Genomic DNA, 56837 nt, shown 5'->3' on the forward strand with positions numbered 1-56837 from the left:
TGGAGGAATTGATCGTTCTCCATGTGGTACAGGAACATCAGCAAAGTTAGCGGTATTATATGCGAACCAAAAAATTGAGATTGATGAAGAGTTTGTTCACGAGAGTATCGTTGGTTCTTTATTTAAAGGGTGCGTTATAAATACGACAAATGTTGAAAATATTGAAGCTGTCGTAACGAAAATTACAGGTTCAGCTTGGCTTATGGGGATGCATAGATTTTTTTACAATGAAAAGGATCCACTGAAAGAAGGTTTTTTGCTAATTCCGCCGATGGAACATGAAACGGAGGATGTAAAATGAACATTCAAAAAATGTATACAGCAGTAGACGTACACGTAAATGGCGAGGCATTCCGTGTAATAAAAGATGTACCATGCAAGTACTACTACAATTTAGAGCAATTAAACGAACAATTTTCAAGTGAATTAGCAGAAGAAATGCAGCTTTTATTAAATGAACCGCGTGGTTTTATCGGTTTAAATGGATGTATCGTCGTTCCTTCTATTCATCCTGAAATCGATGCAGCTGTATTATTTTTTAATCACGAAGGGTCAATACCTCTTCATTACGGAGGTATTGTCGCAGTCATAACGATGTTACTAGAAAGCGGATATTTAAAAAAGAGAGAGACGAATCAATACAAAATCGAAACGTTATCTGGCATATTTTTAGTCCATGCGTATGTAGAGAATGATGAAGTTGTATCTGTTTCGCTTGAAAGTAAACTATGTTATATGATTGAGAAAAATTTACAAGTTGGTAATATAAGTTACTCTCTCATACAGGCAGATAAAGTATACGCAGTTGTAGAAAAAGATGCGTATTCACCAGAAATTCATATTGAAAACATTTCTGAATTGAAAAAATGGGGAGAAAGTACACTACAAGCTATACAAAAACAGTCGTTAATAAAAAGGCTTATTTTAGTAGATTCTTCGCAAAAAGAAAAGAACCATATAAAGTCGATTACATTTCATGAAGATAACTTTATCGTACGTTCGCCGGGGTTTGTCTCTACTATTGTGTCTTTTGTTCATACATTATTTAAAAATGATTATATAGCGGATAAACCTTTTATAAATGAAAGTATATGTAATAGCTTTATAACTGTTGAAAAAGTGAAGAAGGAAGAAATGGGTTACATTTTCCGTTTTGAAAGTAGAGGATTTATTACAGGGATGCAGACGTTTCTATTAGATCCTACAGATCCGTTTCCGACAGGATTTTTATTAAAATAAAATAGTAAAGGGAGAGATAAATATGAAAAGTATTAAAGGGGCATTTCCAGTATTAATCACACCGATGGATGATTTTCAAGAGATTAATTGGAACGGTGTAAAACAAAACGTAAACTACTTTATTGAGAAAAAAGTGGCTGGCATTATTATTAATGGAAGCACAGGAGAGTTTGTTAGTTTATCAAAAGAAGAACGATTTAAAATGGTAGAAACAGTATTAAAAGAAGTTGATGGTCGTATACCAGTTATTGTTGGAACTGCTGCGGAGACGACGAAAGAGACGATTGAATATACGAAACATGCAGAAGCGCATGGAGCGGATTGTGCATTAATTATAAATTCGTATTATTGTAAACCGAAAGAAGAGGAAATATATTTTCATTTTAAAGAAATCTCAAACGCTGTAAATATTCCAATTATGTTATACAATAACCCGTTTACATCTGGTGTTGATATGAGTACAGAACTCATGCTACGTATTGGAAAAGACTGTGAAAATGTTACACATATTAAAGAATCTAGCGGAGATATTCGAAAAGCGAGAGATTTAGTAAGACAAGGCGAAGGTGCTTTTCAAGTGTTCTGTGGATCTGAAGATTTAGTTATGGAATCTTATTTAGTTGGTGCGACGGGCTGGGTTTCAGTAGCAGGTAATATCGTACCGGGACTTGTTACAAAAATGTATGAGCATTTCCAAAATGGTGAATTAGAAAAAGCTTGGGAAATAAACGACGCTATTTTACCTCTTTGTGAGTTTCTTGAAGGGTCAGGAAAATATGTACAAATCGTGAAACGATCAATGGAATTATACGGGCAAGCTGGAGGACCTTCACGTTATCCGAGACTCGGATTAACTGAAGAAGAAGAGCAAAAACTTCAAACGATTATTTCAAAAATTGCAGCTCATGCAGCTGTTTAAATAAGGGGGAGAGCATATATGTTAACGAAAAACATTGAACTAAAACCAAAAGTGAAAGCGTTTTTAAATGAAGAAATTAAAATGTTTATTAATGGTGAATTTGTTCCTTCAATTAGCGGGAAGACGTTTGAAACATACAATCCAGCAACAGAAGATGTTTTAGCGGTCGTATACGAAGCACAAGAAGAGGATATCGATGTCGCAGTAAAAGCGGCACGATCTGCATTTGAATCAGGACCTTGGGCAGAAATGACTACTGCTGAAAGAGCACATCTTATTTATAAATTAGCAGACTTAATAGAAGAGCATGGAGAAGAATTAGCACAGTTAGAAGCTTTAGATAATGGGAAGCCATATCAAGTAGCACTGGATGATGATATTGCAGCGACTGTAGAAAATTATCGCTATTATGCGGGATGGGCTACGAAAATTATCGGGCAAACCATTCCGATTTCAAAAGATTACTTAAATTACACACGCCATGAACCTGTTGGCGTTGTAGGTCAAATTATTCCTTGGAATTTTCCGCTCGTTATGTCTTCTTGGAAAATGGGAGCTGCACTAGCAACAGGTTGTACGATCGTATTAAAACCAGCAGAACAAACTCCTTTATCGTTATTATATACAGCGAAACTTTTTAAAGAAGCAGGTTTTCCAGATGGTGTTGTAAACTTTGTGCCAGGTTTCGGCCCTGAAGCGGGAGCTGCAATTGTAAACCATCATGATATTGATAAAGTAGCCTTCACAGGTTCAACAGTTACAGGAAAATATATTATGCGTCAATCTGCAGAAACAATTAAACATGTAACGTTAGAACTTGGTGGTAAATCACCAAATATCATTTTAGAAGATGCTGATTTAGAAGAAGCGATTAACGGTGCATTCCAAGGTATTATGTATAATCACGGCCAAAATTGTAGTGCTGGATCTCGCGTGTTCGTTCACCGAAAACATTACGAAACAGTCGTAAATGAACTAGTAAAAATGGCGAATAACGTGAAACTTGGAGCAGGTATGGAGAAGGAAACGGAAATGGGTCCTCTCGTATCTAAAAAGCAACAAGAGCGTGTACTACATTACATTGAACAAGGAAAAGCTGAAGGCGCGACTGTTGCTGCTGGTGGTGAACGTGCATTTGAAAAAGGTTATTTTGTACAGCCAACAGTATTCATAGATGTTACTGACGATATGACGATAGTTAAGGAAGAAATCTTCGGTCCAGTTGTCGTTGTACTTCCATTTGATTCAACGGAAGAAGTAATCGAAAGAGCAAATCGCTCTTCTTACGGACTCGCTGCAGGCGTATGGACACAAAATATTAAAACAGGACATCAAGTTGCCAATAAATTAAAGGCAGGAACGGTATGGATTAATGATTATAACTTAGAAAATGCAGCGGCACCATTTGGTGGATTTAAACAATCTGGTATCGGCCGTGAGTTAGGTTCATATGCGCTTGATAATTACACAGAAGTGAAAAGTGTTTGGGTAAATATAAAGTAATAGAGAGATGAAATAATGAGATAGACGGACAACTGGAAGTTTTAATAATAGTTGTCCGTTTTCTTATATATAAAATAGTGTTCTAAAGAATGATAAGGGGGATTTGGATGGAGCAATTAGTAGAGTGGTTAGTAGGGCAAGTATGGAGTATAGGGCTAGTTATTTTCGCATTAGGGGCAGGGGTGTATTTTACTATTGCAACTCGTTTTCTACAAATTCGTTATTTTAAAGAGATGATTAAACTATTATTTGAAGGGAAGAGCTCGGAGACGGGAATTTCATCCTTTCAAGCATTTTGTTTAGCCTTATCAGGTAGGGTCGGAATAGGTAATATTGCAGGGGTCGCAACAGCTATCGCTTTCGGCGGGCCTGGAGCTGTATTTTGGATGTGGGTAATGGCTCTTTTAGGAGCAGCTAGTGCATTTGTTGAATCAACATTATCTCAAGTATATAAAAGTAAAGTTGGAAATGAATATCGCGGTGGTACACCATATTTCATTGAAAAAGGATTGAAAATGAAATGGTTTGCAATCATTGTAGCAGTCGTTGTAACACTTTCATATGGTGTTTTATTACCAGGTATTCAATCTAGTAGTATCGCAGTTGGATTCGAAAACTCTAATGGTATTAGCAAATATATAACTGGTATATTGTTAGTCATATTATTAGCGGCAATCATTTTTGGTGGCGTAAAGAGAATTGCAGGCGTTTCACAAATGCTCGTTCCATTTATGGCAATTGGATATGTAATTGTTACATGTATCGTATTAATTGCGAATGTAACGGAAATTCCAAGTATGTTCGCTTTAATTTTCTCTAGTGCTTTCGGTATAAATGAAATGTTTGGTGGAATCGTCGGTGCAGCAATTGCATGGGGCGTAAAGCGCGCTGTATTTTCAAATGTAGCTGGCGTTGGAGAAGCGACGTATAGCTCTGCTGCGGCTGAAGTATCTCACCCAGCAAAACAAGGGTTAGTTCAAGCCTTTTCTGTATACATTGATACAATTATCGTATGTACAGCGACAGCTCTTATGATTTTAATAACAGGTATGTATAATGTTATACCGGAAGGGAAAAGCGCTATTGTAAAAAATATAGGGAATGTTGATGCTGGTCCAATCTATACACAACAAGCAGTTGAAACTGTTATGACTGGGTTTGGTCCATTATTCATTTCAATCGCAATCTTCTTCTTCGCATTTACAACTTTACTCGCATACTACTATATCGCTGAAACGACACTTACTTATTTAGATCGTGAGCTTAAATATAGCTGGTTAAAACCAGTTTTGAAAATTGGATTTTTAATTATGGTTTACATCGGTAGCATAGAATCAGCGTCGCTTTTATGGAATCTTGGGGATTTAGGAATTGGTAGTATGGCATGGTTAAACTTAATTGCGATTCTACTATTAAGTAAAATCGCATTAAAAGTGTTAAAAGATTATGAAGCGCAGAAAAAAGAAGGGAAAGATCCAGTATTTGATCCTAAAAATGTAGGAATTGAAGGTTTAACATTTTGGGAAGAAAGAAGTAAAGAGGTTCAAAGAAAAAATGTTAAAGAACAAGAGGTAGTGGATGATAGTCTGAAACTGTAGTTTAAATAAACTGAACATTCACTCTATTGAACGAGGTATATTGCCTTCTTTTCATCACATACTACAGTAGGTACAGATAATTTGAATGGGGGTAATAATAAGATGGAACACGAACAACATCATAGTTCAGTAAATGACGTTCTACATCATTATAAAGAAGGAATCGGTAGTTTTACAAACCAAATTCCTGAAATTGCTGAAACATATAATGCATTCACGCAAGCTTGTTTTCAAGAGGGTTCTTTAACAAAAAGAGAAAAACAACTTATTGCATTAGGAATTAGTCTAGCAACGCAAGATGAATATTGTACCGTTTATCATACAAAAGGGTGTCTTGATCAAGGGTGTTCAGATAAAGAAATTCTGGAAGCGTGTGGTGTATCAGCAGCATTTGCTGGTGGAGCTGCAATGAGTCAAGCGGTAACTTTAGTGCAAGAGTGTTTAACAGAACTGAAAAATCATAAGCATTGAATAGAAAAAAACGTTTTAAACTTTATGTTTAAAACGTTTTTTATGTGAAATTACATTTGTATTCACTTTAATATTTTATATCTTCATAAATCGAATTCTCTACATCAGGAAGAACTGTGTATATGCTTTTACCGATTAAAGCTTCTAATTCTTTCTTAATTGCATAAAACCCTTTCCAATGTAATGATGTATGAGACGTTGTACCGTGACGTAAACCAACAGAAATCAATCTTCTTTCCAGCGTAGTAAAACCATCCGCGTCAGCAAGAGCATCACAAAGAGTAATTACTTTATTGTATAAATCGTAGTTACAATGTTCATTCAATATTTCAACTAACTGGATTCTCATATGATCAGGAACGAGACTCCACTCCGCTGCGATATCTATATGTTCATTTTTGCATGGGAATGAGTGTGTAACACAAATAACAGCGTTTCCTGTATACCCTAAATCATTCATATACATATAACCATCGTAGGAATGAATGACCGATTTGGTAAAACCTTTGTATCTTCCGATATCATGCAAAAGGGCAGCATTATATGCTATATCAGCATCTAGGTTATACCCATTTTTAATAAGTTCTATAATTATGTTTTCAGTTGCCTGAGCAACATTTATTGAATGTTCAAACCAAGGACCGGGGTTTTGTTCATATGCCCATTCGAGTAATTCTTTTGCATATGTTCTATCTACTATATATTTCATATCGTTATCCTTTCCCTAAAAAATCATGTTTTAAAAAATTTCATCTTAGTATATCATTATTCCTCCTTTAAAAATTGGTACAATGAAACAAAAGGGGGATTAGTAATGCAAAATTTAGTAATTGAAGAGATTAAGAAAATAAATGATGATATGGAAGAGCTTTCTGAACTTTTGAAAACGGTTGTAAATGATGGGGCGTCAATTGGTTTTTTACCTCCACTGGATCAAAAAGAATCAGCGAAGTATTGGGAAACTGTTTTAGCACCAGAAGTGATCTTATATGTTGCTAAAATAAATAATGAAGTGGCAGGGAGTATTCAATTACATTTCGTTACAAAGCCTAATGGGATTCATAGAGCTGAAATTTGTAAGTTAATGACTCATCCAAACTTTAGACGTAATGGCATTGGACGTTCACTTATGTGCAAAGCAGAGGAACGAGCGAAGCAAGAAAACAGGACTCTTTTAGTGCTAGATACTAGAGAAGGAGATCCTTCGAATAAATTATATAAATCATTAGATTATCAAGAAGCTGGCAAAATACCAGAATACGCAATTTCTCCAAATGGTAATTTAGATGCAACAGTTATTTATTATAAATTTTTATAAGTGATGATTAAAATGCTGTCATGCTTAAAATAATAAAGTTTGATTTTTAACACCGTCTATATTTCTCTAGCGGTGTTATTTGAATTTAATTAATGTGCTAATTGAATTTGAGAAAGTTTTTAGAGGGTTCTTTTCGTAATGTTCCTCGACTTATAATGGATGTAGAGAAGATGACTAGGCAACTATAGTTATTTTCGCTTTATTATGGGAAAGGGGATGACGAGATGAAAACGAAAGGTTTACAGAAGGTGAAGAAAGTTATATTAAGTGGTGGGATATTACTTACAGGATTGTTAACTTTCGGTTTTTCAGAAAAAGCTTCAGCTCATGGATACGTAGAATCACCAGCGAGCCGTTCTTATTTATGTAAGCAAGGGGTAAATGTAAACTGCGGTCCAATTCAATATGAGCCGCAAAGTGTAGAAGGAATAGGTGGATTCCCGCAATTAGGACCTTCGGATGGTCAAATCGCAGGAGCTGGCCATTTCCCTGCTTTAGATGTACAGACTGTAGATAGGTGGAAGAAAGTTACGTTAAACGGTGGGACGAATACATTCAAGTGGAAACTAACGGCTCCTCATAGTACGAAAGAGTGGAAATATTATATTACGAAGAAAGATTGGAATCCGAATAAGCCTTTAACGAGGTCTGATTTAGATTTAGTGCCTTTCTATGTAAAAAATGATGGAGGAGCTAGACCTGGAACTTCCGTAACACATGAAGCAAATGTGCCAACTGATAGAAATGGATATCACCTTATTTTAGCTGTGTGGGAAATCGCAGATACTGGAAATGCATTTTATCAAGTTATAGATGTTAACCTTGTAAATAACGGTTTAGCATCAAATAACGTGCTAAATCATGTAGTGCAAGTTCCTACTTTATTTTAAATAAAGTATACATTTCGATCATCTAATTCATTTTAGATGATCTTTTTTACGAAAAACGATGAAAAATATAGAAGAAAGTGCAATTATTTATAAAAAATTATGCTTTAAATATTGTCATATTTGCTTCTTTAAGATATCCTTTTCATGAAGAGGTGGAAAACATGGAAAAAGTACTAGTTTTCGGGCATAAAAACCCAGATACAGATGCAATTTGTTCTGCAATTGCTTATGCAGAATTGAAAAAAGAATTAGGAATGAATGCTGAGCCTGTACGTTTAGGCGAAATCAGCGGTGAAACTCAATTTGCGTTAGACTATTTTAAAGTAGAAGGACCGCGTTTTGTTGAAACAGTTGCAAGCGAAGTGGACAACGTTATTTTAGTTGACCATAACGAGCGTCAACAAAGTGCTAACGATATCGAATCAGTTCGTGTGTTAGAAGTTATTGACCATCACCGTATTGCTAACTTTGAAACAAGCGATCCTATTTACTACCGTTGTGAGCCAGTTGGTTGTACAGCTACAATTTTAAACAAGATGTACAAAGAAAACGGCATTACAATTCGTAAAGAAGTTGCAGGTTTAATGTTATCTGCAATCATTTCAGATTCTTTACTATTCAAATCTCCAACTTGCACAGAGCAAGACGTAGCAGCAGCTCGTGAATTAGCGGAAATCGCTGGTGTAGATGCTGACAAATACGGCTTAGAAATGTTAAAAGCTGGTGCTGACTTAAGCGGAAAAACAATGGAGCAATTAATCTCTCTTGACGCTAAAGAATTCCAAATGGGTAATGCGAAAGTTGAAATCGCACAAGTAAACGCTGTTGATACAAATGACGTTCTTGTACACCAAGCTGAACTTGAAAAAGTTATCTCTGCAGTAGTAGAAGAAAAAGGTTTAGACCTATTCTTATTCGTTGTAACTGATATCTTAACTAACGATTCTGTCGGTCTTGCGATCGGTAAAGCAGCAAACGTTGTTGAGAAAGCATACAACGTATCCCTAGAAAACAATACTGCTACATTAAAAGGTGTAGTATCTCGTAAAAAACAAATCGTACCAGTATTAACAGAAGCATTCCAAGCGTAATATTATTGAGTATGATTTAACAAAAAGACAAGTAGTCAGATTGGCTACTTGTCTTTTTCTTTCTCTAAAAAACAGAAAATTAGATTTTTAAAAGGAGAGTTGTGTATGTTTAATGATTTGGAGAGTAAATTACAGTCACTTTTAGAGCGAAATATTACTTCTGTTTTAGAATTAGAAAATTGGCTTTTCGATGAATTGCGTGTAAACGCTGAAATAGAAGAGAAGATAACAAGTAGTTTAATCGCCACGTATAGAGATACAGGTAACAGAAATATGCATGATTTACATATGTATAATCAAAATACAATTCAACCACTTTTAAAAAGATACAATGCAAAGTTTGACCAAAAATTTATAGAGTGTCCGTTTTCTAACTTATTAGACGAGCGAAAATATGCATTTATGAAAAAAGCAAGATTTGTAAAGAGTAAAATGTTTAATGAAAAAAACATTGCTCTTTCTATTAAAGAGCAAGAGTGCATTACGAAGTATAGAGAAATAATGTCTAACATAACAATTAATTGGGAAGGCGAGCAAAAGACGTATGCACACGTTAAAGCAAAGCTAGATAACCCAAATAGAGCTATTCGCGAAAAAGCTTGGTACGCTTTATGTGAAGCAAGGAGTGCAGTGAAACCAGAAGTGGATCGTATTATGAATGAACTTATACAATTGCGGAATGAGATAGCTTTAAATGCAGGGTTTAATAATTATAGTGAATATGCTTGTAAACAAAAAAACAGAGATTATAATATTGAAGATTGCTATAAGCTTCATGAATCTATAGAAAAGTATGTTGTACCAATCTGGAAACAATTAGGGAGTATTTCTAAAAAGAATCTCGGTGTAAAAACGTATCGCCCTTGGGATCTTTCTCCATGTAATTTACCAAAAGTCCCATTCCAAAATGTGATTGATTTATTAAATGGCGTGGAAGAAATATTTCGAAAGACAGATTTATATTTTTATGAGAAATTTATTCATATAAGGAAAGCTGGATGCATTGACGTAGAAGAACGTGAAAATAAAGCACCAGGAGCTATTTGTTTTACCTTGCCTCATAGTAAAGAGGTTTTTGTGTATTCTAATTTTAGTCCTTCATTTTATGCAATTAATGCACTTATACATGAAGTGGGGCATGCATTTCATTTTTATAAACAATTTAAAAACGATAGTAGTATGCAGGAAAGATATCTGCGCGAAGAGGTGGCTGAACTTTATTCCCTCAGTCTTGAGTTATTAGTAATGGATAAGCTGAATGTTTTTTATAAGCAAGAGGATGAATATAAAGAAGTGCAACGCGTACAAATATATCGTGCTTTGTCTTTATTAATGTCGTCAATTGCAGGAGATGTATTCCAGCACTGGATCTATGCGAATCCAAACCATACATCAGAAGAACGTGATAAGAAATACGCCGAACTATGCAAAAGATATCAATATTCAACAGTCGACCTTGCAGGATTAGAGGATGAAATCGGTGCAAGTTGGATAGAGTCCTTTCACTATGTTCAGTTTCCTTTTTACAAAATTGAATATGCAATTGCACAAATAGGAGCAATGCAATTGTTTCAAATTTACTGGGAAGACCCAGAAAAAGCGATTGCTTTCTTTAAAGAAGGTGCGAGTGCAGATTGGAATTTATCTATACAAGAAATATATGAAAAAACAGGTGTCACGTTTGATTTTTCGGAAGAAAGGATAGAAAGTACTGCAAGTGTTATTTTGGATGTGATCAATGAATTAAAATAAGGATAGCATTCGCTATCCTTATAACTGTTTATTCGTAGATTTTTTCTTGTTTATATAAAATGTAATAATAGCTGTAATGAGAAAAATAGGTATAGCATACGCTTGCCCAACAAACAATTTCCAGCCAATATGATTATAGCCTTGGGATGATGGAGCGATCATAGCGATTATGCAAATTATAATATAGAGTACTAGTGCAGGGAGTATATTTTTCATTTGTTCACCTCCTTTTCAGAAAATCACCACATGTATATTTATATAACACATTATAGCTTGAGATAACAAATATGTTTTTCTAATATTTATGTAAATAAAAGGGTTGTTTTTAAGTGGAATAGAATAGGTGTATGTAGAATGATATAGGGGTGTTACATATAATGAACAATATATTAAATCGAATAAAGAAAGATGTAAGTATAGAATTATTGAATACGCTATGGCCTGGTTTTAAGAGGGCTGCATTTGCACTATACGATGATGAGCATGTGTATGTATTTCATCATCCTCTATTTTTGAAAGATAATGATGAGTATAGTGTTTTAAAGTGGGATGAACAATTTAAAGGTGATACTTGTATTCTATTCAAAGATTATCCAACTGCTATCGTGAATATGAATAGATATAAAGATTATGCAAGTTTACTTGCGATTGTGGTGCATGAACTTTTTCATTGTTATCAATATTTGAATAAAGAAAGTAGATTTCCAAATGAATCTATAGGATTTCAATATCCTATAATAGAAGAAAACACAGAATTACGAAATAAAGAACGAATTTGTTTATATGATGCTGTTCATTGTAAATCTCAAGAAGAGAAAATTAATTATATTAAGCAATTTATTAAACTAAGAGAGCAAAGAGCTAGTGTTATGGGAGAAGATTTTATAACATATGAGCATATGATTGAAAGTATAGAGGGGCCTGCTTGGTATGTTGAAATGAATGCTTACAATGCAGTATGTAAAAATGATGAAAGCGACACATTACGAAAATATAGCGGACTCATTTTAGATGCATATGAAGCTAATTGTAACATTAGAAAGAGCTGCTATAGCTCAGGAATGCTTTTATGTTTATTATTAGATGAAGTCCTACCTGAATGGAAAAAAAGCTTCTTTAATAGTGATAAATCGTTATATGCTTTTTTAAAACAAAATATAAAGGTGGATTTGAGTTTAAATAATGAAATTACAATAAGTAAAGAAACGAAGCAAATCCTTCATTTTGTTCAAGACGAAAGAGATAAGGATTTCAACCACTTTTATGAGGAGAAGGGGTATCATTTGTATATTATAGGCAATATAAAATTAAATTCGTTTAATCCAATGAATGTAAAGTTAAACGGAAATAAAGCATTACATAAAACATTTTTAAGTGTAGGTATACATAATAAAACATATATGATAAATCAGCCTGTTTTAGCATCTTTTGAAGAAGATTTTAAAAATATGACAAAAGTTCATATCAAAATAAACAAAAAACCGAAAGAAACAAATAATGGATGGAATGTATTGGGGGTTGGAGATATAGAAGCTGAGTATGAAGAAGTAGAGGGTTCTATATTTTTATATTTAAAAAGTTAGAAATGAGGTAAGAAAAAACGATGAAAAGGTTATGCATAATTCCATGCGGAAAGAAGAAAATTTGGGATAAGTATCCTGATTACGGACCGATGGAGGCAAAAGATGTATATATTAGCCCGTTCGGAAAAGCATGTCAATCGTATGCAACTATGTTTTTCGAGAATTGGGTTATATTATCAGCGAAGCATGGATTTTTAAGGCCAAATGATATTGTACTAGAAAACTATGATCTTGCGTTTGATTCAAAGAGCGATAAGGTAATAAGTATAGAGCAATTACAAAAACAGATGGTAGATAAAAGTTTACTACAGTTTGACGAAATCGTCTTACTTGCAGGGAAAAAGCATAAAAAAGTAGTAACAAAGCTATATCCAGAAGAAATGATTACATATCCGTTAGAAGGATGTAAAGGAATTGGATATATGTTGCAGAGGTTGAAAGAGGCAGTGAAGGAAGAGGAGGAAATATAAGTATAGTTTCGGTCACTATGAGCTTAAACTGTTTTTAGGGAATTAAAACGTAAAATAGAGTTTTTAAGCATCGCCAAAAAGGTGATGCTTTTTGTTCGTGTCACCACTTTTTATAACGAAAACGAATTGCCTTCACTTTTAGAAAATGTAGGATGTATGGGTACAGTTAAGATTGTAAGTGGGAATAGCAATAAGACAAGTTTTGAATATGATATTAAGAAAGGAGATGTTGATAAATAATGGCCAGATATAGTTTGCACGGAGGACACAATAGTATTGTTCAAGGTGCTAATTTCGGGAATCGGAAAGAACATGTTCTAGATAGGCAAGTTAAAGATGCTGTGGCGACTAAGTTAAGGTCCCTAGGACACACGGTTTATGACGATACGGACGAGGTAGGGACAACTCAATCACAAAATTTAAATAATATCATTCGGAATAGCAATTCCCATGCTGTGGATTTAGTTATTTCTTTTCATCTTAATGCAAGTGATGGAAATGGACAGGGTGTTGAGGTTTTGTATTATGATCAGAAAGATTTGGCGGCTAAAATCTCAGCTCAACTAGCAAAAGATATTGGATGGCGTGATCGAGGTGCGAAACAACGTACAGATTTAGCAGTATTAAATGGAACGAAAGCACCGGCTATTCTTATTGAATTAGGATTTATTGATAATGAATCCGACATGGCAAAATGGAATGTTGATAAAATCGCTAATTCTATTGTATTTGCTCTTACAGGACAAACTGGAGGAGGTGCAACGGACTTGCTCAAAGTAAAAACTGGTGGTGTAGCATTTAGCAATTTACAAGCTTTGGCTCAGGCGATGGTTGATGCGGGTATTGATGGACAAATTGTCGTTCAGAAAGATGGCATTGGTTATGCTATAACGAATGGCTATCCGTCCGGAAATATCGATAAATTTACAGCTTGGTTAGATGCACGTAAATGGTACTATGAGTACTTGAGATAAAACGAAAAATTGTCTTATTTTTAGTTAACAAGTATATTAAGTAACTAATAATTATGTAACTATAAAAATATGAACAATGTATATGTAAATTAGTACACAAAACCACCTGTCAGAAAGGTGGTTTTGTGTATCACGCTTTAATGGCAGTAAAATTCATACCTCAAAATTCGGATGAAGCTAAGAAATTAGCTGGGAATTGCACTGCTTGTGGCCTCCTACTGATTATAGTTTAGAGCTTTGTAAGTCTTTACTTATTAAACCTGTAATAATATTTTATTTTCTCAATACATAAGCCGAATTTTAAAGTATTACGCAATAATACACTACCTTTCATACTATTTATTAGTTGATAATAGCAAAAAAACAAGCTTTGAATATAATAATGAAAAAGGAGATGTGAAATAATGGGTTATATTGTAGATATTTCGAAATGGAATGGCGACATTAACTGGGATATCGCAGCACCACAATTAGATTTTGTAATTGCACGTGTGCAAGATGGTTCAAATTATGTAGATCCTTTATATAAAAATTATGTGCAAGCAATGAAAGCAAGAAATATTCCGTTTGGTAATTATGCGTTCTGTCGTTTCGTTTCAGTAGAGGATGCACGGATAGAGGCGAGAGACTTTTGGAACCGTGGTGATAAAAATGCAACAGTTTGGGTAGCTGACGTAGAAGTAAAAACAATGAACGATATGAGAGCGGGTGCACAAGCTTTTATTGATGAATTACGCAGATTAGGAGCTAAGAAGGTTGGTTTATATATTGCTCATCATATGTATGATCCATTTGGAATGGCAAATGTCAATTGTGATTTTGTATGGATTCCTCGTTATGGTGGTAACAAACCAGCCTACCCATGTGATATTTGGCAATACACAGAAACAGGGAATGTAGCTGGCATAGGAAAATGTGATTTAAATAAGTTAATGGGAAATAAGCCGTTAGTTTGGTTTACTAATCAAACTATTGAACAATCGACAAAACAAGAAGGAGTTGGAATTATAGTGAATAAATTTAGTAAAGTTGTTACGTATGAATTTGGTACAGCGTTAGTAGTAGAAATGTTAGGAATGATGGATGCTCTGGGGTATGAATCTCGTATTATCTCATATGGAGATAAACAAGGATTAGTTAGATTTGAAACAGCATATCGCCAAGGGAATGAATTAGATCGAGCGACAGCGTGGTTAGATGCTAAAGGACTTAAATATTTTTATACAAAAGAGTAGTTTGCTAAATAAAAAGCCGTCATGTGACGGTTTTTTATTTTTATGTAATCTTTTAACTCTATGTAAAACAAAAGCGAAATGCCATTGTAGGCATGAAGAGGAAAGGTATTAATAATAAAAAGGAGTACGATACGTACTCTTTTTTTGGGTGATTATATTCCATCTTGAACAGATTTCTTTACAATTAACCATGTGTCTTTCTTTTTAATCGTTATAGCTACATTAGTTCCATTAGATTCCTTATAAAAGATATATCCATTGTTTGAGTTTACATATGTGACTGGTTCGCCTATGCAATCTCGCGAGCAGGATTTGTTGACTAGTTCAATTAGGGATAGTTCGCTTGGATCTGTTTTACTGGCTTCTATAACAGCATCAAGGCTTGTTTTTCGATAACCTTGCAAGTTTATATGAAAAAGCTGCTCTATTTCTCCTGTAATGCTAGTATTCATTACTTCTATTGAATTCTTTTTTTCTTGAAGAAATCCGTTTTCATAAAGTAATTTTGTATATCCAATCCATGCGATTAAAACTAGCATGATAAACATACTACATATTTTAAGTGTTCGAAGGCGTTTACTAACTATCGTTTCTGAGTATTTCATTCACTTTAATCCTCCAATGTTTTTAATTTAAAGTATGCCTCAATACATATTTTTAGAAGAAGGATAGAATTTAAAGAGTTCTAGATAAAAAAGAAAGCATCTGAAGTGAGATGCTTTCTTTTTAGTATTTTCACTATCTGTTCGTTACTTGTTTCATAAGTGGTCTAATTTCTTTAACGGGTGGTTTTTTATCATAGGCATCAACGTAAGAAAAGTAATAATTTAAGTTTCTGAGAAGTCCTTTTCCTATTTTAGCACTTAAAAAGGGAAAGACTTGTCCAGTATAATCATCAAGAGATTTACAGTAGTATTTTTCATCTAAATATATACTGTATTTACATGTTAGTTCTACTAGTGAGTTCCCTTCATCATCAATTACTTCCTTAGAATCAATAATGTCTATTAATGCGAATTTTTCATTTAGATAAACTTTCTTCTTTTTCTCATGTTTATTTGTAAGTATAAATACGAGACCAATGGCGTTAATCAAACTGTTTCCTCCTATAAAAAACGGATATTAATAAAATATATCGATATACGTTAAATGTAAAGAGGACAGGTGAAATATCATTGCTAGAAAGTTCGATAAGCCGATTTGGTTTTCAAATCGGCTTATTGTTATTGAAATACTTGCGGGAATTGCTTTACGATTGCGTTTGTTATCATGTCGGAAATTTCTAAAGCTTCTTTTTCAACTTTATCGTACAATTTTACTCCTGCTTCATAATCTTTATTTAGAAATGCCAGTGCTTCTGCTTTTGTTAATGCTAGATGTTCATAAAACATTTGTGTAAATTCTTCTTTTTGTATATATGGGTTGATGCTAGTAAGAAACACTACAATTTCATCACCGTTAGCGTACCATTTTTTCTCTATAGCGACAGCTGCGTTTTGGTCACCAGCTTTTGCAGCTTTAACAAGATCTGCTGCAATTACTAAGTGGTCTTTAATTAATGCACTATATTTTTTTACTGCATCTTCACCATAGAATGGTTCAAGAGATAGTCCCATATGTGTTGCATTTTGAAGAAGCCGTCCAACTGTAACGTTTATGTCGGGTAAATTGAAAACAATACTTATAATAGCTAATCTCGTCCAAGCGACATGTTGTTCCCATAAAGAACGCATATAACCTTTTAGAAAGTTCTCGTTTTTACTAATTCGGAAATTACGTACAGATGTATCAAAGTGTACATAAGGGTTATGATAGGGGGAGTAATACGATTGCCAATAAGTATACATAAACGGTAACACTCCTTTGAACATGTATAACTCAAAGTATGATGGAAATTTATTTTTAGTTACGTGTCCTCGTTTATTTTCAAAAATTGCTATGGAAAAAGATGAGGAATTTTATTGCGTTATATATAAATAAATTGAATATAAAGTAAAAGAGGCTCTGCAAGGGAAGTTGCAGAGCCTCAAAAGGGTATTGCCGAGATGTCGGACTCGACTACGTAATATTATCATAAAATTCTATTAAAAAAACCTGGTAAATGTGTCCAATTGAAAGTGAGTCTTTAATAAAGTGAAAGGGACCTGCTTCCCGCGGCAGATCCCTTTCACTAGATAATGTCGATGAGCAAAAACTCATCTGGAGTACCTTTATAGTAACAAGTGAAATTCGTTTTGTGTATTGAGAAAAAAGAATTAGATATTTAAATGTTAAGCATTTATATTTTACCTTTTGTAATTATGACCATTTGTAGTGAGTGGATTAAGATTATAAAATGGTGATAAGATTTATAATTACATCTAAAAGTGTTATGAAATATATATAAATTAAAAAAGACCCGCTTATATAAGCAGGTCAACTTAAGGGGTTTATCCAACAGAATATTTCATATAATACCAACTGTATTGCAGTAAGTCTATAAGGGTTATATTGAGAAAATTATTATGAATGATCTATTTCGCACCTGTATTAACGTTTAAAAAGTTGAGAAAGAAAATGAAAAAGCTTTCTATAAGAAAATAATGGTTGGTACTTATAGTATGATTCATATTTCCACGCTTCATTATTTGAGAATTGGGGTTGGTTCGATACGCTTTTCTGTTTGATGAAACTAATATTATGGTGCTTCATATAGTAACCTCCTGAATTCATATGTATAAGATTAGTAGTATTCAAGGAGAATTAATAAAATGTGTATTTATTTTGAAATTCGTTATAATTGCTAATCATTCTCAAAAACGTAAAGAAGCATAAAATAATGAAAAAGCAGGCTGATAGTCATGTATTCATCACTTTCATGATGCATAAGAGATGATATAATAGGAGTAGATGAAAGATAAAGAAAAGCAGGTGACTCTTTTTTGTTTACAAAAGCACAAGAACTTTTAGCGTCTTATTTCGGTTATTCGTCATTCCGAAGAGGACAAGATGAAACAATTAAAAATGTATTAGATGGGAAAGATACTGTCTGTATTATGCCTACAGGTGGTGGTAAGTCAATTTGTTATCAAATTCCCGCATTAGTATTTGAAGGAACAACGTTAGTTATATCGCCTTTAATATCACTTATGAAAGACCAAGTAGATACATTAGTACAAAATGGTATTTCAGCTACATATATTAATAGTTCTATTTCGATTACAGAAGCGAATCAACGAATTCAATTAGCGAAACAGGGCCATTATAAGTTACTTTATGTAGCGCCAGAGCGACTTGATTCAATGGAGTTTGTTGACCAACTGATCGATATGAAAATCCCGATGATTGCCATTGATGAGGCGCACTGTATTTCGCAGTGGGGACATGATTTCCGTCCGAGCTATTTACATATACACCGTATATTAGATTATCTTCCAGAAAAACCGCTCGTATTAGCATTAACTGCTACGGCAACACCACAAGTTCGTGATGATATTTGCAACACGCTTGGAATTAATCAAGAAAACACGATTATGACAACGTTTGAGCGCGAGAACTTATCATTTTCTGTTATTAAAGGGCAAGATCGTAATGCATATTTAGCGGATTATATTCGTCAAAATCAAAAGGAATCTGGGATTATATATGCAGCTACTAGAAAAGTAGTTGATCAGTTGTATGAGGATTTAATGAAAGCGGGAGTTTCTGTATCAAAATATCATGCCGGTATGAGTGATAACGATCGAAATGAGCAACAAGAACTCTTTTTACGTGATGAAGTGAGTGTAATGGTAGCCACATCTGCGTTTGGGATGGGTATTGATAAATCCAATATTCGTTACGTTATCCATTATCAACTTCCAAAAAATATGGAAAGTTATTACCAAGAAGCAGGACGTGCTGGCCGTGACGGATTAGATAGTGCATGTATATTGCTTTATTCTTCTCAAGATGTACAAGTACAACGCTTTTTAATTGATCAATCGACAGGAGAGTCTCGTTTTTCAAACGAACTTGAAAAACTGCAAAATATGACTGACTACTGTCATACAGAACAATGTTTACAATCATTTATTTTGCAATACTTTGGAGAAGAACCAAAAGAAGATTGTGGCCGCTGCGGTAATTGTACAGACGACCGAGAAAGTATCGATGTGACGAGAGAATCGCAAATGGTTTTATCTTGTATGATTAGGACGAACCAACGATTTGGTAAACAAATGATTGCACAAGTACTAACTGGATCTAAAAATAAGAAAGTCATTGAATTTAATTTTCATACTTTGCCAACTTACGGACTTTTATCAAATCGTAGTGTAAAAGAAGTGAGTGAATTTATTGAGTTTTTAATTTCAGACGAGCTAATTGCAGTTGAACATGGTACTTACCCGACACTAAAAGTAACGGAAAAAGGGAAAGAAGTGTTACTTGGTAAAGAGAATGTTTTACGTAAAGAACGAGTAGAGACAAGACAAATCGTTCAAGATCATCCTTTATTTGAAGTACTTCGCGAAGTACGTAAAGAAATTGCGCAAGGAGAAGGGGTACCTCCATTCGTTATTTTCTCTGACCAAACGTTGAAAGATATGTGCGCAAAAATGCCGCAAAGCGATTCTGAACTTTTAACTGTGAAAGGGATTGGTGAACACAAACTTGTGAAGTATGGTTCGCACTTCTTACAAGCAGTTCAGCACTTTATTGAGGAAAACCCAAACTATGCTGAAACTATTAAAACAGAAGTGATGACAGAACGGAAGAAATCAGGGAAAGCTTCAGCAAATTCTCATTTGGAAACGTATGAAATGTATAAACAAGGTATTAATCTAGATGAAATTGCGAAAGAACGTGGATTATCAAGACAAACGATTGAAAATCATTTAATTCGTTGTTTTGAAGATGGAATGGAAGTAGACTGGAACAGTTTTGTTCCTGCAGAATACGAACAACTGATTGAAACTGCTGTGCAAAATGCTGATGGTGGTCTGAAATCGATTAAGGAACAACTTCCGAATGAAGTGAGTTACTTTATGATTCGTGCTTATTTACAAATTAGAAAGTAGTGACATGTAAAGGGGATAGGGATTAATGCATCACGTTTTTGTGTATGGCACGTTAAGAAAAAAGCAAACGAATGCTCATTATATGCAAGGTGCAATATGCATTGCAGACGAAGCATGGACGTATGGGGAATTATTTGATACAAACGAAGGGTATCCGGCGATGACTTATTCGAATGAAGAAAAGGTGTATGGAGAAGTTTATGAAGTAAATGATGACATATTGCATAAGTTAGACGAACTAGAAGAATATACAGGTAATGCAGAGACGGATTTATATGAACGAATCACACAAATAGTATTTGATGGTGATAGGGAAATAGAGGCATATGTGTATCTCGCTCAAGATAAAAATATGCTAAAGAAAGTTATCATTTCTGGTGATTGGTTGAAGTATCAACAAGGGAAATAATAGCAGCCATAGAGCAGATATTGGAATTTTCCATTATCTGCTCTTTTATTTTTGGTACTTTAAAAATTCTTATTATTTAGATAAAATGTAAATGTAGGGAAATCAAAAGGAGGATTTTTCATGGGTATCAGAAATTTAGTTTCTCACCTGTAGTAGAAAAATAACGTACAGGAGGAGAATAATAATGAACGAATTAAATGTAAAAGAATTTTATAAAAAACAATTTGAATTACTAAGCTATAATATAAAAAATGAAAATTGGTTGCAGGAAGTTGCGAAAGAAGTACAAGAACAAATTGGATATTCATTTCAAACGATGTTAGAACTAGGAGCTGGAAATGGTGGTTTTGCAAGAGCGATGTCTAATTTGGATGTAAAAATGACTACTGTTGAGCTTGTACCAGAGTTAGTTATGTTTGCTAAAGAACATTCTACTAGTGATATTGAGATTCATTGCGCTGATTTTTATAAAATTAACTTTGAAGAAAAGTTTGATGTTGTTAGTTATTTAGATGGATTTGGTGTAGGGACAGATGAAGAACAATTGGTTTTATTAAAACGAATCCATAATTGGTTGAAAGATGATGGGTGTGCACTTATTGATATTTATCAACCATTATATTGGGAAAAAGCAAATGGACAAGAAATGCCGATTTATTCTGCAATGCGAAAATATGAATATGATAGTGAGAATGCTAGGATGCTGGACCACTGGTGGGAAAAGGATTCTTCAAATGATATCGTGACACAATCTTTACGTTGCTATACGATAGGTGAGATTAGTAATTTATGTGCAGAGGCTGGTTTCAGTATAGTTGGGATTTTCCCAGGAGGAGCGTATGACTTTGAAGAGAGGAAATATAAAGAGCAAGCGTCTTTAAATGAATGTTTATCATATCGAATAAAAATAAAAAAAGAGTAGGGATTAATTCCTTACTCTTTTGTGCCTTTATAGTGTGAATCATTGACTGTTTTTCGTATTTAATTGTCGTTCTTTTTTAATTCTTATAGATCTTAGTACAATCCCAATTCCAAGAAATACAATAGTAGCAACGACTCCGCTAATAGGGTTTAACCAAAAATCACTGCCTTTGGTAAGTGTAATAATCCCTGTTATTGTAACTAAAACGGTAGGAACAGCATCTTCAATTGCATGCATGATAACGCATGGCCATACTGACTTTGTAAGTCTATATATTTCAACATACATAATAGACCAAGAAACCATAAGTATGCAACCGGATAAAAGCATATTTAACCTTGAAATAGATTCGAAATATTCATTTGGTAAAAAAACTAAATAATAAGCGGCATGCCAAAGAGACCAAACTAAACCAGAAATAATATAAATAAACCAATCGTTTAACTTTAGTTCAATGAGCTTAGGAGTTAAATAACCGCGCCATGAAAACTCTTCAAAAATATTTTTAATAAAGTTACCAATAGTAGACATGAATATGAGTGACAATAACGAATATATTTCAAAACTAGTTATGTTTGCTACTCCAAAAATAAGTGCTAAACTTATCGTTATTACTGTAACGAACGGGTAAATTAGTATCGCAACGAAGTACCATTTAAAGTTTGCCTTCAAATTTAGTTTTATACCAAAATCATTCCAATCTCGGCTAATAACTCTAAGGAAAATACATGAGAGGAAAGGTAATATTAGCCACAGTCCCATGCCTAAAGAGTTTCCTTCAGGCTGATCTGTTAGAAAAGAATCTAGAATTACGCCAATCCAGCCACTAGCCAATACAATGAACACAAAAATAAGTAAATGTAACTTAAGGGTTTTTCTTTTGGTAGCAGTCATTTTCAATAGACTCCTTTACTCTTATTTTTGACTTTTGTGACCTTGGGTATTTTATCAATGAAATAATAGATAACTAGAAAAGAAGCTGGAGAGTATGTAAGGGAAACTTAGTTAGATAGTATAAAGTCCTTTTAATCAATAGAAAATAGCGGCTTTTGTATAAATCACTTTATTATATGTGTAGTTGTATGATTTAGATGTTATATATTCTTATCATGTAAAAATCTCATTGGAATTTCAATATTAGAAAGGTGAAAAGTAAGTTTTTTCAGAAAAAACAAATTAAGTCCTTGACTTTATAATTGGATTTTTAATACAATTATATTTCGACTGAAAAATTAGAACGGACAGGAGGGAATCATCAAATGAACAACATTTTTGAAGAAGAGTTACAAAAAATGAAAGATACATTACGTACGATGGATGATCAATTAGAACAGCTTGAAAAAATTCCAGTTTATTACGGCGATGATTTTAAAGAGCAAATTCTTGAAAGTATGAGGGAGTCTAATAGACAAAACTTACGTATTGGGGTACAAGAACCGTACTTTGGTAGATTAGATTTTCAAGAGGATGGCAAGGAAGAAGTTATGCCGATTTACATCGGTAAAGTTGGTGTTTCAGATAAAGATACGATGAAGCCAATTGTAATTGATTGGCGGGCACCTGTCGCAAGTATGTTTTATTCATTTACCGGCGGTGAAGAATTAGCGTTTTATCAATCACCGGATGGATTAGTAGAAGGTGATGTTTATTTAAAGCGAAATATCTCTATTCGAAAAAGAGAATTAGAACGTGTTGTTGATACATATGTAAAAGGAAATGAAGATGTCTCGCATGCCGATGATTTTCTTCTATATCGATTAGGTGAGAATAAAGATAATAAACTAAAGGATATTGTTTCGACGATTCAATCGGAGCAAAATGATATTATTCGTGCGGAAAGAAACTTGCCATTACTTATTCAAGGGGTTGCAGGAAGCGGTAAAACAACGATCGCTTTACATCGCCTTGCTTTTTTAATTTATGAATATCGTGAGCAACTAGAAGCTGAAAGAATGATTGTATTCGCTCCGAATAGTCTGTTTTTAGACTATATTTCGAGTGTACTTCCTGAATTAGGTGTTGGGAATATTAGTCAAACAACATTTCCGGACTGGGCATTACGTACGTTAGATGATTCGGTGAAACTGAAGCAGACAGAAGAAAAGTTGAAAGAAGCATTTTCTATTAATCGTGATGAAAAAAAGGTTATGCTTGGTAAATTGAAAGGTACGCTAGAATTTAAGTCCTTTATTGAAGAGCAAATGGTTCAATTTGAAAAAGAACTAGTGCCAACAAGTAATTTTGAGGCATGGGATAAAGCTGTTATTCCAGTGGAAGATATAAAAAAATGGATGCAAGTTGAGTATAAACATTATCCATTAAAGAAAAGAAGAGAACGTTTAGTTGGCCGAATGAAGCGCTGGATTGAAATTGAACTAAAAAAGTATGGCGAAACAAACGAGAAGAAATTATTAAAAAAAGAAGCGACAAAGAGATTGAACAGTTATATAAAGTTTTGGCCGAAAATGAGCTCGCTTTCAATATATAGTTCAATATTGAAAAGCAAAGAAATACTCGAAGTATTACCCGAGGAACTTGTGAAAGAAACTGAGAAGAGTTGTCGTAAAAAAGAAGTGTATGTAGAAGATTTACCCGCTTTAATTTATATACATCATCGCATAACAGGTATTGAAATCGGGCAGAAATTTCATCACGTCGTTATTGATGAAGCGCAAGATTTCTCACCATTCCAAGTTTATGTATTAAAAGAAATTACATTAGGTAATTCTTTCACTATATTAGGTGATTTATCTCAAGCGATTTATGATTACCAAGGGATTGAAGATTGGAGTGCTTTTAAGGAAGTATTCCAAGAAACAGGCTATTATGAACTGACGAGGAGCTATCGTTCTACAAAAGAAATTATTGAATTTGCGAACGAAATAATTAAAAACGCCGAGATTCCAGTAGGGCTTGCGACACCAGTTTTTCGTAGTGGTGAAGAGGTCAAAGTAATTCAAGCAGAAGATCAATTTAATGAGATTATAAAGACGTTAAAACATTTACAAAATGATGATGTGAAAACAATTGCGGTAATAGGAAGAACAGACGATGAATGTCGCGATATATATGAGAAATTAACAAAGGCAGGAGTAGCTGTAAACGTCATTGAAGCAGATCAAAGTAAATATGAAGGTGGTATTTCAGTAGTACCTATATACTTGGCAAAAGGGCTAGAATTTGACGCTGTGCTACTAATTGATGTTGATGAAGAACATTACAAAAATACAAAACACGATGCGAAGTTACTATATGTCGGATGTACGAGATCACTTCATGATTTATGGATTTTCCATAGTGGGGAAGCATCGCCTTTAATTAACGGATTAAAATAAAAATGAAACGCAAGAGGCTTTTCTAGTAACAAAAAGAAGGACCTCTTGTTTTTCCATATAAAGGTACGGGGAGAGAATAACAATGATTACAAAAGTAATAACAAAGAGAAATTGGGAAATCGCAAAGATAAATGGAGAAATTAATGAAGCCTCATTAAAAGAAGAGGGATTTATTCATTGTTCGTTTTTTGAACAAGCTTTAAACGTTGCAGCAAAATATTTTATTCATGAAGTAGATGTTTTATTACTGACAATTGATCCATCCTTAGTGAAAGCAGAAATAAAATATGAACTTGCTTCTAACGGCCAAGAATATCCGCATGTTTACGGAGCAATTAATATAGATGCAATTATAGATGTTGTTCCATTGCTTAAGGAAAAAGGGGAATTTATATTACCAGAGTTACAAAGTTAAGCGTGTTATAAGTAAGTTAGAAAAGCACAAATTACAAATTTGTGCTTTTTATTATCCGTTTTTTGGTAAAAAACATTGTGTTTGTCACCATAATACTGTACGATACATAGTATAAAACATATACTGTATGACATATAGTAATGGAAATGAGGTGAATACATGGATGCTTTATTAAATTCATTAATTACTGAGCTAAGAAGAGGTACATTAACATTAGCAGTTTTAAGCCAATTAAGAACGCCGCAGTATGGATATTCACTTGTCCAATTATTAGAGAAATCAGGAATCGTAATCGATCAAAGTACTTTATATCCACTACTTCGCCGGTTAGAAAAGCAAGAGCTAGTGACGAGTAGTTGGGATAAAACAGAGAGTAGACCTCGTAAATATTATGTTTTAACTGAATACGGATTAGAGATATTCCAGCAGTTGAGAAAGGAATGGATAAAGGATTCGAAAAAACTTTATAACTTATTAAAGGAGGAGGACAAGAATGAATTTGATTGATATTTATGTCGAGGAAGTAGCGAAGAGATTACCTGAAAAAAATCGTGAAGATATTATTCTTGAGCTACGGTCAACAATTGAGGATATGTTGCCTGATAATTATAATGAAGACGATGAAAAAAGAGTTCTTGAAAAATTGGGGAGTCCGGTTTCATTAGCTAATGGATATTTGGATAGACCGATGCATTTAATTGGACCGCGTTATTTTGATGTATATACGACATTATTAAAAATGATCATTCCAATTGCAGTTGTTATTGCACTCATTGCAATGGTTGCAGAAAATTTTTTAAGTTATACTGGTGATCAAGCAGTATTAAATGTTATTTTACAAGTAATAGGTAAAGGCATTGGAGAAATTTTTGAAGTAGCCCTCCATGTATTTTTCTGGTTAACACTCGTATTTGCTATTTTAGAAAGAACGGATAAAAACAAAGATACCGAGCCGTTGACGACAAGTTTAAAAAAGTGGACGCCAGATGATTTGAAAAACATTTCGTACATTCCGAAGAAAAAAGCAATTTCCAAGTTTGAAGTTTTTGGAGGGTTAATGTGGACGGCAATATGGGGTACACTTTATTTTTATGCGAATCATCTCGTTGGCGTATACAGTGGTACGGGAAGTGGATTGAAGTTTGTCGCGCCAACGTTTAATCAAGATGTGTTACTTCAGTATTGGCCAATCGTTGTGATGATAATTGTTTTTGAAATAGCGATATCTCTTTATAAATTAGTACAGGGACAATGGACAAAAAGATTGGCAATCGGGAATGCTATTCTCCAAATAGCTGGAACGATAGTATTCATTATAATTGTAGTAAATCCGCACATATTTACCGATGGATTTATTACGTTTGTGGCAAATGTGTTCACTATTTCTCCGGAAGAACTTAAAAAGTGGCTAATTAGTGGGGGTATTCTCATTTACGTTTTATCTGCTGCATTAAACATTTATGATGGCTTTCGAAAAGCTAGTGTTCGTGTAACAAATAGGTAGTTAAAAAGAGAACGTATATGAAAGGAAGAAAACGATGATAAGGGAAGCAACGGAAAAAGATGTAATATACATTTTAGATATTTATAATGATGCGATACTGAATACAACTGCTGTATATACGTATAAACCCGTAACCCTTGAAAATAGAATAGATTGGTATGAACAAAAAAAGGCTGATGGTTATCCGATTTTTGTATACGAACTAGATAATAAAGTAGTAGGATTTGCGACATTCGGTCCGTTTAGAGCTTGGCCTGCCTACAAATATTCAATTGAGCATTCTGTGTATGTTGATAAGGAATATAGAAAATGTGGGATTGGAACTTCTTTGATGAGAGCATTGATCACAATTGCAAAAGAAAGAGAATATATGACTTTAATTGCTGGAATTGATGCGGAAAACGAGAAAAGTATTGCCTTACATGAAAACTATGGCTTTGTTCATGCAGGGACGATTAAAAAGGCTGGTTATAAGTTTAATAAATGGCTAGATTTAGCTTTTTATCAATTGGAGCTTAATGGTCCTAAAAATCCTTTAGAAGAATAGAAAATTAGTATCTTAGGTAGCATGGAGTTATTCATGCTACCTTTTTCTTATTGTAATCATAAGAATGCTTATCTAAAAAAGGGATTTCATATTATATATTGAATTATTAAAAAATAATATAACGTTTGGAAAAGAGGCTGGGAAATGGAAACTGTCATTCAAAAAATGAAAGAGATACAATCTGATCATGTTGGAATAGCTATTTATTCTACAAAAAATAATCGCATAGTTGCTTCATATAATAGTGAATTAAATATTCCGTTAGCATCGGCAGCAAAAGTAACAATAGGATTTGTAGTAGCGCAGATGGTGAAGGAAAATAAATGTAATTGGCATGATATACTTCATCATGTTAAATTTAATCCAAATGAAGATAGTGCGCAGTTGTATCCACATTTACAAGGAAGAAGGACTTTAACACTTGGTAAAGCAGTAGAAGTGATGATAGCATGTCATGATAGTTACGTTGCACAGTCAGTTGTAATGTACTGTGGTGGATGGGATGCTGTAAAAATGTATGCCCAAACGTACTTTTCAAAAATTTATATACAAGAGGACGCTAGAGATGAGAAAAATGTTGGAGAATTAAATGAAGTTCTTTCACTTTTAGTACATATTTTTCAGGGTTATAAATCAGAAGCAGAATTATGGGAACCAATTATTAGCGGCATGGTAAGACAGCAAGGTGAATATGAAGGAATACATTCATATCACTTAGCTCATATGACAGGTGGGCTATCTTCAGCTGCAATAAATATTGGTATAATAGGAATATTTAACGAATTTCCGTTTCTTTATGTTATTGGGGGAAAAGATTTACCTAATCGACTTGAAAATAAAGAGGTAGATGAAGCTTTTGCGGTAGCTTTGAAGTACATATACAAAGAATATAGTGAAAGCATGCTAGGAGTGAGTAATTGAAAAGAAACTTAAAGACATCAACAATCATTATGTTAATTGTAACGATTATTGCTCTTGAAGTGGGTATCGCACTATACAATCACAATTTGTCATTAGATACTATTTATTTTGCAGCGATCCTCATTTGTATTGTATTACTTTTTGGTACACGTGTTTCTGAGAAGAAAGAGAGACGAAAAAAAACAGCTCTTTTATTTTGGCCATCTATTTTACTATCTATCGCTTGTTTTGCAGTTATAAGTTACATAAGAATAGGCTATGTTTCTGTACCAGGTATAATTGGCTTTTCATGCTTTGTTATTTATGGTGGTTTCGTATTTATTAGTATGTTAAAAAGTAAAAATGAGAGATAGCTTACTAAGTTGAAAGGAAGAGATATATGAAACGCATAGAGAATGGTACTCGCATAGAAGGAGAATATATAAAGAATAAAGTCATTCAATATAACATGTCTATTTTAACAGATGAAGCAAAACAGCCGATGGAACAAGTAAGTTTTGTTCTGAAAGATGAGGCTGGGAAAATCTTTGGCGGCGTAACAGGTACGATGTATTTTTATCATCTTCATATAGATTTTTTATGGGTTGATGATTCAGTTCGTCATGATGGTTATGGTAGTCAACTATTACATAAAATTGAAGATATTGCGAAGGAAAAAGGTTGTAGATTAATATTATTAGATTCATTTAGTTTTCAAGCACCAGAATTTTATAAAAAGCATGGCTACCGAGAATATGGTGTTGTTGAAGATCATCCGAAAGGGCATAATCAACACTTTTTAGAGAAGAGGTTATAGTATTCGTGTTTTGCGAGAAAAGTGTTTTTTAAAAGCATCGCCAATAAGGCGATGCTTTTTTTAGTTTATAGAAACTAATCCATCTGATGCAATTATGCGAAGAAATAGTTCGATTCGTATTACAAGGATTTTCTTTTTTTACTATTCAAATAGCTTATTCATTAAATCTTGTATTTCACGTCTTCTTTTATCTGTTTCATCCTTATCAATTGTATACGTATCATCCTCTATTATGAGAACATCACCCTCTTTTGCAGTGGAAGGGAGTTTGGATTTAGGTACATCAATTGTTACGTTATTCACTTCAATAACTGCTAGTTCGCCTTCGAAACGGTCAATAATACCTCTCTTCATAATTATCTCTCCGTTCTTACAGAAATGTTAGAACTATCACTAGTAATAATTACAGTTCCATTTAAATCCGTTCTATATACTTTAACAGACATTGCATTTAACTTTGCTAAAGTTTCCTGTGTGGGATGGCCATATCGGTTACCTGCACCTGCACTGATTACAGCGATACTTGGTTTCACTGCATCTAAAAATGGTTGAGAAGAAGAAGTCTTACTTCCGTGATGGCCAGGTTTTAATACATCGGATTTTAGGCCGGAACCATACGTTGCAACCATATCTTTTTCACTTTTAGATTCAGCATCACCAGTAAATAAGAAAGATTTGCTGCCATGTGTTACTTTTAATACAGCACTCCACTCATTTAGATCGTTACCGTATTCTTTAACAGGAGCTAAAAATTGTGAGTTTAAACCATTGATTGATAAAGTTACTCCAGACTTCGCTTCTTTAATAGTTAACCCTTTGTTAGCTACTGCAGTTAAAAAGTCTTGAAACGTTTGTGTCGTATGGCTTACTTTAGGTGCGTAAACGTTTTTTACATTCATAGCATAAAGTACTTCATCCAATCCGCCTACATGATCGGCATCAGGATGAGTAGCAATCATATAATCGATAGTTTGGAATCCTAATCCTTTTAAATAATTTGCTACTACTTTACCTTTTCCGTTGTTACCACCGTCAATAAGGATCGTTTCGCCACTTGGAGATTTAATAAAAGTAGCATCACCTTGTCCTACATCAATATAATGAACTTCTAACTCTCCTTTAGGCTTAGGAAGAGCCGGACGGAAACTAGGTTCTAATACACGAGCTAAAAATGCGGCGAACTGTTCACGAGTTACTTTTATGTCTGGACCAAATGTACCATCAGGAAACCCAGCTGTAATATTATTTTGAGCTAAAATTTTGACAAAATTGTAACCCCAATGAGTAGATGGAACATCAGGGAAATTGACGTCTGCACCTGTAGGTTGCAAATTAAAAGTTTTAACTAAAACTACTGCCATTTCTGCACGAGTTAATGAACGGTCAGGGAAATAGTTTGTTTCACGTTGTACAATGTTATTATGTGCTAACTTATGTACAGAATCATAGTAATAGATACCTTTGGCTACATCGGAAAAAATATGATTATAGCTAGATGGTTTTTCTAATTTTAATGATAAATCTAGCATTAAGGCCATTTGTCCACGAGTTACATCATCACCCGGTTTAAAAGTTCCTTCTGGCGTACCATTAATGATACCTTTATCCGATAAATAGTTAATTTCCTTAATTGCCCAATGATTAGATTGGACATCTGGGAAAGCTTTAGCACTTGTAAGATTTGGAATGAACAATGTTAAAATCATGACAAATGCTGTTAGTAATAAACTAAACTTTTTCAAAAAATCGACTCACTTAATGTATTTTTTACCTTATTAACTTTACCATTTATTACAAGTAATTCAAAGTTTAATAAGTAAATATTTTATTAGTTGTTTTGTATTTCCATAAATTCGTTAATTTGAAATAATCTAACTTAATAGAGGGGATAGGAAAGGTATTAGAGAATTGTTTATATTGCAATTGTAAAATCCATATTATAAATTTATAAAATCATTTATAATAATTTATATCATGTTAAATGGGAGAAAGAAAATGTATACATATAAATTACAAGATGAGAAACCAATCTGTTCAGAAAAATTAAAGAGGCTTTACGATTCTGTCGGTTGGTGGCCAGAAAGAAAAGAAATCGATATTCAAAAAATGTTAAAAAATAGTATAGCAATTGGGGTATGGAAAGAAAATGAGTTAATTGGTTTTGCTAGAGTTGTTTCAGATGGTGTTTTTCGAGCGTACTTAGAAGATGTTGTTGTGCATGAGAGTGTAAGGAATAAAGGTATTGGAGAGAAGATGCTTACAATGTTACTTGAAGAAATATCTCATATCGATATTGTGAGCTTATTTTGTGGAGAGAAGCTTATAAAGTTTTATGGTCAAAAACAATTTCAAGCGACGAAACAAATTGTGATGCATCGTAATCAAATAGTGAAAGAATAAGGGGAGAATTAGAATGAATGCAACAAGGGAATATTGTTTATCGAAAAGAAAAGCGACAGAAGATTCACCAGATGGTTGGAATGCAACGTGTATGAGGCTTAATAATAAAATATTTGCGATATTGAACCATGAAGAAGGCGAAAAAGCGGCAATAACATTAAAATGTGATCCAGAACTTGCGCTAAGATTAAGAGAAGAGTATCCAGAAACAATCATTCCGGGTTATCATATGAATAAAAAACATTGGAATACGGTGTATATACATAAAGATGTGGAACAGGTGCAAATTAATAAGATGATTGATTGGTCGTATGATTTAGTTCTACAATCATTTTCAAAGAGAAAGCAGCAAGAGTTATTAGATTAATATGTATAAGGGGTGGATGTATTGAAAGACACGATCAAAGATACATATGATAAATTAGCGAGTACATATAAAGAAAATCTAGATGTGGCAAATCCATATAACAGCTATTATGAAAGACCAGCGATGATGGAGATGGTTCCAAAGAAATTAGAAGGGAAGAGTATACTAGATGCCGGATGTGCAGCTGGATGGTATACTTCTCAATTTGTAGAAAGAGGAGCAAATGTTACTGCAATTGACGTAAGTTATGAAATGGTAAAAGCTGCAAAGGATAGTATGGGGGATAAAGCAACGTTTCTTTGTCATGACTTGCAAGAAGTATTACCGTTTGAAGATCATACTTTTGATGTAATTGTAAGTTCGTTAACCCTTCATTATTTAGAAAATTGGAATCAAGTATTTCAGGAATTTCGTCGAGTATTGAAGCCAGGTGGAGAATTTATATACTCTATTCATCATCCTTTTATGGATTTTACAAAGTTTACTTGTAAAAATTATTTTGAAAAACAATTATTAGTAGATACTTGGATTAAACCTAATATTACAATTGAAGTTGAATTTTTTAGAAGGTCACTTCAAGATATTATTAATGAAACAACAAATTATTTTATGTTAGAAAAAATGGTCGAACCAAGGCCAGTTGAAAAGATGAAAGAAGTAAATGAAAAATCTTATTACTATTTAAATACAAATCCACATTTTCTTATTGTTAAAGCAGTTAATAAATAGCTAGTAAAATGATTATATTTTACTAGCTATTTTGCAGTTATAAATGATGAATTAGGAGTTTTGAAATGAATACGAAACGAAATAGATTACTATACGCAATGTTTACAATCCTTGTTATTATTTTAGGGCTTAGTTCAAGAAAGTTTGCTTTTGCGCTGCCGGCTCTATTAAATGATTATTTAGGTGATGCTTTATGGGCGTTAATGATTTTTATTGGATTTGGATTTTTATTTCCTAAAATAGAAATGAAGAAATTGGCTTTTGTTAGTTTAATGTTTTGCTACGGGATTGAAGTGAGCCAATTGTATCATGCTGAATGGATAGATAGTATTCGCGCAACGACTTTAGGTGGACTCGTATTAGGTTATGGATTTTTGTGGAGTGATTTAGTTGCTTATACAATTGGTGTTGGGGTAGGATTTCTTTTTGAGTTTATATTAAGGACGAATAAGCGATTTTAAATGGAGGTATTTATTATGGAGGATATATTAGAAATTGTGAATTTTTGGTTTGAAGATAAAGATGTCACAGCTACTGAAATAAAAGCAAACGTAACAAAGATTCATTGTAATAATAAATCCTATATTTTGAAGGAAAAGGGATCGATAAAACAACTATTAGTTGAAATACATGTATTAAAACAGCTTGAGGAAAAAGGGGTTAAAGTGCAAAAATTAGTGAAAACGAGTAATAGTAAAAAGTATGTATTTTATAAAGAGAAGTATTATTGTTTGTACAAATATATTGCTGGAAGTGGACTTGAAATAAAAGATACAGAAAATCTGAAGGAGCTAGGAAGTACAATTGGAGAAGAAATAGCTAATTTACATCAAGTACTTAATTCGGTGAATAATAATGAGTTAGTAAAAAGAGATTTGTATAAAGTAGTATACGGATGGGCTTTACCTATTTTAGAAAAGAATGAGTATGTTCATCAGGATGTAATTCGAAAAATGAATCAAATACATACAGCTTTCAAAGAAATAGTTCACCCATTACGAGAGCAAATTATTCATCGTGATATGCACTTATCCAATGTAATCTTTAAAGATAATGAATTTCAAGGTTTTATAGATTTTGAACTATTAGAAAGTAATGTAAGAGTATTCGATTTATGCTATTGCTGTACGAGTATTTTGAGTGAGTTATATAGTGATGAAGTATTAAGAGGGAAGTGGCAACATATTATCAGCACAATCTTTGAAGGATATAATAAACAAAACATTTTAATGAAAGAAGAACTACAGTCTATTTGGTATGTCATGCTTTCGATTCAAGTTATCTTTATTACTTATTTTGTTCAGTTAAAAGATTTATTAAAGTTAAATGAAGAGATGTTTTTCTGGATTTTTGCTAATAAAGAGGCTATTGAAGAGTCAATAGAAAGGATCGCACAAAAATGAAAAAAATTATATTAATAGGTTCTGGTGGTTCAGGAAAATCTACACTAGCAAGGCAGTTAGGCAATAAATTAAATATTAAAGTACATCATCTTGATGCACTATCTTGGAAACCGAATTGGGAAGGGGTACCGAAAGAGGAGCAAAGAACGGTTCAGAATGAATTAGTGAAAGAAGATGAGTGGATTATTGATGGGAATTATGGCGGGACAATGGACATAAGAATGAACGCAGCTGATACAATTATTTTTCTTGATATTCATAGGACAATATGTGCTTATCGTGCTTTTAAAAGAGTTATACAATATCGGAATAAAACAAGACCGGATATGGGCGCGGGATGTAAGGAAAAATTTGATTTGCAATTTTTTAAATGGATATGGGAATATCCTAAGACGAAGCGACCTACAATTTTAAAGAAGTTAAATCAATTGAGTAAGGATAAAGATGTTATTATTTTAAAATCTACAAATGAAGTAAGACTATTTTTAGAGAAGTACAGTGCTATAAATGGTTAGATTATAAAAAGAAATAACCTGGGGGTATAGAATTGGATAGATTTATTAGGCTAGTTGATTCTAATATGGTGAAAATTCCAGCAGGAAAAGTAGAATTAAGAGATGATCGAATAAAGAAAGAATGGAAAGCCCAAGTTAATTCGTTTCTTCTTGCAAAGTATGTTGTAACGATGGAATTATATGATGCGATTACGAATCATACATCAAATTTATCCAAAGATAAAAACAAACCAGTTGTAATTTACATAGATGACCTTGGATTTAGGCTCGCTAAGTCCATTTAGAAAAATTATAAGAGCAAAATAATATAGATAAGATTTAAAGTAAGGAGTGTTTTAAGTGGCACGTGTTTTATTCATTAATACTGGATCAGAAGGGCATATAAATCCAACATTGCAAGTTGTAGAAGAATTAGTTTCGCGTGGGGAAGAGGTAGTTTATTTTTCAATAGAAGCTTTCAGAGAACGTATTGAAAAAACAGGGGCTATTGTAAGAACAATTGACGACCAAAAGTTTATAAAAGCATTTCTTTCCGGTGGCCGAAATTATTTGCAGGAAAGAATAAATGGCCTTCTACATACAGCAGATGTTATTATACCAAGTGTTCTTGAACAAATTGAAGGAGAACATTTTGATTATATGATTCATGATTCGATGTTTGGCTGTGGCCGTATAATTGCTCAAATTTTAAAGCTTCCGGCAATAAATTCCTGTACATCTTTTGCACAAGATGAAAAATCATTTCAACAAATGTTAGATCACTTGTCTAAAAGTATCCCAGTGAAAGTTCAGGAGAGGATACATAATGATTTTGAAAGATTAACTAAGGAGGTTGCGGAAAAGTATAGTGTTGAAATAAACTCACCATATGAAGTTTTCTGTAATCCAGCGTCACTTACTATTGTATATACAATAAAAGAGTTCCAGCCTTTTGGAGATATGTTTAATGAAACATTTAAATTTGTAGGTCCATCCATCCCTGCACAAGTAAAAAATGAAGACTTTGATTTTACTTCAATTGAAGTAAAAAGCCCGATTTACATTTCGCTAGGCACTGTTTTTAATGAAGCGCTTGATTTTTATAAGCTTTGTATGAAGGCGTTCGAGAATAGCGAGCATACTATTGTGATGTCTATTGGTAATAAAACGAACATAAGTGATTTAGGTGAAATTCCTAAAAACTTCATTGTGAAAAACTATGTACCACAAATGAAACTACTTGCATATACAAAGTTGTTTATTACACATGGTGGAATGAACAGTACACATGAAGGGCTATATAACGGGATTCCACTCATTGTAATTCCGCAAAGTGCAGATCAGCCAGTAATCGCAAAGCAAGTGGAGAATCTAGGAGCTGGGATTAAGTTATCTATGAAAGAATTAACTGTAGAACAACTACGTGAAAGTGTAGAACTTGTATTAAATAATCCATCATATAAAGAAGTTGCATGGAATTTGAAGGAATCTTTCCTGAAATCTGGTGGCTATCAGGAAGCTGCTGATGAGATTTTTACATTTATAGGTCAATAATAAATAGAAAATTATACATGAGAAGAGTGTCTATATGAAATGATATAGACACTCTTTTTTTATATGAAGCGGAGAATTCGTTGTTTTGAAATGTTAAATATTCTGTTTTGCAAATTCGGACCATAGTTTTACGTGTTACTAATGCTTTCATCATTTCTGCACAACTTCTGCACATACTTTGATGATTTCTATGTCATGATATATTCATCAAGTGAAATATTTCACAAGAAATGAAATATATTTTCACTGCGGTGTATGCATAACACACACATACATCGTTACAAGATTGTCTCTTGTTATTCTTTTACATCGAAGCCCACATTACACTACGAATTATAACAAGAAGGGGACAGGAACATGAAGAATCAATTTTTAAAACAACTACAAAACATGAAAATGAACAAAAAAAGTCTAGGAGCTGTTGCATTAACAGCTGGAATTATTGGCACGACACTTATTCCTCAAAACGCATACGCGCACGGTTTTGTTGAAAAGCCGAGCAGCCGATCTGCTTTATGTAGTCCAACTTATGGTGCACTAAATGTAAACTGCGGAAGTGTTATGTATGAACCACAAAGTTTGGAAGCTCCAAAAGGGTTCCCGCAAACTGGCCCAGTTGATGGTCAAATCGCTTCTGCAGGTGGTAAGTTTGGTGGTATTTTAGATCAACAAACTGCCGATCGTTGGTTTAAAAATACAATTACAGGCGGGGAAAATACATTTACGTGGAAATATACAGCGCCTCACTTAACGAGCAAATGGCATTACTATATTACAAAAAAAGGATGGAATCCAAATAAAGCGCTCACAAGAGCAGATTTTGAACCAATTGGAACTGTGCAACATGATGGTTCTGCAGCCTCAAATCATTTAACTCACAAAATCAATGTACCTACTGATAGAAGTGGGTATCATGTAATTTTAGCAGTATGGGATGTAGCTGATACAGCAAATGCATTCTATAATGTAATTGATGTTAATCTCATCAATGACGTAAAACCAGACACAGAAGCTCCAAGCATTCCAAATAGAATTCAGGCACAAAAAGTAACAGCGAATAGTATAGAACTAGCATGGAACGATTCTACGGATAATGTAGGGGTAAAAGGGTATCAAATCTTCCGTAACGGAGAGATGATTGATACAGTACCAGGAACTCATTTTATTGATAAAAAATTACAACCAAGTACAGAATACTCTTATACTATAAAGGCAATTGACGCAGCTGGAAATGCTTCGAAAGAAAGTGCAAAGCTTACAGTAAAAACGACAGTTGAGGCTCCTGATACAGAAGCACCAACACAACCAAAAGGATTACATAGTATGGGAACGACAGCGTCAAGTGTGGAACTAATGTGGAGTCCTTCTGACGATAATATTGGTGTAGACCATTACGATATTTATAGAGAAACAAAAGGATCAATGGAAAAAATTGCAACATCCAATACGACTTCTTATATGGATAAATATTTACTCTCTAATACTACTTATAAATATGTAGTGAAAGCTGTTGATGTAGCTGGAAATGAATCTGTACAGAGTGATATATTCATAATTACTACAAAAACTGAAAGCGTTTCATATGAAGAATGGGATGCAAAGAAAGCATATGAAAAGGGAGATAAAGTTCTACACGAGGGAAAAGTATATGAAGCAGTCCAAAGTTATAAAGGAAATGGGGATCCAAACTGGATTTATGCTTTATCATTATGGAAAACAGTGTAAGATTTACCTTGCTATGAACTAAGAGATAATGGGCTTTGATGCAAAAGGACATCTTGAGAATTCATTTTTCTATAAATAAAAAAGGGCAGTATATGAATACGTAAAGTAGTTTCATATACTGCCTTTTTTATTATGATAACATTTTCGTCATAAGTATATGCGGAATGCCATCTTCCATAAATACATCAGAAGAGGTTTGATAACCTAGTTTTTTATAAAATCCTTCAGCCTGTGTTTGACCGTGTAGTTTTACTTTTGTAGATTCTTTTTCACGAGCAATTTCTTCTAACGTTTGAATAATTACTTTTCCTAAACCGTATTTACGATAGTCTTTTAAAATACAAATACGTTCTAATTTTCCAGTTCCATCAACAAATCGGATACGACCTGTACCAACAGGAAGATTGTTATAATAAACTAAAATATGTTTACATTTCTCCCCGATTTCATCAAACATATCGAATTCATCTTCAAGTGGAACATTTTGTTCTTTTACAAATACTTCTTTTCGAATATGAAAGGCAGTTTCTAAATCTGTAAGTTCTGTTATGAGTTTGGAGTGCAAATTGTTCAATCCTTTCTAGTGTGATGTGCTTTTGTTTTCATAGTATATCATAATGTTACGTAATAACGAGAAAATATAAAAAAGCTGACTGTAAGAGTCAGCGTTCATTATAATTCCTGTATCCCGTTTTTTGTTCCAATAATCGCCTTACTAGTCATATTAACAAACAATCCGGTTTCAACTACACCAGTAATCATTTTTAATCTTTTGTGTAAATCGGAAGGAGTAGGTATATGATTAGGGAATATACAATCGATAATCATGTTATTATTATCGGTTATAAACGTTTCATTATTTTTTAAGCGTAACGTTGTTTGACATCCTAAAGATTGAATTTTACTTTCGGTTTGTTTCCATGCAAAAGGTATGATTTCAATAGGTAATGGAAAAGTCCCTAAACGTGTCACAACTTTTGATTCATCAACGATAATGATAAGTTCTTTCGAGGAGGAGGCTACAATTTTCTCGCGAAGTAATGCACCACCGCCTCCTTTAATAAGCTGTAAATTAGAATCAATTTCATCAGCGCCATCAATTGTAAGATCAAGACTTTGTACGTCGTTTAACGAAATCAACGGAATATTTAGCTGCTGTGCCAATGCTTCCGTTTCCTTTGATGTCGGGACAGCTTGAATTGATAATCCCTCTTTTACACGTTGACCTAATTTTTGTATCGTCCAGTATGCGGTTGATCCTGTACCAAGACCAATCTTCATACCATCTTTTACGAAGGTTGCAGCATATTCACCAGCTATCTGTTTTAAATCCATCGCTTTACTCCGCCGGACGTGGTCCAGCATCAAGACCTGAACTTTCAACTGTAAGTACTGGGCGAACTACTATATCCTTATGTACACGCATTTGACAAGATAATCGTAAATGATCCTCAATCCCTTTTTCAGTCATTGCATGTTTTTCATTCGCACTCGCTTCACAAAAATCACCGGCTATAATTTCTACTCTACAAGTTGTGCAACGTGCTTTTCCGCCGCAACGATGGAGTATGTTTACACCGTTATCTTCAATTGCTAATACTAATTTTGTGCCTTCTTTTACATCAAAAGTTCCCGCACCTTCAATTGTTAATTTTGGCAAATTTGTTCCTCCTCACGTAAAATTGTACATAACATATTTATGACCGCGAATTATTGAACATAAACATAATTTTTTTATATGCCCCGTAACTTTTTTATTTGTTGAATCGTTAATTAAGTAAGCGCTGAAAAGGAGTGGTTATTTTGTGCACAAAAGTAACTCATATTTTGAAAAATCATATCGATATGAATCATTCAAATATAACTTTTTTAATTGAGCAATACGGAGAGTTGAAAAGATACTGTACATTTTTAACGAAAAATAAATGGGATGGCGAAGATCTTGCCCAAGAAACGGTTTGTAAAGTACTTCAAAAATATAGTAATAAAGATATTTGTATGACGCTCGTATATAAAATAGCTAGAAATCGTTGGTTAGATCAAATAAAGTCAAAATCAGTTCATGAAAAAATAAGAGACCAAATTACTTTTGAAGAACCACATGAAAAAATTGCAGATTTGCATGAAATGGTAGGGAAAGTATTATCTTCATTAAATGTACAGCAATCCACGATTTTATTATTAAAGGATGTTTTTCAATATAGTATCGCTGATATTGCTAAAGTATGTTCCGTATCGGAAGGGGCAGTAAAAGCTTCTTTGTTTCGGAGTAGAAATAGGTTGAAAACTGTAAGTGAAGAAGGGATAGAGATAGTTGAATTCACAGACGATATGGAAGTTGTAGTAACGTCTATTCGAGAAGAGAGACCGGAATTATTAACGAAACTGCTTCCAACAATAGATTTTACTAAGTTACCATCTAAACAGCCAGTCTTATTATTTAATGTGAAACAACCTTCTTCCTACAGTTGTATGCTTTTAGCAGCATAACAATTATTGGAGGGATTTAAAATGAATGCAATTCCATATGTTGTAGAACAAACGAAATTAGGAGAACGTTCCTATGATATATACTCAAGGTTATTAAAAGACCGTATTGTTATTATTGGTTCAGAAATAAATGATCAAGTAGCGAGTAGTGTCGTAGCTCAATTATTATTTTTAGAAGCAGAAGATGCAGAGAAAGATATATTTTTATACATTAATAGTCCAGGCGGATCAACGACAGCAGGTTTTGCCATATTGGATACGATGAATTTAATCAAACCAGACGTGCAAACGCTATGCATGGGCTTTGCAGCATCATTTGGTGCATTGCTATTATTATCAGGTGCAAAAGGAAAACGGTTTGCACTCCCAAATAGTGAAATTATGATTCATCAGCCGCTTGGTGGTGCACAAGGGCAAGCAACGGAAATTGAAATCACAGCAAAAAGAATTTTAAAGTTAAAACATGATATTAATAAAATGATTGCAGAAAAAACAGGGCAACCGATTGAAAGAGTAGCACATGATACAGAAAGAGATTATTTTATGACCGCAGAAGAAGCAAAGGCATATGGGATTGTAGATGATGTTGTTACGAAAAAATAGCAGAAAGCAGGCTAGAGAGTAAAGTATATTCTCTAGCCTGTTTTATTAATCTTTTATCCATTCATCGACTAACGCTTGATTCTTTTTAATCCATTTTCGCGCCGCTTCTTCGGGATCTTTCGTTTTATTTAACTCGACCATTAATGTACCAAGCTGTTCATCGTTCATTTTCCATTTATCAAAGTATTTTATGATATCCGGATGATCTTTTTCGAAACCTTTACGAACGGAGTAATAAATGTCATCTTTTTCACCATATACTTTCTTAGGGTCTTTTAAATATTTTAAGTCAAATTCTGAAAAACCCCAATGTGGATTCCAAAGCGTAACAGCGATTGGTTTCTTTTTCGTATATGCTTTTTTTAGTTCACTCATCAAAGCAGCTTCAGAAGACTGGACAAGTTTTAGCTTTATATCATATTCCTTCATCGCTTTATTCGTTAAATTCATAAGACTGCTGCCAGGTTCAATTCCGACAATTTTATTATCTAGTTCATCTTTATGTGCATTTAGATCTTCAATGCTGTTTATGTTTTTCACATAAGAAGGGACAACTAAACCTAGTCCGGTTCCTTCATACCATTTTGATTTTAAGACAATATCATCTTTATAACGATCATTTAGTGGTTTATCCGTAACGGGTAGCCATACTTCTAAATTAGCATCAACATCACCGCGAGCAACACCAGTCCAAATTGCCGCTTTTTCTAAATACATGAGTTCAACTTTGTAGCCTTTTTGTTCTAGTAGTACCTTCCACATATTTGCAGTTGCAATGTTTTCTTTCCAACTTGTTACACCTAGTTTAATTTTTCCTTTCGAATTTGCATTTGTTGCATTACATGAAGAGAAAATCATAGTAATAAATAATGCAAGGCATATGAGCCATATTTTCTTTCTCATTAAAAACCTCCTAAGAAACGTTTGCTTTTTAAATAAATGTATAAGTAAGCATTCTTATTATGAACGGAAAAAAGAATTTTAAAGAAATCTTATAAATGTTATTTTTATGTAATATTTCTTTGCAAAATCGCAACACTATGTGAATAGATGGGTAGAAAAGGAGTAGTGACATGGATAATACAAAGGTACGTGTTGAAAACGTAACAAAAGTATTTGGGAAACACCCGCAAAGAGCGCTTACCTTATTAAAAGAGGGAAAAAGTAAATCGGAAATTTTGAAAGAGACAGGAATGAACGTTGGCGTAAAAAAGGCGACGTTCGAAGTATATACGGGAGAAATTTTCGTTATTATGGGATTGTCTGGTAGCGGGAAATCGACATTAGTTCGTATGTTAAACCAACTGATTAGACCAACAGCGGGGCATATATACATAGATGGAGAGGATATCGCAACGATGGGAAAAGAAGAGTTGCGAAGAGTGAGAAGAACGAAGATGAGCATGGTGTTTCAGAAATTCGCTCTATTCCCTCATCGTACCGTTTTGCAAAATGTTGCATATGGGTTGGAAATACAAGGAGTTCCAGTAGAGGAACGAGAGAGAAAAGCGTTAGAGTCCTTGAAGTTAGTTGGACTTGATCATCATAAAGATAATTATCCAAGTCAACTGAGTGGTGGTATGCAACAGCGTGTCGGCATTGCGAGAGCGCTTACGAATGATCCAGATGTTTTACTTATGGATGAGTCATTTAGTGCATTAGATCCACTGATTCGAAAAGAAATGCAAGATGAACTGTTAGAATTACAAGATAAAATGGAAAAAACAATTATTTTTATTACGCATGATTTAGATGAAGCCCTTCGAATTGGTGATCGAATTGCGTTAATGAAAGATGGAGAAGTTGTCCAAATTGGAACGCCAGAAGAAATTATGATGAGTCCTGCGAATGAATTTGTAGAGAAATTCGTGGCGGATGTGAATTTAGGAAAAGTAATAACGGCGGAATCTATATTAAAACGACCAGAGACGTTATTAATAGACCGTGGACCACGTGTAGCACTTCAAATTATGAGAAATGCCGGCGTTTCTACCGTATATGTTGTAAACAAAAAATATGAGTTTTTAGGAATATTAACGGCAGATGATGCGAGTAAAGCAGTACAAAAGCAATGGCCGATTGCTGATTTATTACTTACCGATATTCCGCACGTGTATTTAGATACTTTACTGGAAGAAACGTATGCGAAAATGGCGGAGATGAAATATCCGTTACCAGTAATTGATGAGAAGAAAAGGCTAAGAGGAATTATTAAACGTGAAAGTGTCATTCAAGCTCTTGCAGGTAATATTGAAGAAGAGGTGAAAGACGATGAATAGTATACCACGTATTCCTTTAGGGGAATGGGTCGACTCATTTGTTGCAAGTTTATATGAGCACTTTGAAGGCTTATTCCGAGGATTCTCTTATATTATCGGTGGATTCGTTGATTTACTCACTAATTTTTTAACAATAATACCGGCTATATTGATGATTATTATTTTGTGTTTCCTCATTTGGTACACAACGAGAAAAGTATCTTTAGTTATTTTTACACTCATCGGATTATTATTTATTTTGAATATTAACTACTGGGCACAGACGATGCAGACATTAGCTCTTGTACTTACATCTGTTATTATTTCAATTATTGTAGGTATCCCAATTGGCATTTTAGCTTCGCAAAATGAACGGTTTTCAAAATTTTTAAAACCGACATTAGATTTTATGCAAACAATGCCGGCTTTCGTATATCTGATTCCTGCGATTACATTTTTCGGAGTAGGGGTAGTACCTGGGATTATTGCATCGGTAATCTTTGCAATGCCACCGACAATTCGTTTTACTGACTTAGGAATTAGACAAGTTCCAGAAGATTTAATAGAAGCAGCGAATGCGTTTGGCTCTACCGCATCACAAAAATTATTTAAAGTACAATTACCACTCGCAACTGGAACGATCATGGCTGGTGTGAACCAAAGTATTATGCTCTCTTTATCAATGGTAGTAACAGCATCGCTTGTAGGAGCTCCAGGTCTTGGAGTTGATGTATACCGCTCTGTGACACAAGTTAATATCGGGATGGGATTTGAAGCGGGACTAGCCATTGTTGTCATTGCGATTATATTAGATCGTATTACACAAGGATTTCACCAAAAAAGAAGATAACAAGAAAACACACTTTATTATACAAAGTGTGTTTTTTGTTTGAATAGATTATATTCGAACGATAACAGAACCGTCAGCTGACGCAAAAACTTGTTTTTTTATTTCATTGATTTAATTCTTCGATGAATAACGATATGTTTGTTTAATAGCGACTTGAAAATCTCTTCTTAAGAAGAGGATTATGTGGTGGAAAAGTATAAGTAATAAAGTGCATTTTTTGGAAATTATTAAGTGGAATAGCGAATATATTAGGAGACAGTGACTTCATGTAAATAGATATTATTTTGGAAGAAATTATGAGAGGAGATGCTATTTTGTCTAAAAAGAAAAAAAGTAATGATGCCTTGGCGATAGGCGTCGGTATAGGGGTTGTAATCGGTGTAGTCCAAGGTTATTTTACAAATAATTTAGTAGTCGGAATTGTGATTGGGATTGTAATTGGAGTTGTGGTTTTGAAGAAAAAATGAGGTGTAAATTCAATTCAAAATTGTTGCGTTAAAAGAATGAATTTTCGGAATATAAATCTTATTTTTCCTTTTTTTATGATATTATATATAAAAAGGATGGTGATGGATATGCCAACAAATAATCAAGAAGAACAAAATTGCTTCATTTGTGAAAAACATAAAGGAAATATTACAGTTCCAGGTGGAGCTATTTACGAAGATGAACTCGTTTACGTTGGACATGTCCACTGGGATAGCGAAGAAACGTATCTTGGTTATGTAATGATAGATATAAAAAGACATGTACCTGGTCTTGCTGAGCTAACAGATGAAGAAGCAAAAAGGTTCGGACTTATATCAAGTAGAGTAAGTAAAGCACTAAAAGAAAGTGAAGGTGCCGAACATATTTACACTTTTGTTTCAGGGAATGGTGTACCACATATGCATATGCACATCATACCGCGTTATGCAAATACACCAAAAGAGTTTTGGTCACTGACTGAAGTAGAGAAATGGAACGGTGCGCCTTATAGTGATACAGAAAAAATCAAAAAACTATGCGAAAGAATACGAAAGTATATGGTGAGTGAATATGCATACAACAAATAATAGACAACATTCATGGATTGGAAGTAGAGAAATGTGTTTAGACGAAATTTCGGTAAAGCAATATGGTGATATCGTGCTCGGTGCATATGGTGGGAATATTAGTGCCGGAGCAAAAAAGAATGAAGATGGTGCGTTAGTTTGGTCAAATGGTGATTGGGAATTTGCAGCTATATTAGATGGACATAATAGTGCAGAAAGTGTTGATTTAGTAGTAAATACAATTCAAAAAGAATATGAAAATATAAAAGAAATGATGAATGAATCGATTGATACAGTATTTCGATCTATTGAAAATCATATTCTTACAATCTTACAATCTTCTTCATTTAAGGAAAAGTGCAAAAGAATTAAAGGTGAAACAGCTTGCTTACTATGTGTAAGAAAAGAAAACTATATATGGTGGTTATCTATCGGAGACTGTTTAGTGTATGTATTTCATGATGAATTACACAAATTAGGACAATACGCACTAAATCAACGTCATTTTTACGAATGGATTGGTAACGTAAATACTTTTGATTTACCTGTTCCTTGTTATTCAACAGGCATTCGTGAATTACGTAATGGAAAGAATCGAATTGTAATGGTGACAGATGGAGTATTAGAATGCGGGGAACGTCGGTATGAAACTCCTGTAAATCTGTATAGTGATATGAATAGAAATAATATAAAACTTGAAGAAAGTGTTCATCATGTATTAGAGCACGTTCATCATCAATTCGGACGCGATAGTGCGACAATTATTAGTTGGGACATTGATAATAAAGGAAAAGCTACTTATCCGAGTGATCAGCCAGAGAAAATAAAAGTAAGAAAATAAAAGGAGAGGGTTTTCTGTCAATTACCAAAATAACGCTATTAATTTTATGGGTACTATGTATATTCGTTTTTGAAAAAATAGCAAGAAGAAGATTAAACATCCCGAAACAAAAGGGATGGGATAATCAATATGTGAATAAAACACATAAATGGGGGAATAGAATTATTATTTTCTCTTATATAGTTGTTATTGCGATAAGTGCTTTGTTTCCAAACCGTATATTTATGGGGTATGTACCTCTTTTGTTTTTTATCACGTTATATGGATTTCAATCATATATGGAGTGGAAATATGATAAGGAATCGCGCGAGTTCTTGATTTCATTTTTTGCAGTTACAGCGCTAATAATAACTGGATTAATTATATACTTCTTTCTTTAATAAATTTTCAATTAAAGATTTAAAGGAGGAAAATAATGAATAGATCTGTATTACGTGTAGAAGTTATTATTTATAATGGAGATAACTCAAAAGTGCTCGTTCAATGCGATGAAAATGAATCATTTTATCGTTTTCCAGGAGGCTCTATTGAATTTGGTGAACCAGCAAAAGAAGCGATAATACGAGAATTAATGGAAGAATACGATTTGAAAATTGATGTCCAAAAGCTAGCTGTTGTAAATGAGCATATTTTCGAGTGGAACAACGAAAAAGGACATCATTGTACATTGATATATTGGGGAACTGTTCAAGAGATGGTTACAAATGAAATAAGGCATAAAGAACATGAGAATATTATATTAATATGGAAGAGCATAGAGGAATTAAAGGAGAAGCCAACATATCCTGAAGGAATTGTAAGTTATTTAGAAGAGAATAACCATAATATAGTCCACTTTGTTTCTAAAAATATATAAAGTAATTGGAGGGATAACAATGGATACCTCTACAATTTTAATTATTATTATTGGACTGGGTATAGGTGGTTACTTTTTAGAACAGTTTTTAAGAAGAAAATTAAATATGGAGAAAAGAGGCTTCTTTGGATATAAGCATGTGAATAGTTTACATGTAAAATTAGAAATAGGTCTTATTATTATTTATGTAATAAGTAGTTGTTATTATATGTTTAAATTTGAAAACGCTAAAATGGCTTATGTCATGTTCACTTATTTAGGGATATCATGGACTTTAAGAGCATGGATGGAATGGAAATATGATAGAAAATCAAAAGAATATATACTTTCGATAACGGGAATGGTTTCTTTTATATTGATGCTCTCGATACTATTTTATTTCGTTCCACCTGCTGTATAATTAAAAATTTGATTATACATAATGAGATAACTAATAAATAAGAAACCATTTACTGCTAAATGGTTTCTTATTCAATTTAAACATTTAATTTCGCTAATACGGATTTAATGAAATTTGTTTTATCCTCTGCATATTGATGTTTATCATTAGGATTAGCCTGTGAAAGTTGAATCTTCAACTGTTCATACTGTATACGAGCAGTTTTATTGACTATTAAGTAATCTCTGAATTGCAATTGTTCTATTACATGTGTATTCCCTTTTTCATACATATGAATTTGATGAGTTCTTGGCTCACCTTTATTAAAATAATATCGTTCAGGCAATACATCTTTTCTATATTTATAGTTTAGTAGTTCTAATTTTTTAATACAATGTATACCGTCCCTATAAATTTCTAATTCAATTGCTATATCAATAATGGGCTTTGCACTTAAATGTGGAATAGAAGTACTACCAATATGGTGTATCGCTAAAATATGTTCGCCAATTTGTTCCTCAATGAATTGTTTCTCCTTTACAAATTCAATTGCCCACTCTTCAGTCCATGGAACTAAAAACACTTTACCATAGGGTAAACCTAACATTTAATTAGCACCTCTTTCAAAATGGTTTTCAATAAAGGTAATTACATTTTCTTAAAGCTTCTCAAAACAAGATATTCCCACAATCTCCAAGGAAGAATTTTCTTTGCAAAGATCATAAATTTTACACCTTTACCGATTGGATAACGTAAATTCGTACGCTTAGACTCAGCAATTTCTACAATTTTATTAGCAACATCTATCGGATTACCAAATGTATCACTGCCGCTATTAATATGTTTTTGTATTTTATCCATATATTCTTTGTAAGGAGAAGTAGTATCAGATTGGTTTGTAGCTAGTTGTTTACCAACTTCCCATATATTCGTGTTATAAGAACCAGGTTCCACTAAAGCAACATCTATTCCAAAAGGTTTCACTTCTAAACGAAGGGATTCACTCCATCCTTCTAATGCATATTTGGAAGAAACGTAAGGAGATAGACCAGGGAATCCAACTTGACCACTAATGCTGCTTATATTAATGATTTTCCCACTTTTTTGTACTCTCATATAAGGTAAAACAAGCTGAGTGATTGAAATAGCACCAAAAAGGTTCGTTTCAAATTGTTTGCGATATTCCTCTACTGGAATTTCTTCTACAAAGCCACCATTAGCATATCCTGCATTATTAATAAGGAGGTCTACTTTGTTTATTTCTTTTAAAAATAATTGAAAGTTATGTATAGAGTTTTGATCGGTTACATCTAATTGTTGAACTGTTATGTTGTGCAGCAAGTTTAGTTGAGTAGCTTGAGATAGTAAGTTCGCTTGTTTTTCAAGGTTTCTCATTGTAGCGATAACTAAATAATCTTTTTTTGCGAGTTCGAGTGTAGTTAATAGTCCAAATCCACTTGAGGATCCTGTAATAATTGCGACTTTTTTGTTCATTTTCTGCCAGCTTTCTTTTTCTTTTATCATAACGAGTTATGATAAGAAAATCTATTATTCTTACATTCGTTTTGAGAGCATTACCCGTTAATTCTATATTCTATGAGATTTTTAAAAGAGGAAATTATACGGACTCAGCGTATATAGAGAAGTGAGTATGAATACGTTTATGAAATGAGGGAAGAATAATGGCCCATGTGAAGGATGTATTAGCAGATCAGTTATTAGCGAATGCGAACGATCCTAGTTGGTATATTCCGTTTTCAGATGCAGTTAAGGGTTTATCTGAGAGGGAAGCTTTCTGGAAACCGAATGAAGAGAGTAACAGTATAGCTGAAATTGTACAACATTTATTGTATTGGAATTCTACGTGGCAAACTAGATATAAAGAATCGAATGTGAATGCTGTGCCCGCTATTGGAGATAATAACAAAAGTTTTATGCTTTCAAATAATCAAACTTTCGATGAATTACGAGAAAAACTACTAGAGAAACTGTTACTATGGCAAAATCTCATAAATGAAGAAAAGGTTGAAAGCGATGTAGTGGGATTTCCTGTTTCTGCAAAGTGGTGGGAAGTGCTAGCCAATGTAACTACTCATAATGCATATCATATCGGTCAAATTATTTACATCCGAAAATTACAGAAGAGTTTTGATGGTGAATAAGATAATAATTTTCAAATTAGGTGAACAAAAGTGGACAAAACGAGACTAATGTCTCATTTTGTCCACTTTTTTATTTTCAACATAGAGAGAAAACCTATTAAATCAAGGATTGGAAATTGGCACGGTACTTGCAATATAAAAGATGAACAAGAAAATAGGAGGGCTGAACATGTTAAAAACAACTGAAAGTAAAGGGAATGGAATTACGAAAGAACAAGCTCGCTGGATGTACGAAAAAATGTTAGAGATTCGTAAGTTTGAAGATAAGGTGCATGAATTATTCGCGCAAGGCGTTCTGCCAGGTTTCGTCCATTTATACGCTGGGGAAGAAGCGGTAGCAGTTGGTGTATGTGCCCACTTAACGGATAGTGACAGTATTACAAGTACGCATAGAGGACATGGACACTGTATCGCAAAAGGTTGTGATTTAAACGGTATGATGGCTGAACTTTTCGGGAAAGCGACAGGATTATGTAAAGGTAAAGGCGGATCCATGCATATTGCTGATTTAGATAAAGGAATGCTTGGTGCAAATGGCATTGTAGGTGGTGGTTTCCCGCTTGCTTGCGGTTCGGCATTAACAGCTAAATATAAAGGAACGAAAGATGTAAGTGTTTGTTTCTTCGGTGATGGAGCAAATAATGAAGGAACATTCCATGAAGGGGTTAACTTAGCGGCGATTTGGAAGTTACCAGTTATTTTTATCGCTGAAAATAACGGTTACGGTGAAGCAACGACATTTGAATATGCTTCAAGTTGTGATTCTATTGCGGATCGTGCGAAAGCTTATAACATTCCAGGTGTTCAAGTGGATGGAAAAGATCTGCTAGCTGTATATAAAGCTGCTGAAGAAGCAGTAGAACGTGCGCGTAACGGCGGTGGTCCAACAATAATTGAATGTATGACATATCGTAATTACGGTCATTTCGAAGGTGAAGCACAAACGTATAAAACTTCAGAAGAAAAAGAAGAACATTTAAATGAAAAAGATGCGATTGTGAATTTCCGTAAGCATTTAATTCATGAAGCTGTATTAACTGAATCTGAGCTTGTAGATATGGAAAAGGCAGTAGATGAAGCGGTTCAAAAATCAATTGAATTTAGTGAAAATAGTCCATATCCAGAGGATGAAGAGTTATTAAAAGATGTATACGTTTCTTACAAATAAGAGGAGGGTGAAAAATAATGACTAGAACAGTAAGTATGTCAACTGCAATTAATGAAGCGATGAAAATATCGATGCGCCGTGATGAAAATGTAATTTTAATAGGAGAAGACGTTGCAGGTGGTGCACAAGTTGATCACTTGCAAGATGATGAAGCATGGGGCGGTGTTCTTGGTGTTACGAAAGGCCTTGTACAAGAATTTGGCCGAAATCGTATTTTAGATACACCAATTTCAGAAGCGGGTTACATGGGAGCAGCAATGGCAGCTGCGGCAACAGGACTACGTCCGATTGCTGAATTAATGTTTAATGATTTTATCGGTAGTTGTCTTGATCAAGTATTAAACCAAGGTGCAAAGTTCCGCTATATGTTCGGTGGTAAAGCGAAAGTGCCAGTTACAGTACGTACGATGCATGGTGCAGGTTTTAGCGCAGCTGCACAACATTCACAAAGTTTGTATGCGTTATTTACGAGCATTCCAGGTATAAAAGTTGTCGTTCCTTCTACTCCATATGACGCAAAAGGCTTACTATTAGCGGCAATTGAAGATGATGATCCGGTAATCTTCTTTGAAGATAAAACACTCTACAATATGAAGGGTGAAGTGCCAGAAGGTTATTACACAATTCCATTAGGAAAAGCGGATATTAAACGGGAAGGTTCTGACGTAACAATCGTCGCAATTGGAAAACAAGTTCATACAGCACTTGCGGCTGCTGAGCAATTATCGAAAAAAGGACTTGAAGTAGAAGTAATTGATCCACGTTCTTTATCACCACTGGATGAAGATACGATTTTAGCATCAGTTGAAAAAACAAATCGCCTTATTGTTATTGATGAAGCAAACCCAAGATGTAGTATCGCAACAGATATTGCGGCAATTGTAGCGGATAAAGGATTTGATTTGTTAGATGCACCTATTAAACGAATTACAGCACCACATACACCAGTTCCGTTCTCGCCACCACTTGAAAAGTTATATTTACCAACGCCGGAAAAAGTAATTGAAACTGTATCAGAAATGATCGGAGACCAAACTTTATTACATGTGTAATAAAACGATGAGAAGGGAGAGAGAAGCATGGCTGTAGAAGTTGTAATGCCGAAGTTAGGTATGGCGATGAAAGAAGGTATTATTACGAGCTGGAATATTAAAGCAGGCGATCATGTCTCAAAAGGTGAACTAATTGCTAGTATTAATTCGGAAAAAATCGAAACGGAAATAGAAGCACCAGCTGATGGAACTGTTCTTGATATAGCTGTTAGTGAAGATGAGGGAGTTCCACCTGGTACTGTCATTTGCTATATCGGTAAGCTGAACGAAAAAGTAGAAATCAATGAAAGTATAAATGTTGTAGAAGAAAAAGCACCTAATCTAGAGCCTAAAAAGGTCCAACATCCAGAACCATATGCGAAAGAAGTGGCGAAGCAAAGAATCAAAATTTCACCTGTAGCGAAGAAAATTGCAAAGTCTGAAAATCTAGATATCAAAGCATTAGTTGGTACAGGCCCTGGCGGAAGAATTACGAAGGCGGATGTATTAAAAGCGCTTGAAGAAAAAGTGACAGTTCCAGAAGTATTGGAACAAGAAGAAAGTAAAGTAATTCCTGTTACCGGTATGCGGAAAGCAATCGCAAACCGTATGCATGCAAGCTTACAAAATAGTGCGCAATTAACATTAACGATGAAAGTAGATGTTACAGATTTAGTTGCTTTACATAAAGAAATAGCGGCAGTTGTACAAAAACGATACGATAACAAACTAACTATTACGGATTTCGTTTCTCGTGCTGTTGTATTAGCGCTTGGAGAGCATAAAGAAATGAACAGTGCTTATATGGATGATACAATTCATCAATTTGAACATGTTCATTTAGGCATGGCAGTCGCATTAGAAAAAGGATTAGTCGTTCCAGCTATTCGCTTTGCTAATAATCTATCTTTAGTAGAGTTATCTAAACAAATTAAAAACGTTGCACAAAAAGCAAGAGAAGGTAGTTTAAGTAGTGATGATATGCAAGGGACAACCTTTACAATTAGTAATTTAGGTAGCTTCGGTATTGAATATTTTACGCCAGTATTAAATACACCTGAAACTGGTATTTTAGGTGTAGGTGCAATTGAACATGTTCCAGTATATAAAGGGAAGAAAATAAAAAAAGGCAGTATGTTACCTTTAAGTTTAACATTCGATCATCGTGTATTAGATGGTGCACCAGCAGCTGCATTTTTACGCACAATTAAACGTTATTTAGAAGAACCTGTAACAATTCTTTTATAAAGAGAAGGTGAGAGAATGAGTAAACTAGTCGTTATTGGTGGCGGACCTGCTGGCTATGTAGCGGCAATTACCGCAGCTCAAAATGGAAAAGATGTCACTCTTATTGATGAAGCTGATCTTGGCGGGACTTGTTTAAATGTTGGGTGCATGCCTACAAAATCATTGTTAGAAAGTGCAGAAGTGCATGACATTGTAAGAAAAGCGAATCATTATGGAGTTACACTCAATAATGGAAGTATATCAATTGATTGGAAGCAAATGCAGGCGAGGAAATCAAAAATTGTAACGCAGCTCGTTCAAGGAATTCAATATTTAATGAAGAAAAATAAAATAAAAGTTATACAAGGTAAAGCGAACTTTGAAACGGATCATCGTGTGCGGGTTATATACGGTGATAAAAAAGATGTAGTAGATGGAGAACAGTTCATTATAGCGGCAGGTTCAGAACCGACTGCATTACCCTTTGCTCCATTTGACGGAAAGTGGATTTTAAATAGTAGCCATGTAATGTCCATAGATTATATACCAAAATCATTATTAATCGTTGGCGGTGGTGTAATAGGATGCGAGTTTGCAAGTATTTATAGTCGTCTTGGAACAAAAGTTACGATTGTTGAAATGGCACCGCAATTATTACCAGGTGAAGATGAAGATATCGCACACATTTTAAGAGGGAAACTAGAAAATGATGGTGTAGAAATATTTACAGGAGCAGCTTTAAAAGGATTAAATAATTATAAGAAGCAGGCTTCATTTGAATATGAAGGAAGTATCCAAGAAGTTAATCCAGAATTTGTTCTCGTTTCTGTCGGCCGAAAACCACGTGTACAACAATTAGATTTAGAAAAAGCAGGCATTCAATATTCAAATAAAGGAATTTCTGTGAATGAACATATGCAAACCAATGTATCACATATTTATGCAGCAGGAGATGTGATTGGTGGAATCCAGCTTGCTCACGTTGCATTCCATGAAGGAACGACGGCAGCATTACACGCGAGTGGAGAAGATGTAAAAGTAAACTATCATGCTGTACCTCGCTGTATTTATACCGCTCCAGAAATTGCTAGTGTCGGTTTAACAGAAAAAGATGCAAGAGAGCAGTACGGTGACATACAAATTGGAGAATTTCCTTTTACAGCAAATGGAAAAGCACTTATTATTGGAGAACAAACGGGGAAAGTAAAAGTTATTGTGGAACCTAAATATCAAGAAATTGTTGGAATTTCTATTATTGGTCCTCGTGCAACAGAACTAATTGGTCAAGGAACTGTAATGATTCATACGGAAGTTACTGCCGATATTATGAGAGATTATATTGCAGCGCATCCAACTTTATCTGAAGCGATTCATGAAGCTTTATTGCAAGCGGTAGGACATGCTGTACACGCTTAAATGGAATTATAATAAACCACTATTCTCTAAATGAATAAGAGAATAGTGGTTTGAATTTTTACGGGAGAAATTGAATATCCTATTATTTTTTTACGTCAATCGCTGAAGTAATATCGTTCCAATCAGCAGCTAAATTAGCAGTTTTACCGTACCAATCCGCATGTTTGAATACAACACCTTTTCCATAGCCTTGTGTTGAAGTATGCTCCCAAAGTGTCGTTGAATAACTTGCTGAAGGTGATGCTGTACTTACAGAGGAAATTCTGTCGTTCCAGCTAGATGGTAAGTTTTTAAAGCCGCTGCTCCAGTAAATATATTGACCACCTTTATCTTTATGTTCATAAAAATCAGTACTACCAGCACCGCTACCTAAAGGATTAATTTTATTTTTAAGTACTTTTTTATCCTTTTCAATATAAGCATCTAATGTTTCGCGGCTAGTAAAACCATAAGCTAGCCAATCTCCATTTTCATTTTGCTCTGGTAATACCATAGTAATTTGGATGTCTTTCTTATCTTGATCACTTAATTTTGTAAGAGAATTAACATTCTGTTCATCCACTTTTAAATAATCAAAAGACTTAATTGTATTACCTTTTTCTTCAGCACTTGCTACTCCTAGTCCTCCAGTTAATGCAAATCCCGCTACTAATGTACCTGCTACTAATTTCTTCAACATATAACCATCCCTTTTAGTTTAGATTTTTGTACAGGTGAATCTTTGTACTAGTAAAATGTATTCTAATTATCAACTATTGTAAATATTCTGAAGTTTTAGAAATAAAAGATGGAATATTTACAGTTTTGCATTTTTTCTTTAGAAAAAATAGTTATTAGAATGATATAATAAATAGATATATCGATTTTGTTGGATCTTAAAATGTTTTAGGGGGAAAGTCTTTGAAGTATTTTAATAAAGATTGGTATAAAGAAATGCAAGTATCTGGTTTTTTAAATTTCCCAGAAACAGTAGAAGAATGGGAAGAGATGTTGCGAGAGAGCGAAAAGGTAGGAATGGATTATAAGCAAAGTTTAAGAGAAGACGTGGAAGAAAAGAAAGAAGATTTATTAAAGTTCCTCCCTAAATCACTGCATCCATACATTCATGACAATACAATTAATTCAGAATACCCAACGGAAAAATTAAAGAGACTTATGCTTGAGTGGACAAAAGATTATGAGAAAAGAATGAATGATTTAGAGCAAGCCTATATAGATAATTATAATTCTATAAAAGAAAAGCTCGCGCAGAATGTCGTTCAACTACATGAATACTCACTACATGACAGTGTAGTCAAATCAGTGGAGAAAAAATCAGAAGCTACGCTAATTATAACTTTAGATTGCAGTGGTACTTTCAGTGAATTTGATAAACTACAAGCAACTTTTATAGGAGTAACGAAATGTTCTATCCCGGAAAATTTTGAAGGTGCTTGGTGGTTATGTCATGAAATAGATTTTGCTGAAGATGGTTTTGAACTAGGGGTTTTATTTGATTGTCCATTTGAAGAAGTGATGATTTGTGCAAAAAATGTATTGCTGGAAATAGATAACTAGTAAACTTTATAACTCTATAAATAAAAAACAGTCTTATATGACTGTTTTTTATTTAGATACTAAATGATCCAGCTTCCAATATGTATCTGTTAATGGCGCAGCTTTGCTATCTATGTATAAATACATATTATTTAAATCTTTTGGAGAATCTTTCATATTAAATACAATGTCGGTAGTTAAAGAAAACTCAGATGGAACCTTTTTAGCATTTTCATTTTGTATAACTTCACCTTTGTATTTTTTACCCGTTTTTTCATCTTTTATGAAATATTTTATTTCTGAAAGATCTATCGTTTGTCCGTCAACACGAGCATTATTTATAGTAACGCGAGCTGTGAGACGCCACTCTTTGTCTATTTTTTCAAATTTAGCATTTTCAACAGTTGCTCTATAGTATTCGTTTTTAAAGATTTCCCCATAGTGCATTGCATTTTTTGCTAGAGCGCTTTTTTCTTGTTTTGGTGTAGCATTTCCACTACATCCTGCCATTATCCCTGTAAATAATAATGCTGTACAAGTTACTTTCATTAAAGATTTCATAGTAATTCCTTTCTGTGTTAAAAAGTAAAATATAGGAATAATTTTACATTAATAGAAGGATGAATGGAAGTATAATTGTGAAATATGCAAATATGCATTTATTTAGTTGTTAATTTAATGGGATAGAAAAAGGGAGAAAACCTGTATAGAGCTGAATAAAGAAGTATTGAAAATATTGTAAAATAGAAAAAACATGCATATAATTAAAAGATGAATAAATTTTCTGGATATTAAATGATAGTGGTGAGAACATGTTTACTGAAGAGCGTAGAGAGAAAATTTTAGAGTTACTTAAGAAAAATGGAAGGGTCATTGCAAAGGATCTTGCGGAAAGTTTCGATATGTCTATCGATTCTATAAGAAGAGATTTGTCTATTATGGAGAAGGATGGCTTGTTAAAAAGAACACATGGAGGAGCAATTGAACTTGCTAGAGTACGGAATTTAGCTACCAAGCCATTGAAACGTTATAGTAATGGTTCTGTATATGAAGACGCAATTGCAAAAATCGCAGCTTCTTATATACAAGAAGGAGATTCCGTTTTTATTGGTGGAGCTTCTATTCATTATGCCATGTTAAAATATTTACCTGAAACATCATTTACAGTTGTTACGAATGCTTTAGAAATTGCTAGTACGTTACGGGAATATAAGAACATTGATACGTACTTAATTGGTGGAAAGGTGAAACCATCAGGAAATATGACAGATACACTTGCCTCAGAGTTGATAAGTAGATTTTCTATTGATCTTAATTTCTCTACAGGTGGTGGCATTTCATTAAACGGTATAAGTACTGCAACGCCGGAAGTTGCTTTTTTTA

The 56837-nt window shown here is 33.8% G+C and carries 66 protein-coding genes and 1 pseudogene (2 of these 67 running past the window's edge); 51 read left to right on the forward strand and 16 right to left on the reverse strand.

Going from position 1 to position 56837, the window contains the following annotated elements:
- The 6 genes from BAQ46_RS12265 to BAQ46_RS12290 form a co-directional block, all read left to right on the forward strand.
- On the forward strand, positions 1-301 hold the 3' portion of the coding sequence (locus tag BAQ46_RS12265; protein WP_001257530.1) for a proline racemase family protein. Its footprint begins 737 nt before the window's first position; 301 of the gene's 1038 nt are visible here — the last part of the coding sequence; the start codon falls outside the window, past its left edge; its stop codon occupies positions 299-301.
- Positions 298-1239: a proline racemase family protein gene (locus BAQ46_RS12270; protein ID WP_071741979.1), complete on the forward strand. Its 942-nt coding sequence runs from the start codon at positions 298-300 to the stop codon at positions 1237-1239. Before BAQ46_RS12265 ends, BAQ46_RS12270 begins: the two co-directional genes overlap by 4 nt.
- A 22-nt stretch (positions 1240-1261) precedes the next feature.
- Positions 1262-2158 carry a 4-hydroxy-tetrahydrodipicolinate synthase gene (dapA, locus tag BAQ46_RS12275; RefSeq protein WP_071741980.1) on the forward strand — a complete coding sequence of 299 codons (897 nt, stop codon included), beginning with the start codon at positions 1262-1264 and terminating at the stop codon, positions 2156-2158.
- 18 nt (positions 2159-2176) lie between these two features.
- Positions 2177-3661 (forward strand): aldehyde dehydrogenase family protein, encoded by a 1485-nt coding sequence (locus BAQ46_RS12280; RefSeq protein WP_000956381.1) that lies wholly within the window; start codon positions 2177-2179, stop codon positions 3659-3661.
- A 107-nt stretch (positions 3662-3768) separates the two neighbouring features.
- Complete coding sequence (locus BAQ46_RS12285; RefSeq protein WP_000436985.1) at positions 3769-5259, forward strand: alanine/glycine:cation symporter family protein; 1491 nt, start codon at positions 3769-3771, stop codon at positions 5257-5259.
- 102 nt (positions 5260-5361) lie between these two features.
- Complete coding sequence (locus tag BAQ46_RS12290; protein ID WP_000399705.1) at positions 5362-5730, forward strand: carboxymuconolactone decarboxylase family protein; 369 nt, start codon at positions 5362-5364, stop codon at positions 5728-5730.
- Between the two features lie 67 nt (positions 5731-5797).
- Here BAQ46_RS12290 and BAQ46_RS12295 read toward each other — a convergent pair whose 3' ends face one another.
- Positions 5798-6439, reverse strand: coding sequence for an HD domain-containing protein (locus BAQ46_RS12295; RefSeq protein WP_000875266.1), 642 nt, complete (start codon positions 6437-6439; stop codon positions 5798-5800).
- A 105-nt stretch (positions 6440-6544) separates the two neighbouring features.
- Between BAQ46_RS12295 and BAQ46_RS12300 the strand changes: the two genes are divergently transcribed.
- The 4 genes from BAQ46_RS12300 (at position 6545) to BAQ46_RS12315 (ending at position 10781) form a co-directional block, all read left to right on the forward strand.
- Positions 6545-7048 (forward strand): GNAT family N-acetyltransferase, encoded by a 504-nt coding sequence (locus tag BAQ46_RS12300; protein ID WP_071741981.1) that lies wholly within the window; start codon positions 6545-6547, stop codon positions 7046-7048.
- Positions 7049-7272: 224 nt separating this feature from the next.
- Positions 7273-7938, forward strand: a complete 666-nt coding sequence (locus BAQ46_RS12305; protein ID WP_000850064.1) for a lytic polysaccharide monooxygenase — start codon at positions 7273-7275, stop codon at positions 7936-7938.
- 161 nt (positions 7939-8099) lie between these two features.
- Positions 8100-9029 (forward strand): manganese-dependent inorganic pyrophosphatase, encoded by a 930-nt coding sequence (gene ppaC / locus BAQ46_RS12310; RefSeq protein WP_000416855.1) that lies wholly within the window; start codon positions 8100-8102, stop codon positions 9027-9029.
- A gap of 105 nt (positions 9030-9134) precedes the next feature.
- Positions 9135-10781, forward strand: a complete 1647-nt coding sequence (locus BAQ46_RS12315) for a M3 family oligoendopeptidase (RefSeq protein ID WP_071741982.1) — start codon at positions 9135-9137, stop codon at positions 10779-10781.
- Between the two features lie 18 nt (positions 10782-10799).
- Here the strand turns inward: BAQ46_RS12315 and BAQ46_RS12320 are convergent, their stop codons facing one another.
- Positions 10800-10997 (reverse strand): DUF4017 family protein, encoded by a 198-nt coding sequence (locus BAQ46_RS12320; protein ID WP_071741983.1) that lies wholly within the window; start codon positions 10995-10997, stop codon positions 10800-10802.
- 161 nt (positions 10998-11158) lie between these two features.
- On the opposite strand from BAQ46_RS12320, the gene BAQ46_RS12325 reads away from it, so the two are divergent.
- The 4 genes from BAQ46_RS12325 (at position 11159) to BAQ46_RS12340 (ending at position 15043) form a co-directional block, all read left to right on the forward strand.
- Positions 11159-12364, forward strand: a complete 1206-nt coding sequence (locus tag BAQ46_RS12325; RefSeq protein WP_071741984.1) for a peptide ABC transporter permease — start codon at positions 11159-11161, stop codon at positions 12362-12364.
- Positions 12365-12384: 20 nt separating this feature from the next.
- Entirely contained in the window at positions 12385-12834 is a 450-nt protein-coding gene (locus BAQ46_RS12330; protein WP_071741985.1) for a DUF6884 domain-containing protein, read from the forward strand.
- A gap of 239 nt (positions 12835-13073) precedes the next feature.
- Positions 13074-13808 (forward strand): N-acetylmuramoyl-L-alanine amidase, encoded by a 735-nt coding sequence (locus tag BAQ46_RS12335; protein WP_000135295.1) that lies wholly within the window; start codon positions 13074-13076, stop codon positions 13806-13808.
- Positions 13809-14212: 404 nt separating this feature from the next.
- Positions 14213-15043 (forward strand): GH25 family lysozyme, encoded by an 831-nt coding sequence (locus BAQ46_RS12340; RefSeq protein WP_000540609.1) that lies wholly within the window; start codon positions 14213-14215, stop codon positions 15041-15043.
- Positions 15044-15195: 152 nt separating this feature from the next.
- Here BAQ46_RS12340 and BAQ46_RS12345 read toward each other — a convergent pair whose 3' ends face one another.
- From BAQ46_RS12345 to BAQ46_RS12355, 3 genes are all read right to left on the reverse strand, one after another.
- On the reverse strand, positions 15196-15648 hold the full coding sequence (locus BAQ46_RS12345) for a hypothetical protein (protein ID WP_000877581.1): 453 nt from the start codon (positions 15646-15648) through the stop codon (positions 15196-15198).
- Positions 15649-15781: 133 nt separating this feature from the next.
- Entirely contained in the window at positions 15782-16138 is a 357-nt protein-coding gene (locus BAQ46_RS12350; RefSeq protein ID WP_000606238.1) for a hypothetical protein, read from the reverse strand.
- A 128-nt stretch (positions 16139-16266) separates the two neighbouring features.
- The gene (locus BAQ46_RS12355) at positions 16267-16890 is read right to left on the reverse strand and encodes a hypothetical protein (RefSeq protein ID WP_061130592.1); all 624 of its coding nucleotides are present in this window, start codon (positions 16888-16890) and stop codon (positions 16267-16269) included.
- A 1074-nt stretch (positions 16891-17964) separates the two neighbouring features.
- On the opposite strand from BAQ46_RS12355, the gene recQ reads away from it, so the two are divergent.
- From recQ to BAQ46_RS12375, 3 genes are all read left to right on the forward strand, one after another.
- Positions 17965-20082, forward strand: a complete 2118-nt coding sequence (gene recQ / locus BAQ46_RS12365) for a DNA helicase RecQ (protein WP_071741986.1) — start codon at positions 17965-17967, stop codon at positions 20080-20082.
- A gap of 25 nt (positions 20083-20107) precedes the next feature.
- Positions 20108-20491 (forward strand): gamma-glutamylcyclotransferase family protein, encoded by a 384-nt coding sequence (locus tag BAQ46_RS12370; RefSeq protein ID WP_000546576.1) that lies wholly within the window; start codon positions 20108-20110, stop codon positions 20489-20491.
- Positions 20492-20675: 184 nt separating this feature from the next.
- Complete coding sequence (locus BAQ46_RS12375; protein ID WP_061536709.1) at positions 20676-21413, forward strand: SAM-dependent methyltransferase; 738 nt, start codon at positions 20676-20678, stop codon at positions 21411-21413.
- Positions 21414-21452: 39 nt separating this feature from the next.
- On the opposite strand, the gene BAQ46_RS12380 is transcribed toward BAQ46_RS12375, so the two are convergent.
- On the reverse strand, positions 21453-22307 hold the full coding sequence (locus tag BAQ46_RS12380; RefSeq protein WP_000127497.1) for a CPBP family glutamic-type intramembrane protease: 855 nt from the start codon (positions 22305-22307) through the stop codon (positions 21453-21455).
- Positions 22308-22672: 365 nt separating this feature from the next.
- On the opposite strand from BAQ46_RS12380, the gene BAQ46_RS12385 reads away from it, so the two are divergent.
- From BAQ46_RS12385 to BAQ46_RS12420, 8 genes are all read left to right on the forward strand, one after another.
- Positions 22673-24748 (forward strand): HelD family protein, encoded by a 2076-nt coding sequence (locus BAQ46_RS12385; RefSeq protein ID WP_071741987.1) that lies wholly within the window; start codon positions 22673-22675, stop codon positions 24746-24748.
- Between the two features lie 82 nt (positions 24749-24830).
- Entirely contained in the window at positions 24831-25163 is a 333-nt protein-coding gene (locus tag BAQ46_RS12390) for a DUF952 domain-containing protein (RefSeq protein ID WP_061130462.1), read from the forward strand.
- A 159-nt stretch (positions 25164-25322) separates the two neighbouring features.
- Positions 25323-25670 carry a PadR family transcriptional regulator gene (locus tag BAQ46_RS12395; protein ID WP_000339350.1) on the forward strand — a complete coding sequence of 116 codons (348 nt, stop codon included), beginning with the start codon at positions 25323-25325 and terminating at the stop codon, positions 25668-25670.
- Complete coding sequence (locus BAQ46_RS12400; RefSeq protein WP_071741988.1) at positions 25657-26667, forward strand: HAAS signaling domain-containing protein; 1011 nt, start codon at positions 25657-25659, stop codon at positions 26665-26667. Before BAQ46_RS12395 ends, BAQ46_RS12400 begins: the two co-directional genes overlap by 14 nt.
- A 34-nt stretch (positions 26668-26701) precedes the next feature.
- Positions 26702-27214, forward strand: coding sequence for a GNAT family N-acetyltransferase (locus tag BAQ46_RS12405; protein WP_000617502.1), 513 nt, complete (start codon positions 26702-26704; stop codon positions 27212-27214).
- 144 nt (positions 27215-27358) lie between these two features.
- Complete coding sequence (locus BAQ46_RS12410; protein ID WP_000450764.1) at positions 27359-28135, forward strand: serine hydrolase; 777 nt, start codon at positions 27359-27361, stop codon at positions 28133-28135.
- Positions 28132-28488, forward strand: coding sequence for a hypothetical protein (locus BAQ46_RS12415; RefSeq protein ID WP_071741989.1), 357 nt, complete (start codon positions 28132-28134; stop codon positions 28486-28488). The genes BAQ46_RS12410 and BAQ46_RS12415 overlap by 4 nt, the downstream gene beginning before the upstream one ends.
- 26 nt (positions 28489-28514) lie before the next feature.
- Entirely contained in the window at positions 28515-28931 is a 417-nt protein-coding gene (locus BAQ46_RS12420; protein WP_071741990.1) for a GNAT family N-acetyltransferase, read from the forward strand.
- A gap of 141 nt (positions 28932-29072) precedes the next feature.
- On the opposite strand, the gene BAQ46_RS12425 is transcribed toward BAQ46_RS12420, so the two are convergent.
- Positions 29073-29285 carry a DUF3006 domain-containing protein gene (locus BAQ46_RS12425; protein ID WP_000820164.1) on the reverse strand — a complete coding sequence of 71 codons (213 nt, stop codon included), beginning with the start codon at positions 29283-29285 and terminating at the stop codon, positions 29073-29075.
- A 2-nt stretch (positions 29286-29287) separates the two neighbouring features.
- Positions 29288-30673, reverse strand: a complete 1386-nt coding sequence (locus tag BAQ46_RS12430) for an S-layer homology domain-containing protein (protein ID WP_061130465.1) — start codon at positions 30671-30673, stop codon at positions 29288-29290.
- 253 nt (positions 30674-30926) lie between these two features.
- Here BAQ46_RS12430 and BAQ46_RS12435 point away from each other — a divergent pair, with 253 nt between their 5' ends.
- From BAQ46_RS12435 to BAQ46_RS12475, 9 genes and pseudogenes are all read left to right on the forward strand, one after another.
- A complete protein-coding gene (locus BAQ46_RS12435) occupies positions 30927-31331 on the forward strand; it encodes a GNAT family N-acetyltransferase (protein WP_000288941.1) in 405 nt (134 codons plus the stop codon).
- Between the two features lie 13 nt (positions 31332-31344).
- Positions 31345-31698: an MmcQ/YjbR family DNA-binding protein gene (locus BAQ46_RS12440; protein WP_000994635.1), complete on the forward strand. Its 354-nt coding sequence runs from the start codon at positions 31345-31347 to the stop codon at positions 31696-31698.
- 21 nt (positions 31699-31719) lie between these two features.
- Positions 31720-32427: a class I SAM-dependent methyltransferase gene (locus BAQ46_RS12445; protein WP_071741991.1), complete on the forward strand. Its 708-nt coding sequence runs from the start codon at positions 31720-31722 to the stop codon at positions 32425-32427.
- Positions 32428-32492: 65 nt separating this feature from the next.
- On the forward strand, positions 32493-32888 hold the full coding sequence (locus tag BAQ46_RS12450) for a ribosomal maturation YjgA family protein (RefSeq protein WP_001093430.1): 396 nt from the start codon (positions 32493-32495) through the stop codon (positions 32886-32888).
- A gap of 15 nt (positions 32889-32903) precedes the next feature.
- Entirely contained in the window at positions 32904-33830 is a 927-nt protein-coding gene (locus BAQ46_RS12455; protein WP_071741992.1) for a phosphotransferase enzyme family protein, read from the forward strand.
- Complete coding sequence (locus tag BAQ46_RS12460) at positions 33827-34345, forward strand: DNA topology modulation protein (RefSeq protein ID WP_071741993.1); 519 nt, start codon at positions 33827-33829, stop codon at positions 34343-34345. The genes BAQ46_RS12455 and BAQ46_RS12460 overlap by 4 nt, the downstream gene beginning before the upstream one ends.
- Positions 34346-34377: 32 nt before the next feature.
- A pseudogene (locus tag BAQ46_RS12465) lies at positions 34378-34584 on the forward strand (hypothetical protein); the annotation flags it as partial.
- A 100-nt stretch (positions 34585-34684) separates the two neighbouring features.
- A complete protein-coding gene (locus BAQ46_RS12470) occupies positions 34685-35878 on the forward strand; it encodes a macrolide family glycosyltransferase (RefSeq protein WP_071741994.1) in 1194 nt (397 codons plus the stop codon).
- A gap of 357 nt (positions 35879-36235) precedes the next feature.
- A complete protein-coding gene (locus BAQ46_RS12475; protein WP_061130471.1) occupies positions 36236-37603 on the forward strand; it encodes a lytic polysaccharide monooxygenase in 1368 nt (455 codons plus the stop codon).
- 130 nt (positions 37604-37733) lie between these two features.
- Here BAQ46_RS12475 and BAQ46_RS12480 read toward each other — a convergent pair whose 3' ends face one another.
- The 3 genes from BAQ46_RS12480 to BAQ46_RS12490 all read right to left on the reverse strand — a co-directional run bounded on the left by BAQ46_RS12480 (position 37734) and on the right by BAQ46_RS12490 (position 39263).
- The gene (locus BAQ46_RS12480) at positions 37734-38168 is read right to left on the reverse strand and encodes a GNAT family N-acetyltransferase (protein ID WP_000555718.1); all 435 of its coding nucleotides are present in this window, start codon (positions 38166-38168) and stop codon (positions 37734-37736) included.
- Between the two features lie 107 nt (positions 38169-38275).
- Positions 38276-38938, reverse strand: a complete 663-nt coding sequence (gene rpiA / locus BAQ46_RS12485; protein ID WP_000364536.1) for a ribose 5-phosphate isomerase A — start codon at positions 38936-38938, stop codon at positions 38276-38278.
- 4 nt (positions 38939-38942) lie between these two features.
- Positions 38943-39263: a 2Fe-2S iron-sulfur cluster-binding protein gene (locus BAQ46_RS12490; RefSeq protein WP_001125376.1), complete on the reverse strand. Its 321-nt coding sequence runs from the start codon at positions 39261-39263 to the stop codon at positions 38943-38945.
- A gap of 143 nt (positions 39264-39406) precedes the next feature.
- Here BAQ46_RS12490 and BAQ46_RS12495 point away from each other — a divergent pair, with 143 nt between their 5' ends.
- A complete protein-coding gene (locus BAQ46_RS12495) occupies positions 39407-40093 on the forward strand; it encodes an RNA polymerase subunit sigma-70 (RefSeq protein ID WP_000337497.1) in 687 nt (228 codons plus the stop codon).
- Positions 40094-40114: 21 nt separating this feature from the next.
- Positions 40115-40696 carry an ATP-dependent Clp endopeptidase proteolytic subunit ClpP gene (gene clpP / locus BAQ46_RS12500; protein ID WP_000991625.1) on the forward strand — a complete coding sequence of 194 codons (582 nt, stop codon included), beginning with the start codon at positions 40115-40117 and terminating at the stop codon, positions 40694-40696.
- Positions 40697-40741: 45 nt separating this feature from the next.
- Here clpP and BAQ46_RS12505 read toward each other — a convergent pair whose 3' ends face one another.
- Positions 40742-41599, reverse strand: a complete 858-nt coding sequence (locus tag BAQ46_RS12505) for a glycine betaine ABC transporter substrate-binding protein (RefSeq protein ID WP_001227645.1) — start codon at positions 41597-41599, stop codon at positions 40742-40744.
- A 170-nt stretch (positions 41600-41769) separates the two neighbouring features.
- Here BAQ46_RS12505 and BAQ46_RS12510 point away from each other — a divergent pair, with 170 nt between their 5' ends.
- The 8 genes from BAQ46_RS12510 (at position 41770) to BAQ46_RS12545 (ending at position 46935) form a co-directional block, all read left to right on the forward strand.
- Positions 41770-42975 (forward strand): quaternary amine ABC transporter ATP-binding protein, encoded by a 1206-nt coding sequence (locus BAQ46_RS12510; RefSeq protein WP_000370623.1) that lies wholly within the window; start codon positions 41770-41772, stop codon positions 42973-42975.
- The gene (locus BAQ46_RS12515) at positions 42968-43804 is read left to right on the forward strand and encodes an ABC transporter permease (RefSeq protein WP_001084762.1); all 837 of its coding nucleotides are present in this window, start codon (positions 42968-42970) and stop codon (positions 43802-43804) included. Before BAQ46_RS12510 ends, BAQ46_RS12515 begins: the two co-directional genes overlap by 8 nt.
- A gap of 296 nt (positions 43805-44100) precedes the next feature.
- On the forward strand, positions 44101-44271 hold the full coding sequence (locus BAQ46_RS12520; protein WP_071742003.1) for a glycine zipper domain-containing protein: 171 nt from the start codon (positions 44101-44103) through the stop codon (positions 44269-44271).
- Positions 44272-44373: 102 nt separating this feature from the next.
- Complete coding sequence (locus tag BAQ46_RS12525) at positions 44374-44859, forward strand: HIT family protein (protein ID WP_071741995.1); 486 nt, start codon at positions 44374-44376, stop codon at positions 44857-44859.
- On the forward strand, positions 44843-45679 hold the full coding sequence (locus BAQ46_RS12530; RefSeq protein ID WP_000557569.1) for a PP2C family serine/threonine-protein phosphatase: 837 nt from the start codon (positions 44843-44845) through the stop codon (positions 45677-45679). Before BAQ46_RS12525 ends, BAQ46_RS12530 begins: the two co-directional genes overlap by 17 nt.
- A 41-nt stretch (positions 45680-45720) precedes the next feature.
- Positions 45721-46059 (forward strand): DUF4181 domain-containing protein, encoded by a 339-nt coding sequence (locus BAQ46_RS12535; RefSeq protein WP_071741996.1) that lies wholly within the window; start codon positions 45721-45723, stop codon positions 46057-46059.
- A 35-nt stretch (positions 46060-46094) separates the two neighbouring features.
- The gene (locus tag BAQ46_RS12540; RefSeq protein WP_071741997.1) at positions 46095-46535 is read left to right on the forward strand and encodes an NUDIX domain-containing protein; all 441 of its coding nucleotides are present in this window, start codon (positions 46095-46097) and stop codon (positions 46533-46535) included.
- Positions 46536-46554: 19 nt separating this feature from the next.
- Positions 46555-46935 (forward strand): DUF4181 domain-containing protein, encoded by a 381-nt coding sequence (locus tag BAQ46_RS12545; RefSeq protein ID WP_000381562.1) that lies wholly within the window; start codon positions 46555-46557, stop codon positions 46933-46935.
- 76 nt (positions 46936-47011) lie between these two features.
- On the opposite strand, the gene BAQ46_RS12550 is transcribed toward BAQ46_RS12545, so the two are convergent.
- Both BAQ46_RS12550 and BAQ46_RS12555 read right to left on the reverse strand, forming a co-directional pair.
- Positions 47012-47521: a GrpB family protein gene (locus BAQ46_RS12550; RefSeq protein WP_071741998.1), complete on the reverse strand. Its 510-nt coding sequence runs from the start codon at positions 47519-47521 to the stop codon at positions 47012-47014.
- A 41-nt stretch (positions 47522-47562) separates the two neighbouring features.
- Complete coding sequence (locus BAQ46_RS12555) at positions 47563-48408, reverse strand: oxidoreductase (protein WP_061130476.1); 846 nt, start codon at positions 48406-48408, stop codon at positions 47563-47565.
- A 188-nt stretch (positions 48409-48596) separates the two neighbouring features.
- Between BAQ46_RS12555 and BAQ46_RS12560 the strand changes: the two genes are divergently transcribed.
- The 5 genes from BAQ46_RS12560 (at position 48597) to lpdA (ending at position 53918) form a co-directional block, all read left to right on the forward strand.
- Complete coding sequence (locus BAQ46_RS12560) at positions 48597-49076, forward strand: DinB family protein (RefSeq protein WP_000951609.1); 480 nt, start codon at positions 48597-48599, stop codon at positions 49074-49076.
- A 169-nt stretch (positions 49077-49245) separates the two neighbouring features.
- Complete coding sequence (gene acoA, locus BAQ46_RS12565; protein WP_061130477.1) at positions 49246-50244, forward strand: acetoin:2,6-dichlorophenolindophenol oxidoreductase subunit alpha; 999 nt, start codon at positions 49246-49248, stop codon at positions 50242-50244.
- 17 nt (positions 50245-50261) lie between these two features.
- Complete coding sequence (gene acoB / locus BAQ46_RS12570) at positions 50262-51296, forward strand: acetoin:2,6-dichlorophenolindophenol oxidoreductase subunit beta (RefSeq protein ID WP_000198894.1); 1035 nt, start codon at positions 50262-50264, stop codon at positions 51294-51296.
- Positions 51297-51323: 27 nt separating this feature from the next.
- A complete protein-coding gene (locus BAQ46_RS12575) occupies positions 51324-52523 on the forward strand; it encodes a dihydrolipoamide acetyltransferase family protein (protein ID WP_000257752.1) in 1200 nt (399 codons plus the stop codon).
- 15 nt (positions 52524-52538) lie between these two features.
- Entirely contained in the window at positions 52539-53918 is a 1380-nt protein-coding gene (lpdA, locus tag BAQ46_RS12580) for a dihydrolipoyl dehydrogenase (RefSeq protein ID WP_000041191.1), read from the forward strand.
- 82 nt (positions 53919-54000) lie between these two features.
- On the opposite strand, the gene BAQ46_RS12585 is transcribed toward lpdA, so the two are convergent.
- Positions 54001-54597 carry a hypothetical protein gene (locus tag BAQ46_RS12585; RefSeq protein WP_000914447.1) on the reverse strand — a complete coding sequence of 199 codons (597 nt, stop codon included), beginning with the start codon at positions 54595-54597 and terminating at the stop codon, positions 54001-54003.
- Between the two features lie 221 nt (positions 54598-54818).
- Between BAQ46_RS12585 and BAQ46_RS12590 the strand changes: the two genes are divergently transcribed.
- Complete coding sequence (locus BAQ46_RS12590) at positions 54819-55475, forward strand: DUF4085 family protein (protein WP_000873325.1); 657 nt, start codon at positions 54819-54821, stop codon at positions 55473-55475.
- Positions 55476-55523: 48 nt separating this feature from the next.
- On the opposite strand, the gene BAQ46_RS12595 is transcribed toward BAQ46_RS12590, so the two are convergent.
- A complete protein-coding gene (locus BAQ46_RS12595) occupies positions 55524-56015 on the reverse strand; it encodes a hypothetical protein (protein ID WP_000838798.1) in 492 nt (163 codons plus the stop codon).
- Positions 56016-56266: 251 nt separating this feature from the next.
- Between BAQ46_RS12595 and BAQ46_RS12605 the strand changes: the two genes are divergently transcribed.
- Positions 56267-56837 carry the 5' portion of a DeoR/GlpR family DNA-binding transcription regulator gene (locus BAQ46_RS12605; RefSeq protein ID WP_000493625.1) on the forward strand. Its footprint extends 200 nt past the window's final position, so the window shows 571 of its 771 coding nt (coding positions 1-571); the start codon lies at positions 56267-56269; its stop codon lies beyond the right edge, outside the window.

This window comes from Bacillus paranthracis (genome assembly GCF_001883995.1).
Taxonomy (GTDB): domain Bacteria; phylum Bacillota; class Bacilli; order Bacillales; family Bacillaceae_G; genus Bacillus_A; species Bacillus_A paranthracis.

What these genes read in the sequence shown, in the direction of transcription:
- BAQ46_RS12320 (WP_071741983.1), bottom strand. Translation starts at nt 10,997, where the DNA reads ATGAAAAATATACTCCCTGCACTAGTACTCTATATTATAATTTGCATA.
- BAQ46_RS12530 (WP_000557569.1), top strand. Translation starts at nt 44,843, where the DNA reads ATGCATACAACAAATAATAGACAACATTCATGGATTGGAAGTAGAGAA.
- acoB (WP_000198894.1), top strand. Translation starts at nt 50,262, where the DNA reads ATGACTAGAACAGTAAGTATGTCAACTGCAATTAATGAAGCGATGAAA.
- BAQ46_RS12515 (WP_001084762.1), top strand. Translation starts at nt 42,968, where the DNA reads ATGAATAGTATACCACGTATTCCTTTAGGGGAATGGGTCGACTCATTT.
- BAQ46_RS12385 (WP_071741987.1), top strand. Translation starts at nt 22,673, where the DNA reads ATGAACAACATTTTTGAAGAAGAGTTACAAAAAATGAAAGATACATTA.
- lpdA (WP_000041191.1), top strand. Translation starts at nt 52,539, where the DNA reads ATGAGTAAACTAGTCGTTATTGGTGGCGGACCTGCTGGCTATGTAGCG.
- BAQ46_RS12395 (WP_000339350.1), top strand. Translation starts at nt 25,323, where the DNA reads ATGGATGCTTTATTAAATTCATTAATTACTGAGCTAAGAAGAGGTACA.
- BAQ46_RS12585 (WP_000914447.1), bottom strand. Translation starts at nt 54,597, where the DNA reads ATGTTGAAGAAATTAGTAGCAGGTACATTAGTAGCGGGATTTGCATTA.
- BAQ46_RS12305 (WP_000850064.1), top strand. Translation starts at nt 7,273, where the DNA reads ATGAAAACGAAAGGTTTACAGAAGGTGAAGAAAGTTATATTAAGTGGT.
- BAQ46_RS12270 (WP_071741979.1), top strand. Translation starts at nt 298, where the DNA reads ATGAACATTCAAAAAATGTATACAGCAGTAGACGTACACGTAAATGGC.
- BAQ46_RS12400 (WP_071741988.1), top strand. Translation starts at nt 25,657, where the DNA reads ATGAATTTGATTGATATTTATGTCGAGGAAGTAGCGAAGAGATTACCT.
- BAQ46_RS12330 (WP_071741985.1), top strand. Translation starts at nt 12,385, where the DNA reads ATGAAAAGGTTATGCATAATTCCATGCGGAAAGAAGAAAATTTGGGAT.
- BAQ46_RS12435 (WP_000288941.1), top strand. Translation starts at nt 30,927, where the DNA reads ATGTATACATATAAATTACAAGATGAGAAACCAATCTGTTCAGAAAAA.
- BAQ46_RS12295 (WP_000875266.1), bottom strand. Translation starts at nt 6,439, where the DNA reads ATGAAATATATAGTAGATAGAACATATGCAAAAGAATTACTCGAATGG.
- BAQ46_RS12450 (WP_001093430.1), top strand. Translation starts at nt 32,493, where the DNA reads ATGAATACGAAACGAAATAGATTACTATACGCAATGTTTACAATCCTT.
- BAQ46_RS12380 (WP_000127497.1), bottom strand. Translation starts at nt 22,307, where the DNA reads ATGACTGCTACCAAAAGAAAAACCCTTAAGTTACATTTACTTATTTTT.
- BAQ46_RS12300 (WP_071741981.1), top strand. Translation starts at nt 6,545, where the DNA reads ATGCAAAATTTAGTAATTGAAGAGATTAAGAAAATAAATGATGATATG.
- BAQ46_RS12560 (WP_000951609.1), top strand. Translation starts at nt 48,597, where the DNA reads ATGGCCCATGTGAAGGATGTATTAGCAGATCAGTTATTAGCGAATGCG.
- BAQ46_RS12410 (WP_000450764.1), top strand. Translation starts at nt 27,359, where the DNA reads ATGGAAACTGTCATTCAAAAAATGAAAGAGATACAATCTGATCATGTT.
- ppaC (WP_000416855.1), top strand. Translation starts at nt 8,100, where the DNA reads ATGGAAAAAGTACTAGTTTTCGGGCATAAAAACCCAGATACAGATGCA.
- BAQ46_RS12315 (WP_071741982.1), top strand. Translation starts at nt 9,135, where the DNA reads ATGTTTAATGATTTGGAGAGTAAATTACAGTCACTTTTAGAGCGAAAT.
- BAQ46_RS12375 (WP_061536709.1), top strand. Translation starts at nt 20,676, where the DNA reads ATGAACGAATTAAATGTAAAAGAATTTTATAAAAAACAATTTGAATTA.
- BAQ46_RS12370 (WP_000546576.1), top strand. Translation starts at nt 20,108, where the DNA reads ATGCATCACGTTTTTGTGTATGGCACGTTAAGAAAAAAGCAAACGAAT.
- BAQ46_RS12455 (WP_071741992.1), top strand. Translation starts at nt 32,904, where the DNA reads ATGGAGGATATATTAGAAATTGTGAATTTTTGGTTTGAAGATAAAGAT.
- clpP (WP_000991625.1), top strand. Translation starts at nt 40,115, where the DNA reads ATGAATGCAATTCCATATGTTGTAGAACAAACGAAATTAGGAGAACGT.
- BAQ46_RS12405 (WP_000617502.1), top strand. Translation starts at nt 26,702, where the DNA reads ATGATAAGGGAAGCAACGGAAAAAGATGTAATATACATTTTAGATATT.
- BAQ46_RS12325 (WP_071741984.1), top strand. Translation starts at nt 11,159, where the DNA reads ATGAACAATATATTAAATCGAATAAAGAAAGATGTAAGTATAGAATTA.
- BAQ46_RS12540 (WP_071741997.1), top strand. Translation starts at nt 46,095, where the DNA reads ATGAATAGATCTGTATTACGTGTAGAAGTTATTATTTATAATGGAGAT.
- BAQ46_RS12460 (WP_071741993.1), top strand. Translation starts at nt 33,827, where the DNA reads ATGAAAAAAATTATATTAATAGGTTCTGGTGGTTCAGGAAAATCTACA.
- acoA (WP_061130477.1), top strand. Translation starts at nt 49,246, where the DNA reads ATGTTAAAAACAACTGAAAGTAAAGGGAATGGAATTACGAAAGAACAA.
- BAQ46_RS12520 (WP_071742003.1), top strand. Translation starts at nt 44,101, where the DNA reads ATGAGAGGAGATGCTATTTTGTCTAAAAAGAAAAAAAGTAATGATGCC.
- rpiA (WP_000364536.1), bottom strand. Translation starts at nt 38,938, where the DNA reads ATGGATTTAAAACAGATAGCTGGTGAATATGCTGCAACCTTCGTAAAA.
- BAQ46_RS12290 (WP_000399705.1), top strand. Translation starts at nt 5,362, where the DNA reads ATGGAACACGAACAACATCATAGTTCAGTAAATGACGTTCTACATCAT.
- BAQ46_RS12340 (WP_000540609.1), top strand. Translation starts at nt 14,213, where the DNA reads ATGGGTTATATTGTAGATATTTCGAAATGGAATGGCGACATTAACTGG.
- BAQ46_RS12550 (WP_071741998.1), bottom strand. Translation starts at nt 47,521, where the DNA reads ATGTTAGGTTTACCCTATGGTAAAGTGTTTTTAGTTCCATGGACTGAA.
- BAQ46_RS12285 (WP_000436985.1), top strand. Translation starts at nt 3,769, where the DNA reads ATGGAGCAATTAGTAGAGTGGTTAGTAGGGCAAGTATGGAGTATAGGG.
- BAQ46_RS12475 (WP_061130471.1), top strand. Translation starts at nt 36,236, where the DNA reads ATGAAGAATCAATTTTTAAAACAACTACAAAACATGAAAATGAACAAA.
- BAQ46_RS12555 (WP_061130476.1), bottom strand. Translation starts at nt 48,408, where the DNA reads ATGAACAAAAAAGTCGCAATTATTACAGGATCCTCAAGTGGATTTGGA.
- BAQ46_RS12355 (WP_061130592.1), bottom strand. Translation starts at nt 16,890, where the DNA reads ATGTATACTTATTGGCAATCGTATTACTCCCCCTATCATAACCCTTAT.
- BAQ46_RS12505 (WP_001227645.1), bottom strand. Translation starts at nt 41,599, where the DNA reads ATGAGAAAGAAAATATGGCTCATATGCCTTGCATTATTTATTACTATG.
- BAQ46_RS12545 (WP_000381562.1), top strand. Translation starts at nt 46,555, where the DNA reads ATGGATACCTCTACAATTTTAATTATTATTATTGGACTGGGTATAGGT.
- BAQ46_RS12420 (WP_071741990.1), top strand. Translation starts at nt 28,515, where the DNA reads ATGAAACGCATAGAGAATGGTACTCGCATAGAAGGAGAATATATAAAG.
- BAQ46_RS12425 (WP_000820164.1), bottom strand. Translation starts at nt 29,285, where the DNA reads ATGAAGAGAGGTATTATTGACCGTTTCGAAGGCGAACTAGCAGTTATT.
- BAQ46_RS12335 (WP_000135295.1), top strand. Translation starts at nt 13,074, where the DNA reads ATGGCCAGATATAGTTTGCACGGAGGACACAATAGTATTGTTCAAGGT.
- BAQ46_RS12575 (WP_000257752.1), top strand. Translation starts at nt 51,324, where the DNA reads ATGGCTGTAGAAGTTGTAATGCCGAAGTTAGGTATGGCGATGAAAGAA.
- BAQ46_RS12390 (WP_061130462.1), top strand. Translation starts at nt 24,831, where the DNA reads ATGATTACAAAAGTAATAACAAAGAGAAATTGGGAAATCGCAAAGATA.
- BAQ46_RS12280 (WP_000956381.1), top strand. Translation starts at nt 2,177, where the DNA reads ATGTTAACGAAAAACATTGAACTAAAACCAAAAGTGAAAGCGTTTTTA.
- BAQ46_RS12525 (WP_071741995.1), top strand. Translation starts at nt 44,374, where the DNA reads ATGGATATGCCAACAAATAATCAAGAAGAACAAAATTGCTTCATTTGT.
- BAQ46_RS12440 (WP_000994635.1), top strand. Translation starts at nt 31,345, where the DNA reads ATGAATGCAACAAGGGAATATTGTTTATCGAAAAGAAAAGCGACAGAA.
- dapA (WP_071741980.1), top strand. Translation starts at nt 1,262, where the DNA reads ATGAAAAGTATTAAAGGGGCATTTCCAGTATTAATCACACCGATGGAT.
- BAQ46_RS12595 (WP_000838798.1), bottom strand. Translation starts at nt 56,015, where the DNA reads ATGAAATCTTTAATGAAAGTAACTTGTACAGCATTATTATTTACAGGG.
- BAQ46_RS12510 (WP_000370623.1), top strand. Translation starts at nt 41,770, where the DNA reads ATGGATAATACAAAGGTACGTGTTGAAAACGTAACAAAAGTATTTGGG.
- BAQ46_RS12345 (WP_000877581.1), bottom strand. Translation starts at nt 15,648, where the DNA reads ATGAAATACTCAGAAACGATAGTTAGTAAACGCCTTCGAACACTTAAA.